The 54,663-nt window shown below is 62.5% G+C and carries 60 protein-coding genes and 1 other RNA gene (1 of these 61 only partly in view); 27 read left to right on the top strand and 34 right to left on the bottom strand.

Annotation, left to right across the window (positions count from 1 at the left end; all coding sequences use genetic code 11):
* The 4 genes from ACTG4J_RS00895 to ACTG4J_RS00880 all read right to left on the bottom strand — a co-directional run.
* On the bottom strand, nt 1-378 hold the 5' portion of the coding sequence (locus ACTG4J_RS00895) for a CIA30 family protein (protein ID WP_439136604.1). The gene continues 156 nt to the left of window position 1, outside the view; only the first 378 of its 534 coding nucleotides appear in the window; the start codon lies at nt 376-378; its stop codon lies off the left edge, out of view.
* Complete coding sequence (locus ACTG4J_RS00890) at nt 375-1,337, bottom strand: acetyl-CoA carboxylase carboxyltransferase subunit alpha (protein ID WP_439136603.1); 963 nt, start codon at nt 1,335-1,337, stop codon at nt 375-377. The genes ACTG4J_RS00895 and ACTG4J_RS00890 overlap by 4 nt, the downstream gene beginning before the upstream one ends.
* A 76-nt stretch (nt 1,338-1,413) precedes the next feature.
* Nucleotides 1,414-2,373, bottom strand: coding sequence for an L-malyl-CoA/beta-methylmalyl-CoA lyase (locus ACTG4J_RS00885; RefSeq protein WP_439136602.1), 960 nt, complete (start codon nt 2,371-2,373; stop codon nt 1,414-1,416).
* Between the two features lie 111 nt (nt 2,374-2,484).
* Complete coding sequence (locus tag ACTG4J_RS00880; RefSeq protein ID WP_439136601.1) at nt 2,485-3,654, bottom strand: MalY/PatB family protein; 1,170 nt, start codon at nt 3,652-3,654, stop codon at nt 2,485-2,487.
* Nucleotides 3,655-3,767: 113 nt separating this feature from the next.
* Here ACTG4J_RS00880 and def (ACTG4J_RS00875) point away from each other — a divergent pair, with 113 nt between their 5' ends.
* Genes def (ACTG4J_RS00875) through ACTG4J_RS00860 form a run of 4 tightly spaced genes read left to right on the top strand, consistent with a single transcriptional unit; the run spans nt 3,768 to nt 5,970 of the window.
* Nucleotides 3,768-4,292 carry a peptide deformylase gene (gene def, locus ACTG4J_RS00875; protein ID WP_439136600.1) on the top strand — a complete coding sequence of 175 codons (525 nt, stop codon included), beginning with the start codon at nt 3,768-3,770 and terminating at the stop codon, nt 4,290-4,292.
* A gap of 23 nt (nt 4,293-4,315) precedes the next feature.
* Complete coding sequence (gene def, locus ACTG4J_RS00870; protein ID WP_439136654.1) at nt 4,316-4,792, top strand: peptide deformylase; 477 nt, start codon at nt 4,316-4,318, stop codon at nt 4,790-4,792.
* Nucleotides 4,792-5,700 carry a methionyl-tRNA formyltransferase gene (gene fmt / locus ACTG4J_RS00865; protein WP_439136599.1) on the top strand — a complete coding sequence of 303 codons (909 nt, stop codon included), beginning with the start codon at nt 4,792-4,794 and terminating at the stop codon, nt 5,698-5,700. Before def (ACTG4J_RS00870) ends, fmt begins: the two co-directional genes overlap by 1 nt.
* Before the next feature lie 3 nt (nt 5,701-5,703).
* Nucleotides 5,704-5,970, top strand: a complete 267-nt coding sequence (locus ACTG4J_RS00860) for a hypothetical protein (RefSeq protein ID WP_439136598.1) — start codon at nt 5,704-5,706, stop codon at nt 5,968-5,970.
* Between the two features lie 3 nt (nt 5,971-5,973).
* On the opposite strand, the gene acpS is transcribed toward ACTG4J_RS00860, so the two are convergent.
* From acpS to folK, 6 genes are all read right to left on the bottom strand, one after another.
* A complete protein-coding gene (acpS, locus tag ACTG4J_RS00855) occupies nt 5,974-6,426 on the bottom strand; it encodes a holo-ACP synthase (protein ID WP_439136597.1) in 453 nt (150 codons plus the stop codon).
* Nucleotides 6,427-6,611: 185 nt separating this feature from the next.
* Complete coding sequence (locus tag ACTG4J_RS00850) at nt 6,612-7,355, bottom strand: pyridoxine 5'-phosphate synthase (protein WP_439136596.1); 744 nt, start codon at nt 7,353-7,355, stop codon at nt 6,612-6,614.
* A 33-nt stretch (nt 7,356-7,388) separates the two neighbouring features.
* Complete coding sequence (locus tag ACTG4J_RS00845; RefSeq protein WP_439136595.1) at nt 7,389-7,958, bottom strand: DUF2062 domain-containing protein; 570 nt, start codon at nt 7,956-7,958, stop codon at nt 7,389-7,391.
* A 148-nt stretch (nt 7,959-8,106) separates the two neighbouring features.
* Nucleotides 8,107-10,230, bottom strand: coding sequence for a RelA/SpoT family protein (locus ACTG4J_RS00840; RefSeq protein ID WP_439136594.1), 2,124 nt, complete (start codon nt 10,228-10,230; stop codon nt 8,107-8,109).
* A gap of 29 nt (nt 10,231-10,259) precedes the next feature.
* On the bottom strand, nt 10,260-10,613 hold the full coding sequence (gene rpoZ / locus ACTG4J_RS00835) for a DNA-directed RNA polymerase subunit omega (RefSeq protein WP_439136593.1): 354 nt from the start codon (nt 10,611-10,613) through the stop codon (nt 10,260-10,262).
* A gap of 110 nt (nt 10,614-10,723) precedes the next feature.
* Complete coding sequence (folK, locus tag ACTG4J_RS00830) at nt 10,724-11,338, bottom strand: 2-amino-4-hydroxy-6-hydroxymethyldihydropteridine diphosphokinase (RefSeq protein ID WP_439136653.1); 615 nt, start codon at nt 11,336-11,338, stop codon at nt 10,724-10,726.
* 86 nt (nt 11,339-11,424) lie between these two features.
* Here folK and ACTG4J_RS00825 point away from each other — a divergent pair, with 86 nt between their 5' ends.
* From ACTG4J_RS00825 to rnc, 7 genes are all read left to right on the top strand, one after another.
* Entirely contained in the window at nt 11,425-12,000 is a 576-nt protein-coding gene (locus tag ACTG4J_RS00825) for a LabA-like NYN domain-containing protein (protein ID WP_439136592.1), read from the top strand.
* Between the two features lie 160 nt (nt 12,001-12,160).
* Nucleotides 12,161-13,111 (top strand): 4-hydroxy-3-methylbut-2-enyl diphosphate reductase, encoded by a 951-nt coding sequence (gene ispH / locus ACTG4J_RS00820; RefSeq protein ID WP_439136591.1) that lies wholly within the window; start codon nt 12,161-12,163, stop codon nt 13,109-13,111.
* 105 nt (nt 13,112-13,216) lie between these two features.
* Nucleotides 13,217-13,666 (top strand): DUF3429 domain-containing protein, encoded by a 450-nt coding sequence (locus ACTG4J_RS00815; protein ID WP_439136590.1) that lies wholly within the window; start codon nt 13,217-13,219, stop codon nt 13,664-13,666.
* Nucleotides 13,667-13,675: 9 nt separating this feature from the next.
* Complete coding sequence (gene rnhA / locus ACTG4J_RS00810; RefSeq protein ID WP_439136589.1) at nt 13,676-14,125, top strand: ribonuclease HI; 450 nt, start codon at nt 13,676-13,678, stop codon at nt 14,123-14,125.
* A complete protein-coding gene (locus tag ACTG4J_RS00805) occupies nt 14,122-14,745 on the top strand; it encodes a trimeric intracellular cation channel family protein (protein WP_439136588.1) in 624 nt (207 codons plus the stop codon). Before rnhA ends, ACTG4J_RS00805 begins: the two co-directional genes overlap by 4 nt.
* A 76-nt stretch (nt 14,746-14,821) precedes the next feature.
* Nucleotides 14,822-15,607 (top strand): signal peptidase I, encoded by a 786-nt coding sequence (lepB, locus tag ACTG4J_RS00800; protein ID WP_439136652.1) that lies wholly within the window; start codon nt 14,822-14,824, stop codon nt 15,605-15,607.
* Nucleotides 15,604-16,287 carry a ribonuclease III gene (gene rnc, locus ACTG4J_RS00795; RefSeq protein WP_439136587.1) on the top strand — a complete coding sequence of 228 codons (684 nt, stop codon included), beginning with the start codon at nt 15,604-15,606 and terminating at the stop codon, nt 16,285-16,287. The genes lepB and rnc overlap by 4 nt, the downstream gene beginning before the upstream one ends.
* 98 nt (nt 16,288-16,385) lie before the next feature.
* Here rnc and argC read toward each other — a convergent pair whose 3' ends face one another.
* The gene (gene argC, locus ACTG4J_RS00790) at nt 16,386-17,300 is read right to left on the bottom strand and encodes an N-acetyl-gamma-glutamyl-phosphate reductase (protein ID WP_439136586.1); all 915 of its coding nucleotides are present in this window, start codon (nt 17,298-17,300) and stop codon (nt 16,386-16,388) included.
* Nucleotides 17,301-17,439: 139 nt separating this feature from the next.
* Between argC and era the strand changes: the two genes are divergently transcribed.
* Together era and ACTG4J_RS00780 are read left to right on the top strand one after the other, a co-directional pair.
* Nucleotides 17,440-18,345 carry a GTPase Era gene (era, locus tag ACTG4J_RS00785; RefSeq protein ID WP_439136585.1) on the top strand — a complete coding sequence of 302 codons (906 nt, stop codon included), beginning with the start codon at nt 17,440-17,442 and terminating at the stop codon, nt 18,343-18,345.
* A 6-nt stretch (nt 18,346-18,351) separates the two neighbouring features.
* Complete coding sequence (locus ACTG4J_RS00780) at nt 18,352-18,681, top strand: DUF1491 family protein (protein ID WP_439136584.1); 330 nt, start codon at nt 18,352-18,354, stop codon at nt 18,679-18,681.
* Between the two features lie 4 nt (nt 18,682-18,685).
* Here ACTG4J_RS00780 and ACTG4J_RS00775 read toward each other — a convergent pair whose 3' ends face one another.
* Nucleotides 18,686-19,303: a Pr6Pr family membrane protein gene (locus tag ACTG4J_RS00775; protein WP_439136583.1), complete on the bottom strand. Its 618-nt coding sequence runs from the start codon at nt 19,301-19,303 to the stop codon at nt 18,686-18,688.
* A gap of 64 nt (nt 19,304-19,367) precedes the next feature.
* On the opposite strand from ACTG4J_RS00775, the gene recO reads away from it, so the two are divergent.
* Entirely contained in the window at nt 19,368-20,093 is a 726-nt protein-coding gene (gene recO, locus ACTG4J_RS00770) for a DNA repair protein RecO (RefSeq protein ID WP_439136582.1), read from the top strand.
* On the opposite strand, the gene thpR is transcribed toward recO, so the two are convergent.
* Both thpR and ACTG4J_RS00760 read right to left on the bottom strand, forming a co-directional pair.
* The gene (gene thpR / locus ACTG4J_RS00765; protein ID WP_439136581.1) at nt 20,090-20,629 is read right to left on the bottom strand and encodes an RNA 2',3'-cyclic phosphodiesterase; all 540 of its coding nucleotides are present in this window, start codon (nt 20,627-20,629) and stop codon (nt 20,090-20,092) included. The two genes, recO and thpR, sit on opposite strands and share 4 nt — an antisense overlap.
* Before the next feature lie 56 nt (nt 20,630-20,685).
* Entirely contained in the window at nt 20,686-22,371 is a 1,686-nt protein-coding gene (locus ACTG4J_RS00760; protein ID WP_439136580.1) for an acyl-CoA dehydrogenase family protein, read from the bottom strand.
* Nucleotides 22,372-22,551: 180 nt separating this feature from the next.
* Here ACTG4J_RS00760 and ACTG4J_RS00755 point away from each other — a divergent pair, with 180 nt between their 5' ends.
* Nucleotides 22,552-23,325: a sulfite exporter TauE/SafE family protein gene (locus tag ACTG4J_RS00755; RefSeq protein WP_439136579.1), complete on the top strand. Its 774-nt coding sequence runs from the start codon at nt 22,552-22,554 to the stop codon at nt 23,323-23,325.
* 54 nt (nt 23,326-23,379) lie between these two features.
* Here the strand turns inward: ACTG4J_RS00755 and ACTG4J_RS00750 are convergent, their stop codons facing one another.
* Nucleotides 23,380-24,978 carry a phosphoenolpyruvate carboxykinase gene (locus ACTG4J_RS00750; protein ID WP_439136578.1) on the bottom strand — a complete coding sequence of 533 codons (1,599 nt, stop codon included), beginning with the start codon at nt 24,976-24,978 and terminating at the stop codon, nt 23,380-23,382.
* Between the two features lie 323 nt (nt 24,979-25,301).
* Here ACTG4J_RS00750 and ACTG4J_RS00745 point away from each other — a divergent pair, with 323 nt between their 5' ends.
* The 7 genes from ACTG4J_RS00745 to ACTG4J_RS00715 are packed head-to-tail and all read left to right on the top strand — an operon-like array spanning nt 25,302 to nt 30,788.
* Complete coding sequence (locus ACTG4J_RS00745; protein ID WP_439136577.1) at nt 25,302-26,003, top strand: response regulator; 702 nt, start codon at nt 25,302-25,304, stop codon at nt 26,001-26,003.
* A 13-nt stretch (nt 26,004-26,016) separates the two neighbouring features.
* A complete protein-coding gene (locus ACTG4J_RS00740) occupies nt 26,017-27,741 on the top strand; it encodes a sensor N-terminal transmembrane domain-containing protein (RefSeq protein WP_439136576.1) in 1,725 nt (574 codons plus the stop codon).
* A 12-nt stretch (nt 27,742-27,753) separates the two neighbouring features.
* Nucleotides 27,754-28,227, top strand: a complete 474-nt coding sequence (locus ACTG4J_RS00735; protein ID WP_439136575.1) for an HPr kinase/phosphorylase — start codon at nt 27,754-27,756, stop codon at nt 28,225-28,227.
* Between the two features lie 18 nt (nt 28,228-28,245).
* Complete coding sequence (gene rapZ, locus ACTG4J_RS00730) at nt 28,246-29,178, top strand: RNase adapter RapZ (protein ID WP_439136574.1); 933 nt, start codon at nt 28,246-28,248, stop codon at nt 29,176-29,178.
* Entirely contained in the window at nt 29,175-29,564 is a 390-nt protein-coding gene (locus tag ACTG4J_RS00725; protein WP_439136573.1) for a PTS sugar transporter subunit IIA, read from the top strand. Before rapZ ends, ACTG4J_RS00725 begins: the two co-directional genes overlap by 4 nt.
* Before the next feature lies 1 nt (nt 29,565).
* Complete coding sequence (locus ACTG4J_RS00720) at nt 29,566-29,847, top strand: HPr family phosphocarrier protein (RefSeq protein ID WP_439136572.1); 282 nt, start codon at nt 29,566-29,568, stop codon at nt 29,845-29,847.
* Nucleotides 29,848-29,888: 41 nt separating this feature from the next.
* Nucleotides 29,889-30,788 (top strand): lysophospholipid acyltransferase family protein, encoded by a 900-nt coding sequence (locus tag ACTG4J_RS00715; protein ID WP_439136571.1) that lies wholly within the window; start codon nt 29,889-29,891, stop codon nt 30,786-30,788.
* A 22-nt stretch (nt 30,789-30,810) separates the two neighbouring features.
* Here the strand turns inward: ACTG4J_RS00715 and ACTG4J_RS00710 are convergent, their stop codons facing one another.
* On the bottom strand, nt 30,811-31,686 hold the full coding sequence (locus ACTG4J_RS00710; RefSeq protein WP_439136570.1) for a 3-hydroxybutyryl-CoA dehydrogenase: 876 nt from the start codon (nt 31,684-31,686) through the stop codon (nt 30,811-30,813).
* Between the two features lie 204 nt (nt 31,687-31,890).
* On the opposite strand from ACTG4J_RS00710, the gene ACTG4J_RS00705 reads away from it, so the two are divergent.
* Nucleotides 31,891-32,709, top strand: coding sequence for a DUF6473 family protein (locus ACTG4J_RS00705; RefSeq protein WP_439136569.1), 819 nt, complete (start codon nt 31,891-31,893; stop codon nt 32,707-32,709).
* Nucleotides 32,710-32,768: 59 nt separating this feature from the next.
* Here the strand turns inward: ACTG4J_RS00705 and ACTG4J_RS00700 are convergent, their stop codons facing one another.
* From ACTG4J_RS00700 to ACTG4J_RS00680, 5 genes are all read right to left on the bottom strand, one after another.
* Entirely contained in the window at nt 32,769-33,695 is a 927-nt protein-coding gene (locus tag ACTG4J_RS00700; RefSeq protein ID WP_439136568.1) for an electron transfer flavoprotein subunit alpha/FixB family protein, read from the bottom strand.
* Nucleotides 33,695-34,456, bottom strand: a complete 762-nt coding sequence (locus ACTG4J_RS00695; protein ID WP_439136567.1) for an electron transfer flavoprotein subunit beta/FixA family protein — start codon at nt 34,454-34,456, stop codon at nt 33,695-33,697. The genes ACTG4J_RS00700 and ACTG4J_RS00695 overlap by 1 nt, the downstream gene beginning before the upstream one ends.
* Nucleotides 34,457-34,604: 148 nt before the next feature.
* Entirely contained in the window at nt 34,605-35,204 is a 600-nt protein-coding gene (gene recR / locus ACTG4J_RS00690) for a recombination mediator RecR (protein ID WP_439136566.1), read from the bottom strand.
* A 3-nt stretch (nt 35,205-35,207) separates the two neighbouring features.
* Nucleotides 35,208-35,561 (bottom strand): YbaB/EbfC family nucleoid-associated protein, encoded by a 354-nt coding sequence (locus tag ACTG4J_RS00685; protein WP_439136565.1) that lies wholly within the window; start codon nt 35,559-35,561, stop codon nt 35,208-35,210.
* Between the two features lie 66 nt (nt 35,562-35,627).
* Nucleotides 35,628-37,391 carry a DNA polymerase III subunit gamma/tau gene (locus ACTG4J_RS00680; RefSeq protein WP_439136564.1) on the bottom strand — a complete coding sequence of 588 codons (1,764 nt, stop codon included), beginning with the start codon at nt 37,389-37,391 and terminating at the stop codon, nt 35,628-35,630.
* A gap of 110 nt (nt 37,392-37,501) precedes the next feature.
* Between ACTG4J_RS00680 and ACTG4J_RS00675 the strand changes: the two genes are divergently transcribed.
* The gene (locus tag ACTG4J_RS00675; protein ID WP_439136563.1) at nt 37,502-37,831 is read left to right on the top strand and encodes a hypothetical protein; all 330 of its coding nucleotides are present in this window, start codon (nt 37,502-37,504) and stop codon (nt 37,829-37,831) included.
* Between the two features lie 103 nt (nt 37,832-37,934).
* On the opposite strand, the gene ffs is transcribed toward ACTG4J_RS00675, so the two are convergent.
* The 6 genes from ffs to ACTG4J_RS00645 all read right to left on the bottom strand — a co-directional run bounded on the left by ffs (nt 37,935) and on the right by ACTG4J_RS00645 (nt 43,814).
* Nucleotides 37,935-38,033, bottom strand: an RNA gene (gene ffs / locus ACTG4J_RS00670) — signal recognition particle sRNA small type.
* A 53-nt stretch (nt 38,034-38,086) separates the two neighbouring features.
* Nucleotides 38,087-38,950, bottom strand: coding sequence for a prolyl oligopeptidase family serine peptidase (locus tag ACTG4J_RS00665; RefSeq protein ID WP_439136562.1), 864 nt, complete (start codon nt 38,948-38,950; stop codon nt 38,087-38,089).
* A 93-nt stretch (nt 38,951-39,043) separates the two neighbouring features.
* Entirely contained in the window at nt 39,044-39,811 is a 768-nt protein-coding gene (locus tag ACTG4J_RS00660; protein WP_422238447.1) for an ABC transporter permease, read from the bottom strand.
* Nucleotides 39,808-40,602 (bottom strand): ABC transporter ATP-binding protein, encoded by a 795-nt coding sequence (locus ACTG4J_RS00655; protein WP_439136561.1) that lies wholly within the window; start codon nt 40,600-40,602, stop codon nt 39,808-39,810. The genes ACTG4J_RS00660 and ACTG4J_RS00655 overlap by 4 nt, the downstream gene beginning before the upstream one ends.
* Before the next feature lie 96 nt (nt 40,603-40,698).
* Nucleotides 40,699-41,712: an ABC transporter substrate-binding protein gene (locus tag ACTG4J_RS00650; RefSeq protein WP_439136560.1), complete on the bottom strand. Its 1,014-nt coding sequence runs from the start codon at nt 41,710-41,712 to the stop codon at nt 40,699-40,701.
* A gap of 167 nt (nt 41,713-41,879) precedes the next feature.
* A complete protein-coding gene (locus tag ACTG4J_RS00645; protein WP_439136559.1) occupies nt 41,880-43,814 on the bottom strand; it encodes a bifunctional 2',3'-cyclic-nucleotide 2'-phosphodiesterase/3'-nucleotidase in 1,935 nt (644 codons plus the stop codon).
* 152 nt (nt 43,815-43,966) lie between these two features.
* Here ACTG4J_RS00645 and nudC point away from each other — a divergent pair, with 152 nt between their 5' ends.
* From nudC to ACTG4J_RS00630, 3 genes are all read left to right on the top strand, one after another.
* Complete coding sequence (nudC, locus tag ACTG4J_RS00640; protein WP_439136558.1) at nt 43,967-44,944, top strand: NAD(+) diphosphatase; 978 nt, start codon at nt 43,967-43,969, stop codon at nt 44,942-44,944.
* Between the two features lie 114 nt (nt 44,945-45,058).
* Nucleotides 45,059-45,784 (top strand): sulfotransferase family 2 domain-containing protein, encoded by a 726-nt coding sequence (locus tag ACTG4J_RS00635; protein WP_439136557.1) that lies wholly within the window; start codon nt 45,059-45,061, stop codon nt 45,782-45,784.
* 30 nt (nt 45,785-45,814) lie between these two features.
* The gene (locus ACTG4J_RS00630) at nt 45,815-46,288 is read left to right on the top strand and encodes an SRPBCC family protein (protein WP_439136556.1); all 474 of its coding nucleotides are present in this window, start codon (nt 45,815-45,817) and stop codon (nt 46,286-46,288) included.
* Here ACTG4J_RS00630 and ACTG4J_RS00625 read toward each other — a convergent pair whose 3' ends face one another.
* The 7 genes from ACTG4J_RS00625 to ACTG4J_RS00595 form a co-directional block, all read right to left on the bottom strand.
* On the bottom strand, nt 46,289-47,212 hold the full coding sequence (locus ACTG4J_RS00625; protein WP_439136555.1) for a DMT family transporter: 924 nt from the start codon (nt 47,210-47,212) through the stop codon (nt 46,289-46,291).
* Nucleotides 47,213-47,264: 52 nt separating this feature from the next.
* Nucleotides 47,265-47,663 carry a Cu(I)-responsive transcriptional regulator gene (cueR, locus tag ACTG4J_RS00620; RefSeq protein WP_439136554.1) on the bottom strand — a complete coding sequence of 133 codons (399 nt, stop codon included), beginning with the start codon at nt 47,661-47,663 and terminating at the stop codon, nt 47,265-47,267.
* Nucleotides 47,660-50,095, bottom strand: coding sequence for a heavy metal translocating P-type ATPase (locus ACTG4J_RS00615; RefSeq protein WP_439136553.1), 2,436 nt, complete (start codon nt 50,093-50,095; stop codon nt 47,660-47,662). The genes cueR and ACTG4J_RS00615 overlap by 4 nt, the downstream gene beginning before the upstream one ends.
* A gap of 61 nt (nt 50,096-50,156) precedes the next feature.
* Nucleotides 50,157-50,981, bottom strand: coding sequence for a sulfotransferase family protein (locus ACTG4J_RS00610; RefSeq protein WP_439136552.1), 825 nt, complete (start codon nt 50,979-50,981; stop codon nt 50,157-50,159).
* Nucleotides 50,978-53,497, bottom strand: a complete 2,520-nt coding sequence (locus ACTG4J_RS00605; protein ID WP_439136551.1) for a glycosyltransferase — start codon at nt 53,495-53,497, stop codon at nt 50,978-50,980. Before ACTG4J_RS00605 ends, ACTG4J_RS00610 begins: the two co-directional genes overlap by 4 nt.
* Before the next feature lie 35 nt (nt 53,498-53,532).
* The gene (gene rfbA, locus ACTG4J_RS00600; RefSeq protein WP_439136550.1) at nt 53,533-54,402 is read right to left on the bottom strand and encodes a glucose-1-phosphate thymidylyltransferase RfbA; all 870 of its coding nucleotides are present in this window, start codon (nt 54,400-54,402) and stop codon (nt 53,533-53,535) included.
* On the bottom strand, nt 54,399-54,663 hold a 265-nt coding region (locus tag ACTG4J_RS00595), incomplete at its 5' end, for a sugar nucleotide-binding protein (protein WP_439136549.1). The genes rfbA and ACTG4J_RS00595, both read right to left, overlap by 4 nt.

The raw sequence follows: 54,663 nt of genomic DNA, 5'->3' as shown, positions 1-54,663 counted from the left end.
ATCGGGCCCGGTGTCAAAGCCCTGCTGGTAATATTGCCACGGCAAAAGCGTGCGGGTGGTCCGCAGATGCATGAAATACCGCTCGCCATTCCCCCTGACCCGCAAACGCAAGGCACTGGCATCAGGGGAGAGCCCTGTAGGCAGCTCGGTGCGGGCTTGGATGAAACCGCCGCGATTGGCGGTCGAGACCGTTCCGCGCAGCCGCAAGGCACCAGCTTCCATCTGCGCGCCGCCTTGGCTGACCCCACCCATGACCGTATCGGCCAGGTAGCTCCATTCCAGATCGCCTGCTGGTGTCATGGGCAAACCCTCCTGCCCTGCGCCGAGCGGGGTGGCAAGAAACAGCGCCGCCCCAAGAACCGCGCGGCGGGTGATCACGCGGCCAGACCCTTGGCGCCCATATCCAGATACTTGCGCCGACGCCCGGCGATCAACGCCTTGCGGTCAATTACACTCAGTTGTTCCAACATCTGGGCGATTGCGCGGCCCACCTCGTCGATGGTGGCGGGTTTGTCACGCTGCGCACCGCCCAAGGGTTCCTTGATCACCTGATCGCAGACGCCCAACTTGTTGAGATCTTGCGCCGTGAGGCGCAGCGCCTCGGCCGCCTCGCGCATCTTCTCGGAATCCTTCCACAAGATCGAGGCACAGCCTTCGGGCGAGATCACCGAATAGATCGCATGTTCCAACATCGCCAGACGATCGGCTGTGGCAAAGGCGACGGCACCGCCCGACCCACCCTCACCGATGATGATCGAGATGAGTGGCACACCGATTTGCAGGCATTTCTCGGTCGAGCGCGCGATCGCCTCGGATTGGCCACGCTCCTCCGCGCCCTTGCCGGGATAGGCGCCGGGCGTATCGACCAGCGTGATGACCGGCAGGTTGAAACGGTCGGCCATATCCATCAAGCGCACCGCCTTGCGATATCCCTCTGGGCGGGCCATGCCGAAATTGCGTTCGATGCGCGTCTTGGTGTCATGGCCTTTTTCATGGCCGATCACCACGACAGGGCGATCTTGAAACCGCGCAAGCCCGCCCATCACGGCATGGTCATCGGCGAAATTCCTATCGCCGGCCAGTGGCGTGTATTCGGTGAACAATGCACTGATATAGTCGCGGCAATGCGGGCGGTCGGGGTGACGGGCCACTTGGCATTTGCGCCAAGGCGTCAGCGATTTGTAAAGATCGCGCAGCATCTCTGCGGCCTTGCGATCCAGCGCGGCCGCCTCTGCCTCGACATCCATTCCTTCGCTCTGGCGCGCCATTGCGCGCAACTCCTCGGCCTTGCCTTCAATCTCGGCAAGCGGTTTTTCGAAGTCGAGATAGGTCGTCATGCGCCTTGCACCCAATCACTCTAGCCTTGCCCGTATATGGCCGGGCAAAGCGCCGGATGCAACCACGGCGCGGGCCTCAGCCGCCCGTGATCATCTCGGATTGTTTCACGATCACCTCGGCCTGCTTGATCGAGGCGATGTCGACCAGCCGCCCCTTGTAGACGGTGGCGCCCTGCCCTGCGGCCTTGGCGGCCTCCATCGCGGCGAGGATTTCGCGCGCCTCCGTCACCGCGGCCTCGGAGGGGGTAAAGACCTCGTTGGCAAGCGCCACCTGCTTGGGATGGATCGCCCATTTGCCGACCATGCCCAGCGTCGCCGACCGCCGCGCCTGCGCGCGATAGCCCTCGTCATCCGAGAAATCGCCAAAGGGGCCGTCGACGGGCAGCACCCCATGGGTGCGGCAAGCGGCGACGATGGCGGTCTGCGCCCAATGCCACGGGTCGGAATAATGCCGCGCGCCCTCGTGGAGCATGTAGTAGTTTTCCTGCGTCCCGCCGATGCCGGTGGTCTGCATCCCCATCGAGGCCGCGAAATCGGCGGCCCCAAGGCTCATCGCTTGCAGACGCGGGCTGGCGGCGGCGATCTCGGCCACGTTGCTGATGCCCGCGGCGCTTTCGATGATCACCTCGAAACCGATGCGCTTGGTGCGCCCCTTGGCCACCTCGATCGCGCTGACCAGCGCATCGACGGCATAAAGATCCGCCGCACAACCCACCTTGGGGATCATGATCTGGTCAAGCCGCGCGCCCGCCTGTTCCAACAGGTCCACCACATCGCGATACCACCACGGCGTGTCCAGCCCGTTGATCCGCACCGACAGGGTCTTGGTGCCCCAATCGATGTCGCCGATGGCTTGGATGATATGCGCGCGCGCGGTGGGTTTGTCATCGGGGGCGACCGAATCCTCGAGGTCGAGGTTGATCACATCCGCAGCACTTGCCGCCATCTTCTCGAACAGCGCCGTGCGCGAGCCGGGGCCGAACAGCTGGCAGCGATTCGGGCGGGCGACGGGCGTCGGTTGAAGGCGGAAGCTCATGGGCGGATTCCTTGCGCAAGGATGTTTCGTTTCTGTCGCCGGTCTGGATATGATATTGCGCTGCAGCATGCAAGTGCTGCGGCGCGGCGTGACCCTTCGAAAGCACAGGCCTTATTGCAGATCGGCAAACGCCGCCTGCATCCGCGCCACCGCATCCGTGATCACGCTGCGCGGGGCGGCGATGTTGAACCGCAGGTAGCTGTCGCCACCCAAACCAAAGCTCGGCCCATGATTGACCGCGATCTTGGCCCCTTTCTCGACGCGGGCGGTGAACTCCTCCCGTCCCATGCCGGTGCCCGCGAAATCGACCCATGCCAGATAGGTCGATTGCAGCGCCATCGACCGAAGCCCTGGGATCGCATTGATCCCTTCGTCGAAAATCCGAGCATTCTCAGCCAGATATGCGCAGACACGATCGACCCATGCCGCCCCCTCGGGCGAATAGGCGGCGGTCACCATGAACAGGCCAAAGGAATTGGGCGACAGGCCCAGCGCCGCCATCCGACCCGCGAATTTCGCGCGCAGGCCCGCGTCATGGATGATCACATTGCCCACATGCGCACCCGCGATGTTGAAGGTCTTGGTCGCCGCCGTCATCATCACCAAGCGGTCGGCGATCCCCTCGATCAGCGCCATGGGCGTATGCACCTGACCCGGCATCACCAGGTCATGGTGAATCTCGTCCGAGACAAGGATCAGATCGTGACGCTTGGCAAATGCCGCGACACCCGCCAGTTCTGCCCGCGTCCAGACACGGCCACCGGGGTTGTGGGGCGAGCACAGCACAAGCATCTTCTCATGCCCCTTCATCTGCGCGTCCCATGCATCGAAATCGAGGGTGTATTGCCCATCCACCACCGGCATGGCGCATTGCACCACATCGCGGCCCGCCGCGCGGATCACGCGGGCAAAGGCGTGATAGACCGGCGTGAACAGCACCACCCCGTCGCCCGGCGCGGTGAAGGCATCGACGCACATCGCAGTGCCGTTCACCAGACCATGCGTGGTGAAGATCGCCGCCGGATCGACGCGCCAGCCATGGCGGTTTTCCATCCACCAGCAGATCGCGGCCAGATAGGCGCTTTCATCGCCGAAATAGCCATAGACCCCGTGATCCAGCATCGCCTGTAGCGCGTCTTGCACACAGGCAGGGGGGCGAAATTCCATATCCGCCACCCACATGGCGATCCCCTCATCGGGGCTGACGCCGTAGAGTGCCTCCATCTTGTCCCACTTCACGCAATGGGTGCCGCGGCGATCGATGATTTCGTCGAATGACATGGGGGCTGACTCCGTCAGATTTGCACGCCGCCACGCTACCCCAGCAGGCTGTGGGCGCAAGCCCATGGTCGCGCTTATTGCGGCGCGCGCCCGCTTGACCTAAATGAACGCCCATGAAGCGCCCGATCCTGATCCATCCCGACCCGCGGCTGAAAAAGCTTGCCCCGCCGATCCCCGATATGTCGGATGATCTGCGCCAGCTTGCCGATGACATGCTGGAAACCATGTATGGCGCACCGGGTATCGGTCTTGCCGCGCCCCAGATCGGTGTCGACACAAGGCTGATCGTCATGGATTGCGTCAAGGCCGAGGGCGAGGCACCCCGCCCCTTGGCCATGTTCAACCCCGAGATTATCGCCGAAAGCGATGAGCGCAGCACCTATGAGGAAGGCTGCCTTTCGATCCCGGACATCTATGCCGATGTCGAACGCCCCGCCGCTGTCACGGCGCGTTGGATCGACCGCAACGGGGCCGAACAGCAAGAGACATTCGAGGGGCTTTGGGCGACCTGCCTGCAGCATGAGATCGACCATCTGAACGGGGTTCTCTTCATCGATTACCTGACCCCGCTGCGGCGCCAACTGATCACCCGCAAAATGGTCAAGCTCAAGAAAGATCGCGCGCGGGAAAAGGCGTGAGCGGGGTCCGACGCGATTTCGTGATGTGGCCCGACCCGCGCTTGCGGACGCCGGCGGCAGATGTGGGTGTGATTACCGACGAGATCCGCACCATCTGGGCCGATATGATCGAAACGATGGAGGCAATGCCGGGTGTGGGCCTTGCCGCGCCGCAGATCGGCGTGATGCTGCGCCTCGCCGTGGTCGATGCCAGCGACACGCGCGGCCAAGCCATCCGCATGGCCGACCCCGAGATCATCGCGGCCTCCGACGCCACGAACGACCACGAGGAAGCAAGTCCCAACCTGCCCGGCGTCTGGGCCAAGGTCACGCGGCCCGCGCAAGTGACCGTGGCTTTCACCGATCATCACGGGCTTCGCGTCAGGCAGGATTTCACCGGGCTTTGGGCGACATCGGTGCAGCACCAGATCGACCATCTGGCGGGACGGATGTATGTCGACCGGCTGTCGCGCACCAAGCGCGAGATGTTGCTCAAACGGGCAGGGAAAAGGGCGCGCTGATGCGGATCGTCTTCATGGGTACGCCCGATTTCTCGGTCACGGTGCTGGATGCGCTGGTTGCCGCAGGCCATGAGATCGCCTGCGTCTATACCCAACCCCCCCGCCCCGCCGGTCGCGGACAGGTCGAGCGCCCAACGCCAGTGCATCAGCGCGCCAGCGCGTTGGGCCTTCCCGTGCGCCACCCAAAGACGCTGCGCGATACGCAAGAACAGGCTGCTTTCGCAACGCTTGAGGCCGATGTCGCGGTGGTCGTGGCCTACGGGCTGATCTTGCCGCAAGCGGTGCTGGATGCGCCCAAGCACGGCTGCCTGAACATCCACGCCAGCCTTTTGCCGCGTTGGCGTGGGGCCGCTCCCATCCAGCGCGCGATCATGGCGGGCGACGCGGAAACCGGCGTGTGCATCATGCAGATGGAGGCAGGGCTCGATACTGGCCCCGTGCTGCTGCGCCGCGCCATTGCGATTGGCGCCACGCAAACCGCAAGCGAATTGCACGACCAGCTGGCACGCTTAGGGGCCGAAGCGATCACCGAGACCCTTGCGCATCTTGCCACCCTTACCCCCGAACCCCAGCCCTCTCAGGGCGTCACCTATGCCGCCAAAATCGACAAGTCTGAGGCGCGGGTGGATTGGACGCACCCCGCGACCGCGATTGACCGCAAGATCCGTGGCCTCTCGCCCTTTCCCGGCGCTTGGACCATGATCGCTGGCAAGCGGGTCAAGCTCTTGGCCTGCCATCTGGCCGAGGGCGCAGGCCCGCCGGGCAGTTTGCTATCGGACCTGACCATCGCCTGTGGTCAGGGGGCGATCACGATCACCGCGCTGCAGCCAGAGGGCAAACCGCGGATGGAGGCTGAGGCCTATATAAGGGGCGCACGCATCGCGCCCGGTGTTGTTTTGGGGGAATGAGCCATGGTTTTGTTTTCGTTTTTCGGCTCGCTCATGATCGCGGGTATCGTCGCGGTCCTGTTCGAAAAATGGGGTTGGACGCATAACGGCATATTGCCGTCGGTGCTGATCGCCTTTGGAGCGGTGCTTGCGCTGTTTTTCATCCGGGCATTGTTCGGGCTTAGCCTTGGCTCACCCGGGATCGATGCAATCATCGGCTCGGCTGCGGCCTTGATCTTGATCCCGACCGAATACGCCAACAAGCGTCGCCAAAAGAATCGGCGACGCTGAACTTCAGCTGATCTTGCGGCGCGAGACGGGTCCGACATTGGGCCGTTGCGCCGCTTCGGTGTCGGGCATGGCCTCGATCACCACATAGGCCTGTGCCCAAGGATGATCATCGGTCAGGCTGACATGGATCGTGGCGGTATAGCCATCGGGCGTCATCTGATCGAGCCGCTCCTTGGCCCAGCCCGTCACCTTCATCACCGGCTGCCCCGATGGCAGGTTCGACACCGCCATATCCTTCCACGCGATGCCCATCCGCAAGCCAGTACCAAGTGCCTTGGAGCACGCCTCCTTGGCGGCCCAGCGTTTGGCATAGACGGCGGCGGGTTCCTTCATCCGCTCGGCGCGATTTTGTTCTGTCACGGTAAAGACGCGCTCGCGGAAACGGTCGCCAAAACGATCAAGCGCGCGCTGAATGCGCTCGATATTTGCCAGATCGGTGCCGATACCAAGGATCATGGCAAAACCCCCGGGCCGGACCAACGCGGCACGACGACGGCCCGCCCGTGCGTGGCACAAGCCAAACAGGCGGCCGCCCGCGATAGGACAGCGAAAATATGGTGCACGAAACCCTCCGGGTCTGACGGCGGTTTGGACAACGTTATTCTTCGCCGATCCGGCAAGATTGCGCAATGGCCGCGCGATCAGCCCCGCGCCGCATCCATCAAGGCGCGCATCTTTGCAATAGCCGCATCCAACCCGACGAACACCGCCTCACCAATCAGGAAATGCCCGATATTGAGTTCCACCACCTCGGGGATGGCGGCGATCGGGGCAACATTGTCGTAGCTCAGCCCATGGCCCATATGCACCTCGAGGCCAAGATCGGCGGCCTGCTTGGCACCCGCGATCAGGCGGGTCAATTCAGCGTCACAGGCGGCGAAATCGCCCTCGGCGTGGAGATCGCAATAGGCCCCGGTATGCAGTTCGATCACCGGCGCGCCAATGTGCGCAGCGGCCGCGATCTGTGCCGGATCGGCGGCGATGAACAGCGACACACGGCATCCCGCATCGCGCAGGGGCGCGATGTATTCGCCCATCCAGTTCGCATTTCCCGCAACCTCCAGCCCGCCCTCGGTTGTGCGTTCCTCGCGCCGTTCGGGCACGATGCAGGCGGCATGCGGGCGGTGGGCCAGCGCGATCTCCTGCATCTCGGCTGTGGCGGCCATCTCGAAGTTCAGCGGCAAGGTGATCGCGGCCATGATCGCCTCGATATCACCGTCGCGGATATGGCGCCTGTCCTCGCGCAAATGTGCGGTGATGCCATCCGCCCCGGCCGCTTGCGCCATGACCGCCGCGCGCACCGGATCGGGCAAAGCCCCGCCGCGTGCATTGCGCAAGGTTGCCACGTGATCGATATTCACACCGAGCCTGAGGCGCTGTGCCATTGCCGTGTTCTCCTTGATCTCCAATGGGGCAACCTAGCGTTTCGCCGCCGCCCCGCCAGCTTGATCGCGGAGCTTTTCCATCTTCTTGCGCATCCGCGCCAGCCGCCGCTTTTGATAGGCCCGGATCACCGGCACGCTAAGGTAGTAGCAGATCACACCACAGACCAATCCGGGAACGATCGCGCCGACCATCCAAGGGAAAAACACATCGTCGTAGAAGCGGTGAAGCTCGCTCCAATGGGCGCGCTCATCAGTGAACATCGCCTTGAAATTATGCCATAAATCACCGGCGGCGGCGGCGAATTTGGAAAAGATGGAATCATCTACCTCGCTGCGCATATCGGTGCCCAGCATCCAATGGCCGGTCTGCAGCGAGATGATCGCGATCGGCACATAGGTCAGCGGGTTACCGATGAAGGTCGCCAGCAAAGCGGCCAAGATCGACCCCTGCATCATCCGCGCCAGCGCCGCAGCGACAAAGAAATGCAGTCCAAAAAACGGGGTAAACACCGTAAAGGCACCGGCAAACACGCCGCGCGCGATCTGTTCGGGCGTGCCGGGCAGGCGATGCATGCGGTGGCGCACATACTGAAGGCCGCGCATCCACCCCCCGCGGGGCCAGAACGCTTCACCTACGATCCGCAGGATCGATCTTGGATCGCGGCGCTTGAATACCACGACGAGCCTGCCCTTCCGTTACGGCCCGCATCGCGCCGATGGCGCAACCACGAACCCGTCTTCTTGTGGCCGATCAGGGGCGCCGGTCGAGGTTCCGGGACCGCTGGAGGCTGGCCACATCGCTATCCAGTTCCACCGCCATCATCACGGCATGCAGATGTTCGGCATTGCGCACATCCACATCGATCAACAAGCGGAAATAATCCAATTTTCGATCAATGAAGTTCAGATCCGAGATATTGGCGTTCTGCTCTCCAATCAATGTGCAGATCCGTCCCAACACCCCTTTTTGGTTCGAAATCGTCACATCGATCGTCACGTTGTGAATTGGGGCGTGACGCCCCTCTGTCCAGTGCAGATCGATCCAACGCTCGGGGCTATCGTCGAATGCGGCTAGTGCCGGACAGTCGATGGCATGCACGATCGGACCTCGCCCCAGATATGTGATGCCGACGATACGCTCGCCCGGCACGGGCTGGCAGCATTGCGCGCGCCGTGTCTCGGCCCCGGCAGGCAGGCCGATCACCGCGCGGCGCACCTCGACATCGTTGGTCTCGGATTGCCCGGCCAATTCGGGATAGATGCGTGCCACCACCGAACGCGCCGACAACTCGGCCGAGCCGATCCGCGCCAGCATCTCGGGCCCATTCTTGAGGCCGATGGCCCGCGCCGCGGTATCAAGGGCTTTGTCGGTCGCCTTTTTTCCCACCTGCTCAAAGGCCACACGCGCCAATTCGCGCCCCAGCTTGATGAAACGCTCGCGGTCTTCCTCGCGGAGCATGCGCCGGATCGCGGCCTTGGCGCGGCCTGTGACGACGATGTCGATCCAGCTTGCCTGCGGCGTCTGCCCCTCGGCGGTAATGACCTCGATCGATTGGCCGTTCTTGAGCCGCGTCCACAACGGCACGCGCAGGCCGTCTACCTTGGCCCCAACACAGGAATGGCCGATCCGCGTGTGGATCGTATAGGCAAAGTCGATCGGCGTCGCCCCTTTGGGCAGCTGCACCACATCGCCCTTGGGCGTGAAGCAAAACACCTGATCGGAATACATCTCGAGCTTCACATGCTCGAGAAATTCATCGCCATCCTCGGCCGCTTCGAAGCGTTCTGTCAGCCCTTCGAGCCATTTGGCCGGATCGACGGCAAAAGGGTTCTCCGAGCGCACACCATCGCGATAGGACCAATGCGCCGCAACGCCCGACTCGGCCACATCATGCATCTGACGCGTGCGAATCTGCACCTCGACCCGCTTGCCGTCGCGCCCCGACACGGTGGTATGGATCGAGCGATAGCCGTTCGATTTGGGCTGGCTGATGTAATCCTTGAAGCGCCCCGGCACCGCGCGCCAACGCTGATGGATCGCACCCAAGACACGGTAGCAATCATCCTCGGTCGCGGTCAGCACGCGAAAGCCGTAAATGTCGGACAGCCGCGAAAAGGCCAAATCCTTTTCCTGCATCTTGCGCCAGATCGAGAACGGTTTCTTGGCGCGGCCAAACACCTCGGCCTTGACGCCATGACGCTCCAACACCGCCTCGATATCGTCAGTGATGCGCGGGATCGCATCGCCGGTTTCCTTTTGCAGCGTCAGGAAGCGGCGCATGATGGAGTTGCGCGCCTCGCTGTTGAGCACACGAAAGGACAGATCCTCAAGCTCTTCGCGCATCCATTGCATACCCATGCGGCCTGCCAGCGGCGCAAAGATATCCATCGTTTCATGCGCTTTCTTGGCCTGCTTTTCGGGCAGCATGTGCCGGATCGTGCGCATGTTATGCAGCCGGTCGGCAAGCTTGACCAAGATCACCCGCAGATCCTTGGACATCGCCATCAACAGCTTGCGAAAATTCTCGGCCTGTTTCGCCTCGCGGCTGGAAAGCTCGAGATTGGTCAGCTTGGTGACCCCATCGACCAATTCGGCCACATCGGCGCCGAAGAGCTTGGCAATCTCGGTATAGGTGCCCTTGGTATCTTCGATTGTGTCGTGCAAGAGCGCGGTGGCGATGGTGGCATCATCGAGCCGCTGTTCGGTCAAGATCGCCGCCACCGCGACGGGATGCGTGAAATAGGGCTCACCCGAATGGCGTTTTTGCCCCTCATGCATGCGCTGCGCATAGGCATAAGCGCCCCTCAGGAGCGCCTCATTCGTCTTGGGATTGTAATTTCGAACCAGCGAGATCAGGTCGTCGGCGTCTAGCATGCCCTATCCAACCTGTCCGCACATGACCCTTAGCGCTGGCCTTGTGCTTCCATGAGCGCGCGCAGCATTTGCTCTTCGCTCATATCGTCGTGCACCGGGCGGTCCGAGTCGACACCTTGCAACAGCGCCATTGCGTCATCCTCGGGCTCATCGACCTCGATCTGGGTCTGCAGGCTTTCGATCAGACGCTCACGCAGATCATCCGCGCCTTGCGTCTCATCCGCGATCTCGCGCAGCGCAACGACGGGGTTCTTGTCATTGTCGCGATCAACGGTCAGCACGGAACCCGAGGTGATCTCGCGCGCGCGATGGGCTGCAAGCATGACAAGCTCGAACCGGTTCGGAACCTTATCGACGCAATCTTCAACGGTGACGCGGGCCATAAGCGAGGCTCCTCCAGATTCTGCACAGGGGCATCAGAAAGGCACGATCTAAGCCCGGGCGGCGCAAATGACAAGCCCGAACCGCGCAGCCGGGCCGGCGCCAGGCTTGCTCAGGGGTTCCAATCAAGCGCGACCACACTGGCACGCTCGGTCGCGGGGCGGGCGGCAAGCATCTGTGCCACGCTCAACCCCGTCAGCGGATGGCACCAATCGGGCGCGACATCGGCCAAAGGCACGAGGACAAAGCTGCGCTCGGCCATGCGGGGATGCGGCAAGATCAACTGCGTGGGCGTTTGGACGGCGGCATGGTCCATCGGCAAATTGGCCCAAAGTCTCTGGGTTTGGGCATCGGGCCTCACCTCGGCGTCCAGCGCGATCAGATCGATATCCATGATCCGCGCCTCCCACCGGTTGCGGCGGGTGCGGCCCAGCGCGGCCTCGATCTCATGCAAAAGCGCCAAAAGATCATCAGCTGTGCCATGCCAATCCATGGCGGCGGCGGCATTCACGAAGTCCGGCCCCGACCCCACGGGAAACGCGGGCGTGCGATAGTGCTTGCTCATCACGATCGGCTGATCCACGCGGTCGGCAAGCATGGTGGCTGCATGGTGCAAGATCTCTTGCGGAAGCTGGCCAGAATGCGCAAGATTCCCGCCGAAAGCCAACAATGCCCGCGCTGCGGTGCGATTTTCAGCAGATCCGTTCAAAAGTCGATTACTCCCCATCATCTCGCACAGGGCCCAGCGCGACACCTGCGCAAAGAGACCCGCAAACCGATTTTCAGACCAGTATTGCCCAAGGAAATTCGATCATGTTCTACCGCGACGAGCGTCTTGCATTATTCATCGATGGTGCCAACCTCTATGCCGCCGCCAAAGCGCTCGGCTTCGACATGGATTACAAACGCCTGCGCAGCGAGTTCATGCAACGCGGCAAGCTTTTGCGCGCCTTTTACTACACCGCCTTGTTGGAGAACGATGATTTCTCGCCGATCCGCCCGCTGGTCGATTGGCTGAACTACAACGGCTTCACCATCGTGACCAAGCCGGCCAAGGAATTCACCGACAGCCAAGGTCGGCGCAAAATCAAGGGAAACATGGATATCGAACTGGCCGTCGACGCGATGGAAACGGCCGAACATGTCGATCACATCGTGCTGTTCTCGGGCGACGGCGATTTCCGTTCCTTGGTCGAGGCTTTGCAACGCAAGGGGTGCCGCGTTTCGGTCGTGTCGACGATTCGCTCGCAGCCACCGATGATCTCGGACGAGTTACGCCGCCAGGCCGATAATTTCATCGAGCTGGACGAGTTGCGCGAGACGATCGGTCGACCGCCGCGCGAGCCGCGCGACGATCGCAATCGACCCGGCGATGATGAAGATGCATGAGCACCTGCCATGGGCCGGTCTGCCCGCAGATGCGCTGGGCGCACAAGATCCTCGCTTGGCTTGATCATGCGGCAGCCGCGCCCAAACGCTGGACGCAAGCCCGCGAAACACTTACCTCTGGTTGCAATCCGACCCAATCCCAAGCCGCCCGAGGCCAGATATGACCAAGCCGCCGCTCACCATCCACCTTGCCGCACCGCGCGGGTTCTGCGCGGGCGTGGATCGCGCGATCAAGATCGTCGAGATGGCACTCGAGAAATGGGGCGCGCCCGTCTATGTCCGCCACGAGATCGTGCATAACAAATATGTCGTCGATGACCTGCGCGCCAAGGGGGCGGTCTTTGTCGAAGAGCTGGATGATTGCCCGCTCGACCGCCCGGTGATCTTTTCGGCCCATGGCGTGCCGAAATCCGTTCCCGCCGCAGCCTCGGCGCGCCAGATGCTCTTCGTCGATGCCACCTGCCCGCTGGTCAGCAAGGTACATATCGAGGCCGCGCGCCATCACGAGAACGGGTTGCAGATGATCATGATCGGCCATGAAGGCCACCCCGAGACGATCGGGACGATGGGCCAGTTGCCAGAGGGCGAGGTGCTGTTGGTCGAAACGGTCGAGGATGTGCAGAGAGTCGATGTGCGCGATCCCGCGCGGCTGGCCTTCGTGACGCAAACCACACTCAGCGTCGATGATACCGCCGATATCGTCGCGGCGTTGAAAGCGCGCTTTCCCGCCATCGTCGGCCCACACAAAGAAGATATCTGCTACGCCACCACCAATCGGCAGGAAGCGGTCAAGGCCATGGCCCCGCTCTGCGATGCGATGCTGGTGGTGGGCGCGCCGAATTCCTCGAACTCAAAACGGCTGGTCGAGGTGGGCGCACGCGGCGGATGCGGCTATGCCCAGCTGGTGCAGCGCGCCACTGATATCGATTGGCGCGCGCTCGAAGGAATCCGCAGCTTGGGGATCACGGCAGGCGCCAGTGCGCCCGAGGTGCTGGTCAATGAGGTCATCGACGCCTTTCGCGAACGCTTTGCGGTGACGGTCCAACCCGTCGTGACCGCCGAAGAGAACGTGGAATTCAAGGTGCCGCGGGTCTTGCGCGAAACGGCCTGAGCCGAGCTACCGATTTCCCATGCGAAAAATCGCACTTTGCGGATTTTCGTACGAAAATCCGGCACATCCCTTGCCGCGGCATCCATCGCGATGCACAAACCACCCATGAACCGCATCCCCGCCCCTGCCCTGATCCTTGGCCTTGCTGGCCTCTTGCCCTTCCTCTACGGGGCGTTGTCGGTGGTGTGGCCCGCGCTTGGCGGATTGGGCCGGTTTTGGAGCGTCAACCATGCCGGCCATGCCTTGTTGCAGATCTACGGCATCGTCATTCTATGCTTCATGGCGGGGGTGATCTGGGGCTTCGCCGCCAAGGCGGACGGGCCGCAAGCCGCGATGTTTTACGCGCTCTCCGTGCTACCGGCGATTTTCGTCTTTCTCACCGCCTTCGCCGAGCCGCGCGCAAGCCTCTTGATGCTGATCATGGGCTTTGTCTCGCTCTTGGCGATCGATCTGAGCGCAGCCCGCCAAGGCCTCGCGCCCGCATGGTGGATGCGCCTGCGCCTGCTGCTGACCACGGTTGTCGTGGTGTGCCTTGGCATCGGTGTTCTGGCATGAGGACGGCGGATGCCTGAATTGTTCGCCTATACAGACGGGGCCTGTTCCGGCAATCCCGGCCCCGGGGGCTGGGGCGCGCTCTTGCAGGCCAAGGATGGCGATAGCGTCGTCAAAGAGCGCGAACTGAGTGGCGGCGAGGCCGACACCACAAACAACCGGATGGAGCTTTTGGCCGCCATCGCCGCCCTCGAGGCGCTGGAACGGCCCTCGACCATCACGATCGTGACCGACAGCGCATATGTGAAGAACGGCGTGACCGGCTGGATCCACGGATGGAAGCGCAACGGCTGGAAAACCTCGACCAACAAGCCAGTCAAGAACATCGAGCTTTGGCAGCGGCTTGACGCAGCGCAAGCGCGCCACCGCGTGACATGGGAATGGGTCAAGGGCCATGCTGGACACCCCGAAAACGAACGCGCCGATGAATTGGCACGCGCGGGCATGAAACCTTTCAAATGAGCGTGCTGACAGCCCTCGATTACACGGCCGTTCTGGTCTTTGCCTTGACCGGCGCCTTGGCCGCATCGCGCGCACAGCTCGACCTGATCGGTTTCGCCTTTCTCGCCAGCCTGACGGCATTGGGTGGCGGCACGGTGCGTGACCTGTTGCTTGATCGCAATCCGGTGTTCTGGATCGCCGATCCCATCCCGCTGGCCATCGCCTGTGCTGCCGCTGTGCTGGTGTTTTTCACCGCCCATCTTTTGGAAAGCCGCCAGCGGGTGCTGACATGGCTCGATGCGCTGGCCCTGCCCATCGCGGTTGCAGCCGGCGTGCGCGCAGCGACCGAGACCGGGCAAAGCGTGCCGATCATCTTGATCATGGGCATCACAACGGGGTGTTTCGGCGGGCTCTTGCGCGACATTGTCGCCAATGAGGTGCCGCTGCTCATTCGCACGGGCAAGCTTTACGTCACCGCCGCCTTGGCCGGGGGCGGTGCGGCGGTGATCGCCGATGCGCTTTGGCCCTCGCAGGCCGTGTCGCTGGCGGCTTGTCTGGTCATCTGCTTTGCACTGCGTGCTGGATCGCTGCTCTTTGGCTGGCAGCTTCCCGTCTACAAGGCGCGCCCGCCGCGGAACTGATCCGCCAGATTTCTTGACTCAGGCGCAGGGCTGGCCCAAGACCGCGCACGACAGCATCATGAAAAGGCAGGGCATCATGGCGGCAGCGGCCAAACAAGACGGTATCTTGGAGACGGTGAAGACGATCGTCTACGCGCTGCTGATCGCCGGTGTGTTCCGTACCCTGTTCTTCCAGCCCTTCTGGATCCCGTCGGGCTCGATGAAAGATACGCTGCTGATCGGTGATTTCCTCTTCGTCAACAAGATGGCTTACGGCTATTCGCGCCATTCCTGCCCGTTTTCCATGTGCCCGTTCGAGGGGCGGCTTTTCGCGCACGAGCCTGACCGCGGCGATGTCGTGGTGTTTCGCCACCCCACGGAAGGCACCGATTTCATCAAGCGAGTGATCGGCCTTCCAGGTGACCGGGTCCAGATGATCCGCGGCGTGTTGCATCTTAACGGAACGGCCGCCGACATGGTCGCCACCGCGCCGTTTTTGGAGACTTTTGCGCCGCAAGGGCCGCAAGGCCTGCCGCCGCGCTGCGCCAATGCGCCTGTCGGTGCGGGCGGGGTCTGCGAGAAACCACGCTTCACCGAGACACTGCCCGACGGTGTAAGCCATGCGATCTTGAACATCACCGATGGAAGCCGGGGCGATGATACGCCTGAATTCATCGTGCCCGAAGGTCACTATTTCATGATGGGCGACAACCGCGACAACTCGGTCGACTCGCGCTTTCCGCAGTCGATCGGCGGTGTGGGCTTTGTGCCGTTCGAGAATATCCTCGGTCGCGCGGATCGGGTGATGTTCTCGTCGGCGGGGCGACGCATGGTCTATTTCTGGACATGGCGGTCGGACCGGTTCTTCGAGGCGATCGAGTGAAACTGGCGCGCGAGCTTGAGGCGTTTTGCGACCGGCTGGGTCATCGCTTTGCCCAGCCCGAGTTGATCACCCGTGCGCTTACGCATTCTTCCCTCTCTTCCGCGACGCGCCCGGACAACCAGCGGCTGGAATTCTTGGGCGACCGTATTCTTGGCTTGGTGATGGCCGAGGCGGTTCTGGCCCAAGACGGTGATGCCAGCGAAGGCCAGCTTGCCCCGCGCTTCAATGCGTTGGTGCGCAAGGAAACATGCGCCGAGGTGGCGCGCGAGCTTGATCTGGGTGCGGTGCTGCGGCTTGGTAAATCCGAGACATCGACGGGTGGGCGGCGCAAGACCGCCCTTTTGGGCGATGCGATGGAAGCGGTGATCGCGGCGGTCTACCTGGATGGTGGGTTCGAGGCGGCGCGCGCCATGGTGCTGAGGCTTTGGGGCGCGCGCGTGGCAGGCGTGGCCGAGGATGCGCGCGACGCCAAGACAGCCCTTCAGGAATGGGCGCAGGCCCGCGGCATGCCGCCACCCGCCTATCGCGAATTATCGCGCGAGGGGCCGGATCATGCGCCTGTCTTCCAGGTCGAGGCACGGCTGGCCGATGGTCAAGCCGCCCGCGCCGAAGGTCGGGTCAAGCGACAGGCCGAACAAGCCGCGGCAAAAGCATTGCTTGATCGGATGAGCGCGGGGTGAGAAAGGGTTTGCCCGCGCGTTGCCCGGCGACGCGCCGGGGGGCTTCGCCCCCCGGACCCCCTAGAGTATTTCGAAAGCAAAGATGAAGGCAGGCAGCGCTAAAGCCCCACCGCCTCATTCAGGCCCAATAGCAGGTTGAGGTTCTGCACCGCCGCCCCCGATGCCCCCTTGCCCAGATTGTCGAGCACGGCAATCAGAACGGTGGCCCCGGTGTCAGCATCACCATCGACGGTCAATTCCATCATATTGGTGTTGTTGAGGCGCTGCGGGTTGATCCGGTCACCCATGTCGGCGCGGTCGACAACCTGCACGAAATGCTGACCGGTATAATGGGCGCGCAGCGCATCCAGCGCGGCCGCTGGCCCGCCGGGCGCAAGGTGCAGTGGCACTTGCACGATCATGCCTTGGGCGAATTGGCCCACCTGCGGCACAAAGATCGGTTTGCGGCTGAGCCCAGCACGCGCCACGATCTCGGGCAGATGCTTGTGCTGTTGCGCGGTGCCATAGACGAAACCACCCGTGACCGCACCGGCTTCAAACTCGGCGATCATGGCCTTGCCGCCGCCGGAATAGCCCGAGATCGCGTTGATCGTGATCGGGTGATCGGGCGCGATCAGCCCGGCATCAATCATCGGCCTCAGCAGCGCGATGGCACCCGTGGAATAGCATCCGGGGTTAGAGACATATTTCGCGGCCGCGATCCGGGCGCGCGCGCCTGCGTCAAGCTCGGCGAAGCCGAATTCCCAAGCGGGATCTGTTCGATGCGCGGTCGAGGCGTCGATCACCCGGCACGGCAAAGCCTGCAGTTCGGCAGCGATCTCATGGACCGCCGCATCGGGCAGGCACAAGATCGCCACATCTGCGGCCGCGAAAGCATCAAGACGGGCATCGCGCGATTTGCGGTCCGCCTCGGCCAAGGAGATCAGGCTGATATCATCGCGACGCGCAAGGCGGGCGCGGATCTGCAACCCCGTCGTGCCGACTTCGCCATCGATGAAAACCTTTGCCGCCATGATCATGCCTTTCCACGCCGCGTGGGTGATTGAACAATGCGCGCATACAGCCAAAGCCCGGATTGACGCAACTGTGGACTGTGGCAAATGCGCCCGCGATGGGCTAGGACCACAAGCAGAGATCCCAAGGACATATCCCATGACCACCCGTGCCGGTTTCGTCGCCCTGATCGGAGAGCCCAATGCGGGCAAATCCACGCTGCTCAACCGGATGGTGGGGGCCAAGGTCTCGATCGTGACACATAAGGTGCAGACAACGCGCGCGCGCATCCGTGGCGTTGCCATCGAGGGTGACGCACAGATCGTTTTCGTCGATACGCCGGGCCTGTTCCAACCGCGCAGAAGGCTGGACCGTGCAATGGTCGCCGCCGCATGGGGCGGTGCCGCGGATGCCGATATCATCGTGCTGCTGATCGAGGCGCATCGCGGCATGACCGAAGGGGTCAAGGCCATTCTGGCCGCAATGCAAGAAAGGGCCCGTGGGCGGCGCGTGGCCTTGGCGGTCAACAAGATCGACCGGGTCGAGGCACCCACGCTGCTGAAGCTGACCGAGGAGATGAACGCAGCATTCGCCTTCGAGCGCACATATATGATCTCGGCTGAGAAAGGCTATGGCGTCGCGGATCTCCGTGCATGGCTTGGCCAATCCCTACCCGAAGAGCCTTGGCTTTACCCCGAGGACCAGATCGCCGATCTGCCGATGCGGATGATCGCAGCCGAGATCACCCGCGAGAAGCTGACGCTGCGCTTGCATGAAGAGCTGCCCTATCAGCTAACCGTCGAGACCGAGAATTGGGAAGAGCGCAAGGATGGCTCGGCCCGGATCGACCAGATCGTCTATGTGTCGCGCGACGGGCACAAGGGGATCTTGCTGGGCAAGGGCGGCGAGACGATCAAGGCCGTTTCCAAGGCCGCGCGCGAGGAGCTGGAGGAATTCATGGGCCGTCGCGTCCATCTGTTCTTGCAGGTCAAGGTGCGCCCCAACTGGTTGGACGAGGCCGAGCGCTATTCCGAGATGGGGCTCGATTTCCGCGACGGGAATTGACCCGCAATGGTGCGGCTGACCGCCGAATTCTGGGTTCATGCATATCTCGCCCGCCTCAGGCAGGCGGATATCCCGGCCTTCGTCGTGGCCCGCGGCGATGCGACCGCAGGCGCTGTGTTGGTCAAATGCAGCACGCTTGACGGTTCGGCGGTGGCCTTTCAGCGCCGCAGCGATCCGATGAGCGGTGAAAGCCGTTGGATGGCGCTGGCCACCGGGACAGAGGCCGAGGTGGATGGCGCGATCAATCGCCAACGCGGTTTCGACCCCGATTTATGGGTGATCGAGGTCGAGGATCGCGCCGGGCGGCATCTGCTCGGCGAAGATGGCCTCGCATAGCTGCTTACCTGTCGGCGAAACGCCCGATCAAGATCATCAAGACGCCACAAAGCAAGAACAGCACCAACAACCCGACCAGATATGTCGCCACGGCGATCGGGGCCATGACCGACAGGTCGATGAATGGATAGGGATAGGTCCCGTCCGCCGCCCCGCGCGCCAGCGCATAAGCCCCGTAGATGGACGGCCACAGCACGAAAATCGGCAGGTCCGCGTAACCGAGACGCTGCTTGGGCGCATGGATCAGCCACCAAAAGGCGATGGCAAAAGGCGTGAGGCTATGCAGCCCATGATCGGCCCACCAGCCCAGCCCGGTGAATGTGACGAGATGGGCCAACACCAGATGGTAGATCAACCCGGACATGATCGCCGCCAAACTCAATGCGGCCAGCCAAGCGGCGGCATAGCCAGCCCTTACGGGGCGCGAGATCACCGCGAAAGTGACCACCACCAAGAGATTGGTCAAAATCGTGAAATAGCGCGCCATGTCCCACGCGGTTTCAGCCATCGGCACATCGGCGCGCCGATGCAGATGGATGAATTGCGCACAAAGCGAGGCCAGCGCCAAAAAGGCGATCGCCAAGGCCATGCGGCGGGCCGAACGGGGCAACACCATAAACATGGGCAGAAACCTGCCATGTGCCTGCGCGATGGACAAGCCGGGGTTGCAGGGCTTAACTCCGCCCATGGAATGGCGCGCCGAAGGGATCGTTCTGGGCGTACGTCGGCATGGCGAACATGCCGCGATCGTTGATCTTTTCACTGCCGAACATGGACGCCACATGGGCGTGGTGCGCGGCGGCGCCTCGCGCAAGATGGCGCCTTTGCTGCAACCGGGCGCGCAGCTTGACGCAACATGGCGGGCGCGGCTGGATCAGCATATGGGCAGCTACACCATTGACCCGATCAAAGGGCGCGCTGCGGCCGCGATGGAGGATCGGCTGATGCTGGCCGGGCTCAGCGCTGTTTGCGCGCTGTTGTCCTTCGCCCTGCCCGAGCGCCAAGCCTATCCTGCGCTTTATGCGCGTAGCGCAGCGCTGCTCGATGGGTTGGGCGCGGATCGCTGGGTGGAGGCCTACCTCGGCTGGGAACAAGCGCTGTTGGAAGAAACGGGCTTTGGCCTCGACCTCTCGGCTTGCGCGGTCACGGGGGTGACGCAAGGGCTGACCTATGTCTCGCCGCGCAGTGGGCGGGCGGTCTCGGTGGCGGGGGCGGGCGCATGGGCAGACAGGCTTTTGCCTCTGCCGGGTGTGATGCGCGGCGTGCCGGGCGACGACCCGCAAGAGGTGGTGTTGGGGCTACAGACCACCGGCCATTTCCTCTCGACGCATCTGGCGCATGCACTGGGCAACAAACCCCTGCCTGCTGCGCGTCAGCGCTTGGTCGATCTCATCGCGGCGCGCGCGGCCTAGCCTGACAAGGGATAGGCGGCCATTGCCTCGTGGAGCGCGCCGCGCGGCCCAAGGGTCGAGCGGTAAAGCGTCACCGCCCGCGCGGTAAAGCCCGGCAGATCGGGGCGTGCGCCAAGGCTTGCGGCCAGCCTGTCGCGCGCGGGGCCATCGGGACGGCGGCTTGCGCGGCAGAGGGTGACATGCGGGCGAAAACGGCGACGCGGCAGATCAAGCCCCGCCTGACGACAAAGGCTTGCGATCCGGTCATGCAGCGATTGCAGCGCATCGGTCCGTTCGACGGCGGCAAAGATCAGACCCCGTTCAGTTTCGGTAAAGCTGTCGATGCCGGTGAAATGAACGGCAACGGGCGCAGCGCGGAACGCTGTCATCAGATCATCCAGATCGGCCAATGCGACCTCGGGCGCGTCCTCGAAAAAGGCGAGAGTGAGGTGCAGGTTTTCCTCGGGCACGGGGCGGCCGAATGGCATGCCCGATTGCACCCGGCTCAGGGCCGTGGCGGTGTCATCGGGAATATCGAGGGCGAGGAATGCGCGCATTTGGTCCGGTGGTCACGACATGGGGCAGATGCGCATGAGGGCGCACCGCCACCCCATCACCCAAGCAACCGTCGCGCGATCACCTGTGCCTGAATCTCGGCGGCCCCCTCGAAGATATTGAGGATGCGCGCGTCGCACAGGATGCGGCTGATCTTGTATTCCAGCGCGAAACCGTTCCCGCCATGGATCTGCAGGGCGTTGTCAGCACAAGCCCATGCCACGCGCGCACCCAAAAGCTTGGCCATCCCCGCCTCGAGGTCACAGCGGCGGTCATGGTCTTTCTGCCATGCGCTGAAATAGGTCAGCTGGCGGGCAATCATGATTTCCACCGCCATCAAGGCCAGCTTGCTGGCCACGCGCGGAAAGTCGATCAGCGATTTGCCGAACTGCTTGCGGTCCTCGGCATATTGCATGCCCTCGTCCAGGGCGCCCTGCGCCACGCCGATGGCGCGCGCCGCGGTCTGGATGCGGGCCGACTCAAAAGTCTGCATCAATTGCTTGAACCCCTGCCCCTCGCTCTCGCCCAAGAGGTTTTCGCCCTTCACCCGGAAATCGTCGAAATTGACGGTGTATTCCTTCATGCCGCGATAGCCCAAAACCTCGATCTCGCCGCCGGAAATACCTTCATCGGGGAACGGGTTTGCGTCATCGCCCGGTGTCTTTTCGGCCAGAAACATGCTCAGGCCGCGATAATCGGTCGTGTCGGGGATGGTGCGGGCCAGAACCGTCATCACATGGGTGCGCGAGGCATGGGTGATCCATGTCTTGTTACCCTTGAGAATCCAGTCGCCGTTTTCATCGCGCACCGCGCGGGTACGCAAGGCCCCAAGGTCTGAGCCGGTATTGGGTTCGGTGAAGACGGCCGTCGGCAGGATCTCACCCGAGGCGAGACCGGGCAGCCATTTTTCCTTTTGCGCTTCCGTGCCGCCCGCAAGGATCAACTCGGCGGCGATTTCCGAGCGGGTGCCAAGGCTACCCACGCCGATATAGCCGCGCGACAACTCCTCCGAAACCACACACATCGACGCCTTGGACAGGCCGAAGCCGCCATATTCCTCAGGGATGGTCAGGCCGAAGACACCCATCTCGGCCAGTTCCTCGATCACCGCCATCGGGATCAACTCATCCTTCAGATGCCATTCATGCGCATACGGCACGACGCGATCCAGCGCGTAGCGACGGAACTGTTCGCGAATCATCTCAAGCTCGTCATCGAGGCCGGAATTGCCCACCGTGATCTCGGCGCGGCGTTCCTGCATCAGGGCGACCAACCGCATCCGTGCGGCCTGTGTGTTGCCCGATTGGCTGAGCATCGTGATCTCTGGCGTCATCAGCGCGCGCAAATCCTCGGGCATCAAACCCATGTCTTGTGGGCGCAAGATCTCGGCCTGGTTCATCTGGATGCCACCCATGATCTGGGCCAGGTATTCACCGAAGGCGATCTGGTGGATCAACTGTTCCACCTCGCCGAACTTCCCCTGATCGCGCAGGCGCAGCGCCCAAGCCTGCATTTGACGCAGCGATTCGACGTAAGTTGCAAGCCATGCCAAGCCGTGCGCGGCGGTCTGCTCTGCCTCGAGCGCGGTGGCCGAGATGCGACCATCGACCGTCACCAATGCCGCGACACGCCCGCGCGCCTTGTCCAACAGGGCTTCGACGGGGACAAGGGCGGCCGCGCCCAGATCCAACACGGCGTCAAGGATCACGGGGCTATCGTCGAGGGGCTGCGCATCACGGGGCATTGTCATTCTCCTTCATCGCGGCGCGGGCGCGCGCGCCCGGTCAAATCGGCTTAGTCTCTTTGCAGGTGCAGCGCAACAAAAATACCAGAATTTATGGCACAGCGCAGGAAAATGTCGCGCTTCTTTTTGCGGTGCAGCGCGATACAGGGCACGCTAGAAGGGCGCAAAGCGAGAATGGCGATGCTGCAAGCAACCTTTGATCTGATGCCCCTTTGGGCCTTTGTCGCGGCCTGTGGGGTCACGCTTATGGCGGGCTTCGTCAAGGGTGCGGTGGGTTTCGCCATGCCGCTGGTGATGATCTCGGGGTTGTCGCTGTTTCTCGATCCATTGGTCGCGGTGGCGGGGATCATCTTTCCCATCGTGATGTCGAACCTGTTGCAAGTCTTGCGCTTTCCCCTGTCCGAAGCAGCGGCGGTGCTGCGCGAATTTTGGCGGTACATCCTCATCGTCTGCGTGATGATCGTGCTGGTCGCGCAATTCGTAACCGCGATCCCGACCCAGACATTCTACCTTGTCTTGGGCGTGCCGGTGGTGATCTTGTCGCTGATCCAGCTCAGCGGTGTGCGCTTTCGCATCCCACCGCGCTGGCGACATGCCTCGGAATGGGGCGTGGGTTTCTTGTCGGGGGCGATCGGCGGGCTGACCGGCACATGGGGGCCGCCCACGGTGCTGTACCTGATCGCGCTCGAGATGCCCAAGGCCAAGCAATTGCTGGTGCAAGGCGTGGTTTACGGCCTAGGCTCGGTCAGCTTGCTGGCGGGGCATCTGCAATCGGGGGTATTGAACGCGGTGACCATGCCATGGTCGGCGGCATTACTCATACCGGCCTTCTTGGGCATGCAGATCGGATTTTGGATGTCGGACCGGCTGAACCCCGAGATGTTTCGCCGTGCAACGCTGGTCGTGCTGATCGTGGCCGGGGCCAATCTGGTGCGGCGTGGGCTCATCGGCTGATCTTCAGACACAAAAACGCCGGGCCTCGCCTATGCAAAGCCCGGCGCGAATGGTTCAGGAAATAGCCGCCGCCTTCACATCATCGTCGATGTAGGGGACGTATTGCGCGAAATTATCGGCGAACATCTGTACCAGCTTGGCCGCCTGACGGTCATAGGCCATGGGATCGGCCCATGTCCCGCGCGGGTCGAGCAGCCCCGCATCCATACCGTCGCAGGCCAATGGAACATCGAAGCCGAAATTGGGGTCGCGGCGGAATTCACCCGTTGTCAGCGACGCGTTCAAAGCCGCGGTCAAAAGCGCGCGCGTGGCGCGGATCGGCATGCGGTTGCCGGTGCCATAGGCCCCGCCCGTCCAACCCGTGTTCACCAACCAGCAGGTCGCACCATGCTGGTTGATCTTGTCTTGCAAAAGCTTGCCATAGACTTCGGGGCGGCGCGGCATGAAGGGCGCGCCGAAACAGGTGGAAAAGGTCGGCTCGGGCTCGGTCACGCCGCGCTCGGTGCCCGCCACCTTGGAGGTGAAGCCCGACAGGAAGTGATACATCGCCTGCGCAGGCGTCAGCCGCGCGATGGGCGGCAGCACGCCAAACGCATCGCAGGTGAGCATCACGATGTTCTTGGGATGGCCCGCTAGCCCGGTGGCCGAGGCATTTTCGATCTGATCGAGCGGATAGGCGCAACGGGTATTGGCCGTCAGGCTCGCATCGTCGAAATCCAGCACCAGCGTATCGGGGTCATAGACCATATTCTCGATCACGGTGCCGAAGGTGCGCGTGGTGGCGAAAATCTGCGGCTCCGCCTCTTCGCGTAGGTTGATGGTCTTGGCGTAGCAGCCACCTTCGAAATTGAAGATACCCTGATCCGACCAGCCATGCTCGTCATCGCCGATAAGCGTGCGACCGGGATCGGCCGAAAGCGTGGTCTTGCCGGTGCCAGATAGACCGAAGAATACGGCTGCATCGTCCGGGTTGCCCGTGGCGTGGTTGGCCGAGCAATGCATCGGCATCACACCCTTGCCGGGCAGGATGTAGTTCAAAAGCGTAAAGACCGATTTCTTGTTTTCGCCCGCATATTCGGTGTTGGCGATCAAGATCAGCTTGGCGTCAAAATTCAGCGCGATCACCGTATCGCTGCGGCAGCCGTGGCGTGCGGGATCGGCCTTGAAGCTAGGGCAGTTGATGATCGTGAATTCCGGCACGAATGTCGCCAGCTCCTCGGCGGCCGGGCGGCGCAGCAGGTGACGGATGAACAGATTGTGCCACGCCAGCTCCGATACAACGCGCACATCGAGGCGGTGCGCCGGATCGGCCCCGCCGTAAAGATCTTGTACAAAGTAATCGCGGCCCTTCATGTGCGCCAGCATGTCGGCATGCAGCAGATCGAAAGCCTCCGACGTCATCGGCTTGTTGTTGTCCCACCAGATGTGGTCCTCGACCGCCGGGGTGCGCACGACGAATTTGTCCTTGGGCGAGCGGCCGGTGAAAGTGCCGGTCGAGACCAGCAGCGTGCCGCCCAGACCCAGCCGCCCCTCACCACGAGAAATGGCCGCATCGATCAGCGCCGGCTCCAGCAGATTGTAATGCACCGTGCCGAGGCCCGTCATGCCTTGAGCAGCCAAAGTCTGTGACGGGTTAACGCGAAGGGTGGTCATTTGATGTTGCTCCTGGACAGGTCGTGGCAACCTACGGGTCATGGCCCGTGCCATGCGGCCCTATAACATGACGGTTTTATGGCTGAACAGGTCGCTGTCACCCAGTTAGCGCAACCAGTACGACATTTTCTTTCGTGCTACCCATGGCCACAAGGCAGCATACGACACAAATGCTGTGGCAGTTTCATCACTGATTAACGCGCGAAAGATTAATTCGAAGGTGGCGCATCGCCCGATTCGGAGATTTCCAATTGATTCTCGCGCTCCAAATAGAGAGAATATGGAAAAAAGATGGCAGTTGAGCAGTAACAAGGATCACGAGTATGCCGAGGATCGCACTTGTCGACGACGACAGGAATATCCTGACGTCCGTATCGATGACCCTCGAAGCCGAAGGCTTCGACGTCGAAACCTACAATGATGGTCAGTCCGCGCTGGACGCCTTCAACCGCCGCCTCCCCGATCTGGGTGTTTTCGACATCAAGATGCCCCGCATGGACGGGATGGACCTGTTGCAGCGGCTGCGCCAGAAAAGCCGGATGCCGGTGATCTTCCTCACTTCCAAGGATGATGAGATCGACGAGCTGATGGGCTTACGGATGGGCGCCGACGATTATGTCAAAAAGCCCTTTTCGCAGCGGCTGTTGGTCGAACGCATCCGTTCGATCCTGCGCCGGCAGGAAGCGATCGCCTCCGATGTCGCGGGCGTGCCCGAAGAAAGCACCATCATGGTGCGCGGTCAGTTGACGATGGACCCGCTGCGCCATGCCGTGAACTGGAAGGGCAAGGATGTGTCGCTGACGGTCACCGAATTCCTGCTGCTGCAGGCGTTGGCCCAACGGCCCGGTTTCGTCAAAAGCCGCGATCAGTTGATGGATGTGGCCTATGACGAGCAGGTTTATGTCGACGACCGCACCATCGACAGCCACATCAAGCGCCTTCGCAAGAAAATGCGCAGCGTAGATGACGATTTCTCGGCGATCGAGACGCTCTACGGCATCGGCTACCGCTACAACGAAGAATAGGCGGACACAGACAGTGCCCGCCGATTTATCACTCACCAACCGCCGCGCCAATGAACGCGCCGATATCGTATTGGGCGAGGATTGGGATCGCCCACCCGGTTCGGTCGAGCAAGAGCTCAAGGCCGCGCGTGCGCGGCGCAATATGCTGTCGCTCAACCGCTCGCCGCTGTCGCGCAAGATCATCTTGTTCAACCTGCTTGCGATGGTGGTTCTTGTCGCGGGGGTGATGTATCTCAACCCCTTCCGCGACAGCCTTGTGGTGCAGCGCGAACGCGCTCTCGCCGTCGAGGCACAGCTGATCGCCGAAGTACTGGAGGCGACACTCCCCCAAGAGGCGACCGCCGCGCCCTTCGATGCCGGTGGTGTCGATGCGCAATCCGTCTTGAGCAGGCTCAGCCTGTCTGCAGGCGTCGATGTTTTTGTTTTCACTGGCCCCGATACCCTGATCGCGACAACCCAAACCCTGTCGCGCAGCCCTGCACGGCCGGTGCGTGGGCTTGACGGCACGAGGCAGGATGCCCTGTTGATCACCGATTTCCTCAACCGTGTCTGGTCGGGGCTTTCGCGTCTATTGACCAGCGGCGCGCCCGAACCCGAGCGCCGCGATGCATCAGAACTGGCACGCGCCTTGGTCACGCCAACTACTGAGGGTCTGACCGTGCTCAGCCGCGGCGCCGATGGCACCGGCACGCTTTACGCCGCCGCCTCGCCGATCTTCGCGGCATCGGGTCAGGTCGGAACGGTCGTCGTGACCACGGCGGCGGGCGAGATCGACCATCTTGTTCGGGTCGAGCGCGAGCAGTTGCTGCAAATGTTCGCCGTGGCGCTCTTGGTCTCGATCGGCCTCAGCCTTGTTCTGGCCTCGACCATCGCGCATCCACTGGCCGATCTGGCCGCCGCAGCCGAGCTTGGCCGCGACAAGAACGCCCGCAAGATGAGCCCGACACGCGTGCGCATCCCCGACCTGACCGGCCGCCCCGACGAAATCGGGCGGCTGTCGGGCGCGCTGCGCGGCATGGTCTCGGCGCTTTATGACCGGATCGATTCGAACGAGCAATTCGCCGCCGATGTCAGTCATGAGATCAAGAACCCGCTGGCCAGCCTGCGCTCCGCTGTCGGCACGATGCGGGTGGCCAAGACAGATGAACAACGCAACCGCCTGCTCGAGGTGATCGAGCATGATGTGCAGCGCTTGGACCGGCTTGTCTCCGATATCTCGAACGCATCGCGGCTCGACAGCGAATTGGTCAAGGAGGAGGAAGAGGAATTCGACCTTGTCCGCACCTTGCACAACATCTCGCAGTATCACGCAGGCGAGGCGGACAAGAAAGGCGTCGACTTCGTGACCGATTTGCCGTTCGAGCCGATCCGCATCTCGGGGCTGGAGGGGCGGCTGGCGCAGGTTTTCGTCAATCTTCTATCAAATGCGATCTCTTTCTGCGAAGAAGGTGACGCCGTCAGGCTTTGGACAAGGCGGCGGGAAAACCGGGTGCTGATCGTGGTCGAGGATACCGGCCCCGGCATCCCCGAAGAGGCGCTGACCAAAGTGTTCAACCGATTCTACTCCGAACGGCCCGTACAACAATTCGGCAATCACTCGGGCCTTGGTCTTGCGATCTCTAAGCAGATCGTCGAGGCGCATGGTGGCGTGATTTGGGCCGAAAACATCCGCCCGACCGAGGCCGATGCCACATCGGAACCGCTTGGCGCCCGCTTCGTCATCGGCCTGCCGATCTGAACAGGCGGAAGGATGCATCCCGAACCCGAGCCGATCACGCGCTGGGTCGCGTCGCGCAATGGCATGGCGCTTTGGCTCAATGCCACGGCCCTGGCCGTCGATGGTCGGGGGCTTGTGATCCTTGGCGCGCCGGGCACGGGCAAATCGACCCTTGCCATCGCGATGATGGCACTTGGCGCGGTCTTGATCTCGGATGACGGGGTCTGGCTGCAAAGCGGCAGCGCGCCCGCCATGTTGGAACGCCCCGAACAAGCGCGCGATCTGATCGAGGCGCGCGGCATCGGCCTGATCCGATCCGGCCCGACGCTGGCCCAAGCACCCTTAACGCTGGCCGTCGATCTGGACCGGGCCGAGACTGCACGTTTGCCCCTGCGGCACACGATCGCGCTAGGTGACAGCAGGGTTCCCTTGATCCATGCTGCAGGTGAACATGGATTGGCCCCAGCACTGCTTTTGATGATGCGGCAGGGGCGCGCCGAACCCTGACACGAGGGCCTTGGGGATATGCCGCCTGCAACGATGCCATCCCGGCCACCGCAAGCGCGTGTGGTTTTTGTCACCGGCCCCTCGGGGGCGGGCCGCTCGACCGCGATCCACGCGCTGGAAGATCTCGGCTTCGAGGCGATCGACAACCTGCCCTTGTCGCTTTTGCCCCGTCTACTGGAAGGGCCGCCGCCCGAGCGACCGATGGCGCTTGGCACCGATGCGCGTAATCGCGACTATTCCGCGCCCGGTCTGCTCGCCGCATTCAATCGCCTTGTGGCGACCGAAGGCTATGCCCCGGATCTGCTTTATCTCGATTGCGCCGCCGATGTGCTGCAACGGCGCTATTCGGAAACCCGGCGGCGCCATCCCTTGGCACCCGATGCCGACCCGGCGCAAGGCATCGCACAGGAATTGGCACTTCTGGGGCCGGTGCGCGCAGGCGCAAGCGTGCTCGTCGACACATCAACCCTTACACCGCACGAGCTACGCGCCGAGATCACCCGGCTTTTCGCCACCGAGGGCGGCGCGCGCATGGCGATCACCCTCATGTCGTTCTCGTATCGCCGCGGCCTGCCCTCGGGGGCGGATCTTGTCTTCGACTGCCGTTTCTTGCGCAACCCGCATTGGGAACCGGGCCTGCGCCCGCAAGATGGCCGCGACCCTGCGGTGCAGGGCTATATCGCCGCCGACGAAAGGTTCGGCACCTTCCGCGATCAAGTCGGCGACATGCTCGACATGCTGCTGCCTGCCTTCGCCGCCGAGGGGAAAAGCCATTTGACCATCGCGTTCGGTTGTACCGGCGGGCAACACCGCTCGGTCGCATTGACCGAAATCCTCGCCGCCCATCTTGCACAGACAGGGTGGCCCGTGTCTAAAAGACATCGGGAAGTGGAACTGCGTCGCGTACAGAGCATCGACGCCACGGAAACGCCAGAGGCGAACAAGACGTGATTGGCATCGTCATCGTTGCCCATGGGGGCCTTGCCTCCGAATTGATGCGGGCGACGGAACATGTAGTGGGACGGCAGAAGGCGATGATCGCCATCTCGGTCGGACCCGAAGATGACCGCGCGGCTCGCACGCGCGAAATCTGCGAAGCAGCCGATTCCGTCGATGATGGATCGGGCGTTGTGGTCGTGACCGACATGTTCGGCGGCTCACCCTCCAACCTGTCCTTGACCGCCTGCAAACCACAGAACCGCAAGATCCTGACAGGTGTGAACCTTCCCATGCTGATCAAGCTGGCCAAATCCCGCAATCTCAGCGTGGACGACGCCGTTGCGCGCGCCGCAGATGCCGGGCGCCGCTATATCAACAGCTTCGATGGAACCCCCTGAAATGGAAACTCGGTCCGTGATCCGCAATTTCGAGATCATCAATGTCAAAGGCTTGCATGCCCGCGCCTCGGCTCGTTTCGTCGAGGTCGTCGAAGCCCATGATGCCAAGGCGACCGTCCGCCGCGATGGGCTGAGTGCCGCCGGGGATTCGATCATGGGGCTTTTGATGTTGGCAGCCTCAATCGGAACCACTATTGAGGTTGAAACCAAGGGCCCCGAGGCGGAAAAGCTGGCCGATGCGCTGGCAACGTTGATCGGCGATCGCTTCGGCGAGGAAAACTGACCGGGCCGTGACGGCGGGAAACCGGGATGGGACAAGGGCGCGTGACAGACACAACGACGCGAAATATCCACGCGCCACGCCCTGTGCGCTTGCCGGGTTCCGAGACGGTCTATGACCGTCGCAGCCTGACCTATTCCAACACCTTCGAGAACCCTTTGACGCGCAACTTGGTGCGCACGATCGAATGGATGACGGGCAAGATCACCATCATCCGCCGCGTCCGCCAATTCGAGCGAATGGGCGAGGTCAAGGGGCAGGCCTTTTGGCCCGCCACGATGAAGGCGATGGGCATCGAGCTGCAAACGCCTGCGCATCAGCTGGCGCGCATCCCGGATCAAGGCCCGGTGATCTTTGTGGCCAACCATCCGCATGGCTTGGTCGATGGCATGATCTTGGCCGATCTGATCGGGCGCCGTCGCCCCGATTACCGCATCTTGACCCGCGCTTTGCTGACGGGGCTGGACGAGTCGGCCGCCAGCTACATGATCCCCGTGCCCTTTCCCCATGATCCGGATGCACAGGAAAAAATGCTGCAAATGCGCGCCCTCGCGATGGAGCATCTGGCGCAAAAGGGGTTGATCGCGCTGTTCCCCTCGGGCGCGGTTGCCGCCTCGCAAAGCATGTGGGGCCCCGCGATCGAGGGAGAGTGGAACGTCTTTACCGCAAAGATGATCCGCACATCGGGCGCGACCATCGTGCCGTGTTTTTTCACCGGCTCGAATTCGCGTTGGTATCAGATCGCCAATCGCATCTCGCCCGTGCTGCGTCAGGGGTTGCTTCTACACGAGGTGGTCCACAGCTTCGACAAACCGCAAGCGCCAATCATCGGCAAACCGATCACCCAAGATCAATGGGAAGGTCAAATCGGCAAGCCGCGCGAATTCATGGCATGGCTGCGCGCACGCACCTTGTCGCTGCGCGACAATCCGGATCAGGATTAGACCTGCTCAGGCAAAAGCCCGATCAGCGCGTCGGCACCGGCACATCACCGCGATAATCGTAAAAGCCGCGCTGCGTCTTGCGGCCCAGCCAGCCTGCCTCGACATATTTGGTCAATAGCGGGCAGGGCCGGTATTTCGTATCGGCTAACCCGTCATGCAGCACATTCATGATCGCAAGGCAGGTATCGAGCCCGATGAAATCGGCCAATTCCAGCGGCCCCATCGGATGGTTGGTGCCCAGCTTCATCGCCATGTCGATCGAGGTGACGTTTCCGACCCCTTCGTAAAGCGTATAGACCGCCTCGTTGATCATCGGCATCAAGATGCGATTGACGATGAAGGCGGGGAAATCCTCGGCCGTTGCAGCGGTCTTGCCCAACCGATCCACCACCTCTTTGCACGCGGCGAATGTTTCCTCATCCGTTGCGATGCCGCGGATCAACTCGACCAGTTGCATCACCGGCACTGGATTCATGAAATGGAACCCCATGAATTTCTCAGGCCGGTCGGTTCGCGAGGCCAACCGCGTGATCGAGATCGACGAGGTGTTCGAGGTCAGGATCGTCTCGGGCTTGAGATGGGGCAGCAGGTCTTCGAATATTGCCTGCTTCACCGTTTCGCGTTCGGTCGCGGCTTCGATGATCAGATCTGTTTGGCCCAGATCGGCCAGCTTGGTGGTGGTGCGAATGCGCGCCATCGCAGTGGCCATCTCGGCCTCGGTCACCTTGCCGCGACCGACTTGCCGGGCGATGTTGCGGTCGATCAGCGCGACTGCCTTGTCCAGCGCGTCGGCGCTGATATCGGTCATCATCACATCATAGCCCGCCAAGGCACAGACATGAGCGATGCCATTGCCCATTTGGCCCGCGCCGACCACACCGATCGAAGAAATATGCATTGTCGCCTCTCGCGCTTGGCCCTCGGCGCACCATAGGCCTGCAAACCGGACCGGCACAAGCCCGCCCTGCTGCATGGCACGCCGCCGCCCCTATCCTACAAATCCAAAAAATCCGCCACAAATTATAAGCTTAGCTCTTTGGAAACGCCTACACGCCAATCTCGCTCATGGGTGAGTCTTCAATCTGGTGGGAGCGAAGGAGCAATGAGTTTCGAACAACGGGGGCCGATGCCCCTGACCTATGAACCAGTCGGTTATCCCGGCTCGGTCCTGCGGTTTCGTGGGCCGCCGGCGTCGATGGCGGCGCCCTATATCCTGTGCCTGGGCGGGTCGGAAACCTTCGGTCGCTTCATCCCTGCCCCCTTTACGGCCCAACTGGCCGCGAAACTGCCGCGCGGCGTGGTCAACATGGGTGTGATGAATGCAGGGATGGATGTGTTGATGCAGGATGCGGCCATCATCGCCGCGACACGCAACGCCGCCGCCGTGGTGTTGCAGATCACGGGGGCGCAAAACCTGTCGAACCGGCTTTACGGTGTGCATCCCCGCCGAAATGACCGCTTCGTCAAGACCACAGCCATGCTGCGTACGATCTACCGCGATGTGGATTTCACCGAGTTTCACTTCACCCGGCATCTGCTCAGCCATCTTCAGGGGCTTTCGACCGAGCGTTTCGGCATCGTCGTGGCCGAATTGCGCGTCGCATGGATGGCCCGGATGCGCGGCCTGTTGTCCGAGATCGACGTTCCCGTGCATTTGCTCTGGTTGGCGCGCCACCACCCCGAAGATGAAGGACAAAGCGACACCTTGGGCCCCGATCCGCTGTTCATCACCCCGGACATGCTGGCCGAGGTGCGGGCGATGGCGGCCTCACTGAGCATCATTGGCCCCACCGATACCCAAATGGCGCAATCGACCCGCGGCATGTTCTTTGCCCCCAGCGAGGAGGCCGCGGCGCGCACGCTGCCCGGCCCCGATCTGCATGATCGCGCGGCGGCGGCGCTGCTGCCGCTCTTGTCCTGAAGCGCAAACGCCCCACGGCCAAGCCGCGGGGCGTTTGTAATTCGTTGAACTTCAGCCGCTCAGAGCTTGCCGGTCAGCTCCGGGATCGCATCGAACAGATCGGCGACCAGCCCGTAATCGGCCACTTGGAAAATCGGCGCCTCTTCGTCCTTGTTGATCGCGACGATGACCTTGCTGTCTTTCATGCCGGCCAAATGCTGGATCGCACCCGAGATGCCGACCGCAACGTAAAGATCGGGTGCCACCACCTTGCCGGTCTGGCCCACCTGCCAATCATTCGGCGCATAACCCGAATCGACCGCCGCGCGCGATGCGCCGACCGCGGCACCCAACTTGTCGGCCAAGCCCTCGATCAAGGCGAACTGCTCTTGGCTGCCGACACCGCGACCACCCGAGACGACGATGCCCGCGCTGGTCAGTTCCGGCCGGTCCGAGGCCGCGACCTTGTCTTCGACCCAAGCCGATAGGCCGCCTGCCGCAGCGGTGCCCAGCGCTTCGACCGGGGCGCTGTTTCCCGTCGCCGCCGCCTCGAAGCCGGCGGTGCGGATGGTCATGACCTTGACCGCATCGCCCGATTTCACCGTCTGGATCGCGTTGCCCGCATAGATCGGCCGTTCGAAGGTATCGGCGTCGATCACCGCGGTCACTTCCGAGACGATCATCACATCCAGAAGTGCCGCCACACGCGGCAGCACGTTCTTGGCATCGGATGTGGCGGGGGCCGCGATGTGGCTGTAGCCACCCGCCAGCGACACGATCAGATCTGCGACTGGTTCGGCCAGCATATGGCAAAATCCGTGATCGCCCGCAAAAATCACCTTGGCGACACCGGCAAAGCTGGCCGCTTGGGCCGCTGCCGCATCACCGCCTTGACCGGCGACCAGCACATGGACATCGCCCAAGCCTTTCACGGCACTCAGCGCCTTGGAGACCTGATCGGCCGCCAATTGCCCGTTCGTCACATCCGCAAGAAGAAGAACAGCCATCAGATCACCCCCGCTTCGTCTTTGAGTTTCGCGATCAGCTCATCGACCGAGCCGACCTTGACGCCCGCCTTGCGGCTGCTCGGCTCGGTGGTCTTGATCACCGTCAGGCGCGGCGCGACATCGACGCCGTAATCGCCGGCGGTCTTTTCATCGAGCGGCTTTTTCTTCGCCTTCATGATATTGGGAAGGCTGGCATAGCGCGGTTCGTTCAGGCGCAGATCGACGGTCACGATTGCGGGCATCTTGACCTTGATCGTCTGAAGGCCGCCATCGACCTCGCGCGTGACGATTGCATGATCGCCCTCGACCGCCAATTCGCTGGCGAATGTCGCCTGCGCCCAGCCCAGAAGAGCGGCCAACATCTGGCCCGTCGCGTTCATATCGTTGTCAATCGCCTGTTTGCCGGCGATGACAAGCCCCACACCCTCCTCAGCTGCGACCTTGGCCAGGATCTTGGCCACCGCCAAGGGCTCGATATCTTGATGCACATCATCTGTCGCGGTGACGAGGATCGCACGGTCGGCCCCCATGGCAAGCGCGGTGCGCAGGGTTTCTTGCGCCTGTTTCACGCCGATCGACACTGCGATGACTTCTTCGGCCTTGCCCGCCTCTTTCAGGCGGATCGCCTCCTCGACGGCGATTTCGTCGAAGGGGTTCATCGACATTTTCACATTGGCGAGATCGACCCCGGACCCATCCGCCTTGACGCGGACCTTCACGTTGTAGTCGATCACGCGCTTGACGGGCACAAGTACCTTCATCGCGTTTCTCCTATTGGCGACACCTTGGGCGTCGGAAAACCTTCAAGGCGGAGTGTTAGTGCGTTCGGGGTGTCGAAAACAGGTCAAAATCGACGCGGCAGGGTTCATCGACGCCGCGTCACGGCAACCAAGCCCCGTTCACACCGCGTCATAATGCCTTACGCGCCCGGAGAGCCGCCGAAATCGTGCCATCGTCGAGGTAATCCAATTCGCCCCCGATCGGCACGCCTTGGGCCAGCGAAGTGACGCTGACGCCACGACCGGCCAGCGCATCGGCGATGTAATGGGCGGTGGTCTGCCCATCGACGGTGGCGTTGAGCGCCAAGATCACCTCGCCCACCCCCTCGCCAGTCACCCGATCGAGAAGGCGCGGGATACGCAGATCCTCGGGGCCGACATCATCAAGCGCCGACAGCGTGCCGCCCAAGACATGGTAACGCCCGGCAAAAACCTTGCCGCGTTCCATCGCCCAAAGATCGGCCACATCCTCGACCACGCAGATCTGGCCATTGGCGCGCGTGTCATCGGTGCAGATGGGGCAAAGATCGCCAGTGCCGATATTGCCGCAATTCAGGCATTCACGCGCGGTTTCGGCCACCCGGCTCATCGTGTCAGCCAATGGGCGCATCAAGGCACCGCGCTTTTTGATCAGATGCAAAACCGCACGTCGCGCCGAGCGGGGCCCAAGCCCCGGCAGGCGTGCCATGATCTCGATCAGGGCCTCGATATCCTTGGGCGCGTCGCTCACGGTTCAGAACGGCAGTTTCATGCCGGGCGGAAGGCCCATCCCCTCGGTCAGCTTGCCGAGTTCCTCTTGGCTTTTTTCCTGCGCCTTGGATTGGGCATCCTTGATCGCGGCCAAGATCAGATCTTCGACCACTTCCTTGTCGTCCTGATTGAAGATGGAGGGGTCGATATCAAGGCCAACCAACTCACCCTTGGCGGTGGCTTTTGCCTTGACCAGACCTGCGCCCGATTGCCCCTCGACGGTCATCGATGCAAGGCTTTCTTGCATTTCCGCCATCTTGGTCTGCATCTCTTGCGCCTGTTTCATCAGCTTGGCCATGTCGCCAAGACCACCAAGCCCGCCCAAACCCTTAAGCATCGATCACATCTCCATCGGTCAATTTTGCATCACAGATACGCAGGCGGCATCCTTGCCACAAGCGCGCTATTCATCCTCGAACGGGTCCCAATCCTCGGGCATATCATCGGGGTCGGGCAGTTCCGGCAGCGCCTCGGCTTGCGCGGCGGCCAATAGCTCGGCGCGGGTGCGAATGGCGGCGATACGGGCTTTGGGAAAGGCCGATTTGACCGCCTGCAAAAGGGGATGGCGCTCCAACTCGGCCTTGGCGGCATCGGCGGTGGCTTGGTCACGCTCGGCGAGCGTCGGCGCACCGCCCTCATTGGCAAGCGAGATGATCCAATTGGCCCCAGTGGCAAGTTGCAAGGCGCGCTTGAGGCGCTGCACCAGATCGCCCGGCGCATCCTCGGTCAGTTGAAACTCCATCCGCCCCGGCGCGTAGCTGATCAGGCGCAGGCAGGTCTTCACCTCGATCAACAGCTTGATATCGCGGGTCTCTTCGATCAGCGCCACGACACTGGCAAAGCTTGGATAAAGCGACAGGTCCGGGCCGGGGGCCTGTTGCAGCGCGGCCTGCGCGCCACCGCCACCACCACGCGGGCTAGGCATGTGGGCCCGTGGCGCGGCTTGGGGGGCAAGGGCCGCCCCACGCGCGCCGCCACCGCCCCCGCCCGACGGGGACGGGGTCGATTGCAGCTTTTTCACCAGATCGCCGGGGGTGGGCAGATCAGCCACATGGGTCAGGCGGATCACCGCCATTTCGGCGGCCATCATCGCGTTGGGGGCAAGCGCCACCTCTTCCAAGGCCTTGAGCAACATTTGCCACATCCGCGTCAGCACCCGCATCGGCAGGCGGTCGGCCAAGGCGCGACCACGCATCCGTTCCTCGGGGGCGATGGTGGGGTCTTCGGCAGCCTCGGGCGTGATCTTGACCACCGAAAGCCAATGCGTGATCTCGGCCAGATCGCGCAGCACGGCCACGGGATCGGCCCCATCGGCATACTGCCCGCCGAGTTCGCTCAAGGCGCCCGCCGCATCGCCGCGCATGATCGCCTCGAACAAGTCCAAGACCCTGCCCCGATCCGCCAGCCCCAGCATCGCGCGCACTTGGATCGCCGTCGTCTCGCCCGCGCCATGCGCGATTGCCTGATCCAAAAGGCTCATGGCGTCGCGCACCGACCCTTCGGCGGCCCGCGTTATCAGCGCCAGCGCATCCTCGGCGATCTGCGCATTCTCGAGGCTGGCCACCTTTTGCAGATGGGCGATCATCACCTCGGGTTCGATCCGGCGCAGATCGAAGCGCTGGCAGCGCGACAAAACCGTGACCGGCACCTTGCGGATTTCTGTCGTGGCAAAGAGGAATTTCACATGTGGCGGGGGTTCCTCCAGCGTCTTGAGCAGCGCGTTGAACGCACTGGTCGAGAGCATGTGAACCTCGTCGATGATGAAGATCTTGTAGCGCGCTTGCGCCGCGCGGTAGCTGACCGTTTCGATGATCGCATCGCGGATGTTCTGCACACCGGTGTTCGAGGCCGCGTCCATCTCCATCACGTCGACATGGCGCCCCTCGGTGATCGCCACGCAATTCTGGCACACACCGCAAGGGTCGGTCGTCGGCCCACCCGTGCCGTCGGCCCCGATACAGTTCAGCCCCTTGGCGATGATCCGCGCGGTCGTCGTCTTGCCGGTGCCGCGAATCCCCGTCAGCATGAAGGCCTGCGCGATCCGGTCGGCGGCAAAGGCGTTTTTCAACGTGCGCACCATTGCATCCTGACCGATCAGGTCGACGAATGTCGCCGGGCGATACTTGCGCGCCAGAACCTGGTAGCCGGTGTCGGATGTTTCGGTCATTGTGCCTCGGGCTGGTTGATGATGTGAAACCTAGTGAAGCCGCGCGCCAAGGTCCATGGTGAAGCGGTGCATCATCGTGCTAGCAGAAAACAGCAATCCGAGGTCTCTTGATGAGCGAGCATAAAGCATCCCCGTTTCTCTTGCGCCTGATGTCGCTGTTTTTCTGGGCGATGACTCTTTGCGCCTTGGCCTTTTGGGTCGCGGGGACATTTTGGCGTGGTGGGCTGTCGGGTGTGATCGCGTCGCTTGGAACCGGCAGCGTCGCGATTTTCGCGACCTTCCATATCCCTGCGGCGGTGGTCGGCATCTTGCTGTGGCAATGGCAGCGCCACGGCCTGACCAAAGCGCGGCGCGTCTTTCTGGAGGGCGCGACCCTGTATTTCATGGGGTCGGTCCTGCTGGGGATTTTCCTCAACTACCTGCTGGTCTCGGCCTTGTGATCTGACCGGCCGTTGAGCCGCAAGCGCCGTAGCCCTCTTAGGGTCGTTTCTGTGAAACGCCCCTGCAGGGCCTACGCGCATCGCCCCTTCGTCGCGATACGTTGGGTGAGAGGCTGGACATCGACCCAAGCGGGGCTCGTTGTGGCTGCTTCCTTCCGGACCTGACCAGGTTGGCGAGGCGCCTGCCCGCGCCAACCTCTCGACTCACCAGATAGTGGTTCGACCCGCGCGATGCAAGAAACGCGTGGTAAACGGCTACAGCGTGTCGAACCAAGCCCAGGCATCCGCCGCAAAGGCCGGGCCGCCGACATAGAACCAATGCGTGTGGCCGGGGACCAAGATAAGGTGGTGGTCATGACCGGCATTGGCCGCGATCTCACCCGCCATGATTGCTTCATCCACGCCAAAAATATGATCCGCCGTGCCAAGATAGTGCCGAACAGGCGGCGCCTCGGCAATGGGCGAAAGCCAGGCAGGGTTCACAGTTCCCGCATGACCCGCCACACCCCGCCATGGCCCATGCACCCGGTTGGCGACCACTTGTGCCATGATCGATCCGGCGGAATGGCCGAACAAGAACACCCGCCCCCGGTCGATCGCATATTCAGCGGCGGCATGATCCAGCACGGCTTGCAGGTAACGACCTTCTGCTTTGGTGACATTCCACCCCCCCGACGGGGCGTTCAGCCCGATCAACACAAGGTCATGCGCATCGGCAACTTGCTTCCACATATGGATCATCGACATGCCGTCGCGATTGGCCCCGTGGAACAACAAGATGACAGGTCGCGGTGATGGAGCTTGGCTTTGTGGCGCATAGATCTGCCAATGGCGCGGGGTCATTCCATCCCTGGTTTCATGCGTCATGACACCGGCCAGCAGCGGGCTGTCATAACTGGGATTGCGCGGCATGAAGGGGCGCAGATCCGGGCGCTCGATGATCGTGAAGCGGCCGGACTGCGCATCGGTGGCCTTTGGCGCGCTCATGCTTGGGTCGGCCTGTGCCTCCGATGCGGCAGCGATCACGCCGCCATCGCGTGGCAACAGCGGCACCAGCGCGATGCCGACCGAGGCCAAAAAGCCCATCCCAACCGAAAGCATCAAAATGCGACGCAGCATGCACAATCACTCCACTTGATCACGCAAGCGATCCTCGCAAAGGAATGTGCCCATTTTCTGGCCTGCGCCGCACCCTTTGGCGGCAGATCTTGTTCAGCCCGGATTGCGCTCGGCCCAGCCGGCAAAGATGCGCTCCAAGAACACCACGACGTAGAACAGCACGATCCCAAGGGCCGCCAACGCGAAAAGCACGGCGAACATCAGCGGGTAATCGGCGCTGATCCGGCCCGAATCGAACAGATCGCCAAGGCCACGACCATGCGGGCTGACGATCTCCATCAGATTGGTGCCGATGAAGGCCAAGGTGACCGCAACCTTCAGCGCGCCGAAGAACTCGGGCAGCGTTTTGGGCAGCGCGATCTTCCAGAAGATGGTGAAATTCGACGCGCCAAGCGAGCGCAAGATGTCGCGATATTCGGGTTCCAGCGTCGAAAGCCCGATCGAGACCGAGACCGCGATGGGGAAGAACGAGATCATGAAGGCGATCAGCACGGTGTTGAAATCATGCTGACCCACGAACATCAGCGCCACGATCGGTACGACCGTCGCCTTTGGAATGGCGTTGAAGCCGACAAGGATCGGGTAAAGCCCTTCGCGCGCGAAACGCGAGAAACCCATGACCATGCCGATCAACGTGCCGAAGATCACGGCAAGGCCCAAGCCCGCCACGGTGCGCCACAGCGTTTCCCAAGACTTGATCAGGAACAGATCCCAAAACCGCACATAGCGCGGGATCAGGTCCGATGGGCTGGCCATACGGAAATCAGGCAATTGCTTGTACCACACGATCCATTCCCAAAAGGCCAAGATGCCGATGATGAACAGGAGCGGGGCGAGAATTTTGCGGAGCGTATCGTTCATGCCTTTGCCTCTGCCGTTTCGTCGACCGTGCGGCCTTGGGCCACTTGGATCTGGTGGCGCAGCGTGGCCAGCATATCGACCGCTTTCTTGGAATAAAGGTCATCAAGGCTACGCTTGCCGGGCAGGTCGACCTGCATGACATGTTGCGCATGCGCAGGACGGCCCGACATCACCACGACTTGGTCGGCCAGAAACACGCTCTCGCGCAGATCATGGGTGATGAGCAGGCAGGTAAAGGGCTCTTGGGCGCGCAGATCATGCATCGTGCACCACAGATCCTCGCGGGTGAACGCGTCGAGCGCGCCGAAAGGCTCGTCCAAGATCAACACATCGGGCTTGTGGATGATCGACCGGCACAGGCTTGCGCGCTGGCGCATTCCGCCCGACAGTTCAGAGGGCCGTTTTTCGGCAAAGCCCGTCAGCCCCACCAGATCGAGCAAATGATGCGCGCGTTCGGTCGCCTGGGCCTTGGACATGGGCGATTTGACGATTTCCATAGGCAAAAGCACGTTTTGCAAGATCGTGCGCCATTCCAGCAGAACGGGGTTCTGAAACGCCATGCCCACGGTTGGGCGCGGGCTGGTCACACGATGGCCATGCAGCCAGACCTCGCCCTCATTGGGGCGCATCAAGCCAGATACCAGCCGCGTCAACGTGGACTTGCCGCAACCCGATGGGCCGACGACCGCGCAAAAGCTGTTCTCCGGGATCTCGATGGAAAGGCGGTCCAGAACGGGCAGTGGCCCGGCCTTGGTCCGATAGGCATGCGTGACATCACGCAACTCGATCATATTGGCGGACATATGTTTGGTCGTCTTTCTCAATGAAATGCCCGGGGCCACCAAAAAAGGGGCCCCGGGCGGTATCGTTCCGTCAGCTCAACGCCGTTACTGCGCAACCATCCGCACCGATGCCTCGGGCAGATAGGCATTGGTGAAGTAAAGTGCTGCGTCGGGCTCGTTCTGGAACTCATAGGTCAAGCGCAGCTGCTCGATCGCGGTATCCATGCGGGCCGGGTCGATATCGCCCATGCCATTGGCGCGCACCCAATCGGTGACGATATTGGCATCGAGCGCCAGTTCGAGGCGGCGGGTTTCCAGCGCGACGTCACCTGCGGGGTTGCGCGCGATGACGGCGGCAGCACCCGCTGCGGGGTCGGCGATCGCATCCTTCACACCCATCGCGATGGCACCAAGCGCGGCAGTCACGATCTCGGGGTTGGCGGCGGCGAACTCGGTGTTCACGATGACCGCGTTGCCGTAAAGCGCCACGCCGTGATCCGAGAAGAGGATTGTCGTGATGTCATCCTCAGGGATGCCCAGACGCGCCAGCGACAGGTAGGACGAGAAGTTGAAGCCGGTCACGGCATCGACATTGCCTTCGGCCAGCATCGGTTCACGGGTGGGGAAGCCCACCGGCTCGATCGTCATGGTCGAGACATCGATATCGTTCACCGCGGCAAGGATCGGGAACTGCGCCCATGCGCCATCGGGCGGCGGCGCGCCGAGGGTCGAACCCTCGAGATCTTCGATGCCGGAAATGCCTTGGCTGACGCGACCCACGATCGAGAAGGGCGGGTTGTCATAGACCATCATCGCCGCGATCACCGGCGCGCCGGGGTTTTGATCGAGGAAGCGCACGAGGCTGTTGATATCGGCAAAGCCCATCGGGAAAGCGCCCGAGGCGACCTTGGGGATCGCATCGAGCGAGCCTTCGCCCGCCACGACCGAAACATCGAGGCCGGCCGCCGCGAAATGCCCGTTGTCGATAGCAAGGAAATAAGGGGCCGAGGGCCCTTCGAACCGCCAGTCGAGGGCGAAGTTCATATCCGTCTCTTGTGCCGCGACAGGGGCGGCGACCAGCAAGGCGGCGGCGAGTGTGGGGATGGCACGGTGGAACAAGCGAGTTCTCCTTCGGCTTGGCAGCGCGTTATTCGCGAATATCGTCACAACAGCCCTGCGCCGTAACCAGGTCAACCGACTCGGCGCACTGTTACGACACTAACGCCCAAAACATGCGCGATCCGAAAATCAATTGCCAGTTTTTTCAGCGGGACGCGGTCGATCGCCTAAAGTCGGAGCATATAGCGCGCAAAACCCGTGTCGCTGACACCGTCGAAAACCAGACCCAGCTGCGCCAGCCTTTCTTGATGCATCGCCGCGCCGGGACCGGTTTCATAGATGACGGGAACGCCGCCCATGGGCGTGAAGCTGAAACCGCTCTTGATGGCTGGCGCGACCGCACCACGCATCGCAGCAATATGGCCCGCAATCACATCGCGCACAGGATGGGATGAAAGATAGACTGTCTCGCATTGTGCCGCTGCGGGGAAATGACCGCCGCCGGCGGCCCGATAACTATTGGTGACCACGAGAAAGACATCATCGTCACCGACGGGCGCACCGCATTGCTTGCATAGATCGCGGATACGCCCCTGCCCTATGCGGATTTCGTCGCCATCGACATTGGTGCGGGCGGGTTGGCGCAGGTCGATCTTGTAGCGCAACCCATCCATGCGGTCGAAATTGTAACTGGCGAATTCATGGTCCAGCATCGGCTGCGCCGGAGCATCTGGGTCGGTGACGGGAATTATCTGGCGATAGGCGGCGGCCGCGCGCTCCAACCAATCGCGGATCTGCGCACCCGTTGCGCGCAAGAGCGCCAGACCATTCGAATATGGGTAAAGATCGGCCGCGTGGCGCAGTAAAAGCGCACCTTGCGGCACATCGGAATAGGCCTCCGGGCCGCCGCGCCCTCCGGCCTTGAACGGGGTTGTGCAAGACAACAGCGGAAGTGCCGCCAAATCAGGATCATTCGCGATGATCGGCGCCACCGCCAAACGCTGCGCGTCGGCGATCAACTGGGTGGTCATGCATGGCCGCAACAAGCTGAAATAGGTCTCGAGCCGCACCGCACTGCGCCCCAGGGGACGGGCGGAATAGGCCCGCGTCAGGCGATGCCCACGGGCCATTTCGGCCCGAAATGCGGGCAGGTGGTAAAGCCTGCGACGTAGCGCGTAGCGTTGTCCGGCGTCCACCTCGTCGGCCACGCGCAGGCGGGCCGCGGTCTTGGCCACCTGCCACTGTTGGCGGGTATCACCGGTCTGCGCCGGGGATTGGCGCGGCCGCAGTTCAAGATCGATCTGGCCCAAATGAGACCCGAAAAACCCCGGCTGCACGATCGGCGCCGCACCGCATGGCGCATTGGGCATGTTGGATGAAGGAAACACACGATGGGTGTGACCGGCAATGACGGCATCCACACCTGCAAGCTGCGCCAGCGCAAACCCCACATTCTCATCCTCAGGCGCCGCATTCTCGACCCCAAGGCCGGTATGGGCAAGCACGACCACCAGATCGACACCGGCGGCGCGCATCTGTGCCACCTGATGGGCGACGGCAGGCAGGATCGGGGCAATCTCCAACCGACCGGCAAGTTGAGGCCGGACCCATTGCATGGTTTGGGGCGGAACCGCGCCGGTGATGCCGATCCGCAGCATCCGCAAGGCACCTTGGCTGTCGATCATTCCGCGCTCGATGATGGCATGGGGTGCCACGAATGGATCACCGCCCGTCCTGACCACATTCGACAAGACGATCGGGTAACGGGCCTTTGAGATCACCCGTTCCAACACATCGACGCCATAGTCGAAATCATGATTGCCCAATGTGGCGGCATCAAAGCCCAACCCATTCATCGCCGCGATCATCGGATGGGCTTGCGCGGCGGGCATCAGATCGGATAGCGCCGCATCGCCCAAAGGCGCCCCTTGGAACGTGTCGCCATTATCGAACAGCAAGCAGTTCGTGCTTTCTCCACGCGCTTGAATGATCGGCGCTGCCAAGCGCGCAAGGCCCACCCCATCATCGGGGCGATTGGCGTAATAATTATATGAGAACAGATGCGCGTGCAGATCCGTCGTCGCCAAAAGACGAAGGCGCAAACGCACATCCGCCCCGGCCATATCCGCCAGATTGGACGCCACTGTCGCGGTGACGGTCATAGATCTATCCAAAAGCCCTTCATCAATCTGCCGGTTTCGCATGCAGGTGTTAATACGTCACCCTATGGCGATGATGGATTTGCGAATGCATTGCACAAGCTGTGGCAAGCGGGTCATACCCTTGGCCAGTTGATGCGCAGAAAGGTGGCGGCATGCTCTTGGCAGACAAGGTGACATTCGGCGGTTCCGACCTCGACCGTTCGGCAGTGGAACGGCGGGATGCGGCAAACCTCGCGGTTGCACATGCAAATGGCGGCGCGGTCATCGCGTTGTGGCGCGGCAAACCGCTGGTGCATGGCGACCCACAGGTCGGGCTCTGCCATCTTGTACAGTTGCCGGCGGATCACCCGGTTTTGTCAGCAGCATCATGCCCGCCCATTTTTCTTGGCCGCATCGCGGGCGCTGCGATCTTCGCGCAAGACATCAGCGCGTGGAAACCGACAGAACCCGTGGACGAGGCACAGATCGGCGCTTTTCTCGACCCCACGATCCAACACCACCCGGCCGCGCCCGATGACAGCGCCTTTCGCGAATTGCGCACCGTAATGAACCAACTCGACGCGCGCGATGCAGAAATGGCCGCGACCGCGCGTGCCTTGATCAACTGGCATGACAGCCACGGCTTTTGTGCCAAATGCGGTGCCGCCTCGGTGATGAGCGAGGCGGGTTGGCAACGCCTTTGCCCGTCTTGTGGCGCACATCACTTTCCGCGCACCGATCCGGTGGTGATCATGTTGATTACGCAAGGCGAAAAGGTGTTGCTCGGGCGTTCGCCCGGCTGGCCCGATGGGATGTTCTCGCTGTTGGCAGGGTTCGTGGAACCTGGCGAGACCATCGAGGCTGCCGTCCGCCGCGAGGTTCATGAGGAAACCGCGGTCAGGGTCGGCGCGGTGCGCTATGTCGCCGGTCAGCCCTGGCCCTTTCCCGCATCGCTGATGATTGGCTGTCGCGGCGAGGCGCTCACCACCGAGATCACAGTGGACGCCCATGAGCTGGAGGCCGCGCGCTGGGTCACGCGATCCGAGCTCTTGACCGTCTTCGCCGGCACACATCCCGAGATACGGCCCGCCCGCAAAGGGGCCATTGCCCATTTCTTGTTGGAACATTGGCTGGCCGACAACTTGGATTGAGCACACCAAAGCGCTTGCCGAAAATCTTGACCGGAATTGGTTGTCGCAGGGCGGCATTATCTGTTAGTGTGATCTAAAGATAACCAAAATGACCAATCGAGCAGAGGTCAGGCCATGCCCTACATCATACCCGCGCAGCGGATGGCGTTTTTCTTTTCACCGAAATCCGGCGGCACATCGCTGCGCGCGTTCTTGTTCCATGTCGAAAACGGCATGCCTTTTCGCCAATGGACCGTGCAGGGCAAGCCAATGGATGCCAACGCCTTGGTTGCCAATTACCGCTTCAACCACACCGATCACGCCCCTTTGACAGATTACCGCCGCTTCGCCTTGGTGCGCGATCCGGTCAAGCGCTTTTTGTCAGGCTATTCGAACCGGGTGCTGCATTATCGTGAATTGTCGGTCGAGGCCGCGGGTAAGGAACTTTTGCAAGAGGGGCTGCCGCCCGATCCTGATCTGGGCACGTTTTTGGAAAATTACGTCGGCTATCTGCGCTGTTCGCGCCCCTTGGCGCGGCATTTCCTGAAGCAGCAGAAATTCATCGGGCAAGACCCGACCTATTACGAAAAGATCTTCAAGCTCGAGGAATTGTCAGAGCTGATCACATTCGTGAACGCGGCCTGCGGCAGCAAGGCCCAGATGCCATGGCTGCAAACAGGTGGGCCGAAATACGATTTCTTCGCGCTCGAAGAGGATCTGCAACTTCAGATCCTTGACATTTGCCGCCACGATATCGCGTTCCAGATCTTTCCCGAATACTGGACGCCTTATGCCGATTTGATCATGCCCGATTTCGTCGGCGCGACACCGGCGCTGACGGGTACCGATCGGTCTTTTTAGCGTAGGGTCGCATCGCGATTTGGGTGAGTCATGAAGTTCAAGGTTTCCGAGGATGTGGATGCGCCCCAAGAGATGGTCTGGCAGCGCTTCACCGATTTCTCCGGCTTCGAGGAAGACGCCCGTGGGCGCGGCGCGGTCTTGAACCGTGTCGGAAACTGGACGCAGACAAGCCAAGGCGTCGAATGGCGTGGCGAGGTGACCGTGCGCGGCAAATCCCGCCCCATCACGGCCAAGGTCACACAGCTGGTGCCGCAAGAGCTTTGCATCGTCGATAGTCGGATCGGCGGCATGAACTGTCATCAAGAAATCATTTTCGTGCCGCTATCCGCCACCGTGACGCGCGTCGCGCTGATGCTCGATCTGTCGGCTGACACGCTGACCGCGCGGCTCTTGTTGCAGACCATGAAACTGGCGCGCGGGCGGGTCTTGCAAAAACTGCAAGGTGTCTTGGCCCGACAAGGCAACGCGGTCGAGGCGGCTTATCGGCGGCAGAACCGCAGTTGATCAATGCGGGTTGGTCGGCCCGACCTTACGCTGCTGCGTGCGCTTTAGGCCCAGTTGCCGCTCGCGCAAGATGATCAAGATACCCGCGATCACGATCATGGCCCCGCCCGCCAGGGTCGCGGCCCCCGGCACTTCGCCAAAGATGGTATAGCCCACCATGATCGACAAGATCATCGAGGTGTATTCGAACGGCGCGATCAAGGAGGCGTCGGTGTTGCGATAGCTTGTGGTCAGCAAGATCTGCCCGACGCCGCCCAAAAGACCCGCAAGGATCAACAGGCCAAAGACATGCGGGGGCGGCACCGCCCAACCCCAAGGCAGCGTCAACAAGGCCAAAAGCGAGGCCGTGACCGAGAAATAGAACACGATCGCCGATGTGGTTTCGGTATTGACCAGCTTGCGCACGAAAATCTGCGCCAGCGCGGCGAAGACGGCTGATAACAAAACGATCACCGCACCCAATGTCTCGCGCGAAGTGACGGTGGCCGGATCGACCTGTAGGCGCGGGCTCAGCACCACCAAGACACCGGCCAGACCGAGAAACACCATCGACAGGCGGAACAAGCGCACCTGTTCACCCAGAAACATCGCGGCGAAGACCACCACGAGGATCGGCGCGGCATAGCCGATGGCCGTGACCTCGGGCAGTGGCAAAAGCCCAAGCCCGGCAAACCCAAGGCCCATGGATGTCGTGCCGACCAAACCGCGCCAGAAATGCGCCAGCGGATCGCGAGTCTTGAGGCCGGTGTGCAACTCACCCCTGAGCGCCAGCCAGACGCCGATCACCGGAATGGCAAACAGCGAGCGGAAAAACACGGCCTGACCGGGCGGGACATACTCGGATGTCGCCTTGATGATCGCCGACATGGCCACGAACACGCAGACCGACAGAATTTTGAAAGTGATGCCGCGCAAAGGGGACATGGGCCAGTCCGCAAGGGAAGTGGGGCAAGCCTACGCCCGCATGATGCGCGGTTCAATCGCCCTTCGCCGATTGCGAAAGACCCAGCAAGATCGGGCAATCGGGCCGGTGATCGCCCGCGCAGGCATGGACCAGATCGGCCAAGACGCGCCGCATCTCGGCCAGTTCCGCCATTTTGGCGTCGATCTCGGCCAGATGGGTCTCGGCCACGGCTTTCACATCGGCACTGGCGCGCGCGCGATCCTCGTAAAGCGCCAACAGTGTGCGGCATTGTTCGATCGAAAAGCCAAGGCCCCGCGCGCGCGCCAAAAAGGCCAGCTTGTGCAGATGCGCCTGCGTGAAGCGGCGATAGCCATTGGCATCGCGCAGGGGCGTGATCAGCCCGATATCCTCGTAATAGCGGATCGTCTTGGCGGGCAGGCCCGCGGCCTCGGCCACTTCTCCGATATTCATGCAGCCCTCATCTTGCGCAGACGCAGCGCGTTCAGCACCACCAGAACCGAGCTTGCCGCCATCGCGCCAGCGGCCAGCATCGGGTTCAGGAACGGACCACCGAACAGCGCCAGAACCCCCGCCGCCACCGGGATAAGGGCGACATTGTAGCCAAAGGCCCAGACAAGGTTCTGCACGATGTTGTTGAGCGTGCGGCGGCTGACCTCCATCGCGGTCAAAACGCCCATGGGCGCGCCCGAGACAAGCACCACATCGCCCGCCTCGATCGCCACATCGGTGCCGGTGCCCAGCGCAATGCCCACATCCGCCTCGGCCAGCACGGCGGCATCATTGATCCCATCGCCCACAAAGGCCACGCGCCGCCCCTCGGCCCGCCATGCAGCCACCTGCGCGCGCTTGTCGGCGGGCGACAGCCGCGACAGCGCCGTCGCGATCCCAAGTTCCGCCGCGACTGCGGCAACCGGCCCTTCGGCATCGCCCGACATCATGGCGACCTCGACACCGCGCACCTGCAGTGCCGCCACCGCGCGGGCGGCGTCAGGTTTGATCGGATCGGACAGCGCCAGATGGCCCAGATAGGTCGCGCCCAGCGCCAGATGCACCTCGGTCGCGGGAGCGGGATCGGTGGCGGGAACAGTCACGCCCTCCCGCTCTAGAAATTCGCGGCTGCCAAGGCGCAGGGTGTCGCCATCAACCCGTGCCACAACCCCTGCCCCGGTTTGCGCGGCAAAGCCCGTGACGGGCGCGGGCGCGATGCCGTGCGAAGCGGCTTCGGCCAGAATAGCGCGAGCAAGGGGATGCTCCGACGCGGCCTCGGCCCCCGCGGCGAGGCGAAGGAGGGTGCCCGCATCACAAGACCCGACCGGGTGGATCGCAGTGACACGCGGCCGCCCCTCGGTCAGCGTGCCGGTCTTGTCAAATGCGACCAGATCGACGCGGCCCAAACCCTGCAGCGCATCGCCCTTGCGGAACAAGACGCCGAGTTCCGCCGCGCGGCCCGTGCCCGCCATGATCGAAACGGGTGTGGCCAGACCCATCGCGCAGGGGCAGGCGATGATCAGAACCGACACCGCGATAACCAAGGCCTTGGCCGGATCAGACCCCCAGATCAGCCAGGCCCCCGCTGCGAAAACCGCAATCGCCAGAACCACAGGCACAAAGATCGCGGTCACGCGGTTGATCAGCGATTGCACGGGCAAGCGGGTGGCTTGCGCATCCTCGACCATGGCGACGATGCGCGCCAGAACCGTGTCGGCCCCCACGGCGGTCGCATGGTAAACCAGCGTGCCGGTGCCATTGACCGTGCCCGCCGTCACCGCGTCACCCGCGCGCTTGGCTACGGGCACGGGCTCACCCGTCAGCATCGCCTCGTCGATCCAGCTTTCGCCCTCGGTCACGATGCCATCGACAGCCACGCGTCCGCCGGGTTTCAGCCGGATCAGATCGCCGCGCCGCAACTGGGCAAGCGGCACCTCGGCTTCGGCACCATCCGCGACTCGGATTGCCGTGTCGGGGCGGAGCGCCATCAGCTTGCGGATCGCCGCCCCGGCCCGGCCCCGCGCGCCTGCCTCGAGCCAACGGCCGAGCAAGATCAACGTCACGATAACGGCGGCGGCCTCGAAATAGACATGCCGCCCGCTGTCCGGCACGAGCGCGGGCGCGAAGGTGACAAGTGTCGACCACCCCCACGCTGCCGTCGTGCCCAGCACCACAAGGCTGTTCATCTCTGGCGCACCGCGCAGCAGCGCCGGGATGCCAAGGCGGAAAAATACCCGCCCCGGCCCCGCCAGAACGGCGCTGGTGAGCAGGAACTTGACCACACCCAAAAGCAGGGGATCAAAGGCCTGCATCTGCCAATGATGAAAAGCGGGGATCAGATGGCCGCCCATTTCCAGCACCACGACCGGCAGGGACAAGAGCAAGGCCATCACAAAAGCACGCCGCATCGGCGCTGCCTCATCGGCGGGGCCGGGATCGGCAGGGGCGGTTGCGATATCCAGCCGCGTCACCGGGTAACCGGCTTTTTGCATGGCATCCGTGATCATGGACCAATCTGCATCCTGGGTGATGCGTAGATCAGCACGCTTGAGCGCAAGATTGACATCCGCCTCCAGCACATCGGGCAGCGCGCGCAAGGCGGCCTCGGCCCGCCCGGCACAGCCGCCGCAGGTCATGTTGCCCACGCTCACGCGCACAAGCCGATCATCCAGAGGCAGCAAAGGATAGCCCGCATCCGCCAGCCGCGCCGCAAGCGCTTGGCGATCGAATCCCGCATCGGCGGTGATGGCCGCTCGCTTGGTCACAAGATTGACCTGTGCCGAGATCACACCCGGAACAGCCGCCATCGCCGCCTCGGCACGGCCCACGCAGCCGCCGCAATGCAGGTTGCCCACTTCGTAGCGCCAAGTGGTCTGTGGGGTATCGCGCGGCATGGTCGGCCCTCCGTTTCAACCGGTAGATAGGGCTTCCTGTAGCTGGAAGGTCAAGGGGTGTTCACCCCGTCCCCTGCGCAGCCTGTCCCGCCGCGGCGAGATCAGCATTTAAATCATAGCCGAATGTGGCGGCCACAGCACCGCATTGAGCGCGAACTTCGGCGGCCTCGGCGGGGGTCAATGCGCTCAGCCAAAGGTTCTTTTCCGCATGCGCATCGTTATCATGAAAAAGTGCCGACGGGGCGGACAAGTCGATATGGCTCATGATCTTGGCCATCAGCTTGGGAACATCGGCAACAAGATCCTCATAGCGCAGGCACATCACCCTTTCGCGATAGGCCATGTTCAGGGTCTCATAGATTGCCGCCGCCTCCAGCCAATAATTGCACGCACCATAGAGATCGGAGATCTTGACCTGACGGCCAAGTTTCATGCTGGCGACGACATTCAGAGGATTGCGCACCATGAAGACAAAGCGCGCCTGCGGCATTTGCTGTGCGATCAGAGGGGCGCCGTAGATATTCTGCGGCGTCTTGTCGAACCACCGATACGGCCCCGTCACGCCTTGCGCCCGAGCGAAGGCTGCGATGTAGCGGCGCTGCAGTTCGGCCTTGCTGCGGCTGATGGCAAGGATCGACTCAAAGGTTTCCTCATCGATCCCGTCCATCGTGCGATGCCGCTTGAGCAGCATATTGTTGCGATGGGGTTGCCAGCTATGCGGCGTACGAAACGGTTCGGCCCAGCGAAAGAAATGGGTTTCCTCCGGACAAATGAAATTCGGCACACGCCGCAACAGATTGCGTGTGAGTGTCGTTCCGGAACGGACCGAGCCGATGATGAAAAGGGGCCGATCATCGGCCAACTCGGGTTGCAGATTAGCTATCATTCAGCTGCCTTGTCCAAACGCGGGACGCTGATCTCTTGGACGACGCTCCACGGCCCGCGTGCCGCGATCATCGCCAGTACCGCCGCCGCATGGTCACCATCGGGGTCGAAGGGAATCGGGATACCATTGGGCGCGCGGCGCAGCGCCTCGCCCTGCGCGCCGATGTCGAATCCGTAAACAGGCAGACCGGTGGCAAGCATCTCATGGGTCGCGAAAGAGAATGTCTCAGGCCAGATCGACGGTACAAGCCACGCCCCCACCCCGTAGCGTTCGGCCAGATGGGGGATGTCCGCGGGCATGTAACTTCCATGCAGCCGCACAGTGGGCGGCAACGAAAAGGCGGGGTCTATATTGCCGATCAGGGCGAGCTTTGGCCCGCCATCGCGCGCGACACGCTCGGCCAGATCGCACAAGACCCCCGCCCCCTTCTGACGGCTGAGATTGCCCAAAACAGCAAGTGTCGCACTGGCATTGGCGGCATGCTTGATACGGGTGATCTGCGCGATGGTGGCGTGCGGTCGGTACATGATATTGCCGGAAAGCCCCGGATAGACCGCAAGCAGATGCTGCCTGCTGGATTCCGAAAACACCGTGATCTCATCGCAGCGGGCAAGAAACCCCTCCCAAGCCGATTGCCAGGTGGCCAGTGGCACGATGCCGCCATCGGGGCGGCGCTGGCGGTGAGCCGGGTCGGGATTGTCGCGCAAGACCGGGCCACGATAGGCACCATCGGCATTGAGCAGACAATAAGATGGGCTCACGACGAAATAATCATGCAGCCGCGCCTCAAGGCGATCGGGGCGATCATGACGTATCAACCCCATCATGGCATTGGGCAATTCGATCGGATTGCGGTCGCCAACGCCGCAGGAATAGACGACGCGCAAGCTTGGGACCGGGGCAAGCAATCGCCGGATATGGGCGAAACGCTCGGTCGCCGCCGAGATCACGCCCATCGGACCATGCACCTCCAATTGCCAGCGCAACGGCCCGCCGACACGCAAAACCAGCGCATATTGGCCCTGCGCGGTGAATGCCGCGATCTCGGCGGCAAGCGCGTGATCGGCCCCGCCCCCCATCGAATGGGCGACGAAAAGCGGCAAAGGCCCAATGGCCAACTCGCCCGCAACGACGACCGCCAAGGCAATGCGCGCCGTGCGCAATGGATCGTTTGCGATATAGCTTTGCACCTCCAGATCGTAAGCCGGATAGCGCCGCGCGTTCATTGCATTGGCCCGCAGCACGGCCTTGCGCTTGGCTTCTGCCCCAAAGCTTTGCCCGCCACGATGTTCGACGAAAAGCGTGGGTAGACCGACATGGCGCCCGCCGGCCAGCCGGATTTTCTGGCACCAATCCACCTCTTCGCCATAGCCACGCCCGAACGCCGTGTCGAAGCGCGGCACCCGGCCGAACCATCGCGCATTGATCGCCATGCAAAAGCCCACGCTGGTAGGTGCGACAGGCGGCGGGTCCGGCAAGCTGAGGGTTTGGGCGACCGCGTCGATACGATCGACCATGCCCGAAGGCAAAGGCACAGCTTCACAGATGAACGGAACGGAGAAGATCTCGGCATTGTTCGACATCGGCGTGACCGAGGCGATGCGCGGATCACGGTCGAAAGGCGCAATCAAACGCGACGCCCAATCCGCAGGAACCATGGCATCGGAATTGAGCAAGACAACATGCCCGGCATGTCCCTCGGCCACCGCGAAACCGCGGTTGACCGCACCGACGAAACCCAAATTCTTTTCTAATTCCAGCAAGGTGACGCGTCCGCGATGCTCGTCTGTCCAAGCACGCAGGAATGGCCGCACGCGTGGATCGGTCGATGCATCGTCGATCAAGATCGCATGCCAAGCCACATCCGTATGCGCCGCGACACGCCTCAAGCAGGCGACCAACATGTCGAAAGCATCATGTACGGGCACGATGATCGTGATCGGATGAAGCGCACGCGGCGTCGGCCCTTCGGCCAAGAAGCGCCCATCGATCGGCAGCCCCTTTGCATTCGCCTCCAACCCCAGGAGATGTTTGACCCGCGTCCGCGCGCCCGCATCACGCAGAACGGCCCAGCGCATCAAGGTCGGCATCGCCCGAAACAGATCGACCATGAAGGCACGCCAAAGCCGCCGCCGTGCAGCGGGTGTCGGCGGATCGGCGGGATGGGCGACCGGCACGGCGATCTCGCCCCCATCGGCCAGCGTCAGATGCAAGGTCAGATCGCGCGCCGCCTCGGGCAGATCGATCTCGAAACCGCAATCGATTGGCAGACCGAAGCGATGCATCACATCGGATCTCTGGATATGCGGGATCGCATCAACTTGGCCACCGGGCCAGCTGACACATAGCGCCGTCGCGCTTGTCCAGCCCACGATCCGCGTGGCGCCATCAGCCCGCCATATCCGTTCGACATTGCCAAGCCGCTTGCCACGATCGCGCGGCAACGAAAAACCCGCCAGCCTGTCGGCATGGCGCGCGGCATATCGCAGATAAAGGGCGTAAAGACGCAAGAACATGCGCTTGGTTCAGCGCAGCAGACGGTAATGCGGCATCAAATCAATCCTTCCAGATATTTTCCGTAATCGGTTTTGCCGAACAGCCTGGCGCGTGCCGCAAGGTCGTCAGCGGTGATCCAGCCATGCTGAAAGGCGATTTCCTCGGGGCTTCCCGTTTGCATGCCCTGGCGCTGTTCAAGCGTGCGCACGAAGTTGCCCGCATCGAGCAGGCTGGCATGCGTCCCGGTATCGAGCCATGCAAAGCCGCGCCCCATGCGGCTGACCTGAAGCGCGCCATCGGCGAGGTAACTTTCCAGAAGTGTCGTGATCTCCAACTCGCCACGCGGCGAAGGTTGGACTGCAGCCGCGCGTTCGGGGGCAGACCCGTCAAGGAAGTAAAGCCCGGTCACCGCGAAATGCGAGGGCGGACGCGCGGGCTTCTCGATGATCGCCTGCACGGTGCCATCGGGGGCGAAATCGACCACGCCATAGCGCTCGGGGTCGCTGACCCGGTAGCCAAAGACGGTGCCGCCCGCCGCGCGTCCATCGGCCTCGGCCAAAAGTTCGGGCAGGCCATGGCCGAAAAAGATGTTGTCGCCCAGAACCATGGCCGAGGGCGCACCATCCAGGAAATCTTGTGCAAGAAGATAGGCCTGCGCCAACCCATCGGGGCTTGGCTGTTCGATATAGGTCAAGGACAGCCCCCATTGGCCGCCATCGCCCAGCGTGCGGCGGAACTGGTCTTGATCTTGCGGCGTGGTGATCACCGCGATCTCGCGGATACCGGCCAGCATCAAGACGCTGAGCGGATAGTAGATCATCGGCTTGTCGTAGATCGGCAAAAGCTGCTTCGACAGCCCCATGGTGATCGGGTAAAGCCGCGTCCCCGACCCGCCCGCGAGGATGATGCCTTTGCGCTGTGTCATGGTACGGCCTCCAACTCTTTCACAATCTCGCTCAACGCCGCGCGCCAATCAGGCCGGGGGATGCCGAAGCTGGCTTCGATCGCGCTGCAATCCATGCGCGAATTCGGCGGGCGTTTGGCGGGCGTTGGATAGGCACTGGTCGGGATATCCTCGATCGCGCAAGGCAATCCCGCCTCGGTCATGATCGCGCGGGCGAAATCGGCCCAGCTGGTGTCGGGGCTGCCCGCGAAATGGTAGGTGCCGGACTTGCGCGGATCGGTG

Source organism: Roseicyclus sp., assembly GCF_965662675.1.
GTDB lineage: Bacteria > Pseudomonadota > Alphaproteobacteria > Rhodobacterales > Rhodobacteraceae > Roseicyclus.
This window is presented reverse-complemented; position numbering and strand designations above follow the sequence as displayed.

What these genes read in the sequence shown, in the direction of transcription:
- ACTG4J_RS00890 (WP_439136603.1), bottom strand. Translation starts at nt 1,337, where the DNA reads ATGACGACCTATCTCGACTTCGAAAAACCGCTTGCCGAGATTGAAGGC.
- ACTG4J_RS00885 (WP_439136602.1), bottom strand. Translation starts at nt 2,373, where the DNA reads ATGAGCTTCCGCCTTCAACCGACGCCCGTCGCCCGCCCGAATCGCTGC.
- ACTG4J_RS00880 (WP_439136601.1), bottom strand. Translation starts at nt 3,654, where the DNA reads ATGTCATTCGACGAAATCATCGATCGCCGCGGCACCCATTGCGTGAAG.
- def (WP_439136600.1), top strand. Translation starts at nt 3,768, where the DNA reads ATGAAGCGCCCGATCCTGATCCATCCCGACCCGCGGCTGAAAAAGCTT.
- def (WP_439136654.1), top strand. Translation starts at nt 4,316, where the DNA reads ATGTGGCCCGACCCGCGCTTGCGGACGCCGGCGGCAGATGTGGGTGTG.
- fmt (WP_439136599.1), top strand. Translation starts at nt 4,792, where the DNA reads ATGCGGATCGTCTTCATGGGTACGCCCGATTTCTCGGTCACGGTGCTG.
- ACTG4J_RS00860 (WP_439136598.1), top strand. Translation starts at nt 5,704, where the DNA reads ATGGTTTTGTTTTCGTTTTTCGGCTCGCTCATGATCGCGGGTATCGTC.
- acpS (WP_439136597.1), bottom strand. Translation starts at nt 6,426, where the DNA reads ATGATCCTTGGTATCGGCACCGATCTGGCAAATATCGAGCGCATTCAG.
- ACTG4J_RS00850 (WP_439136596.1), bottom strand. Translation starts at nt 7,355, where the DNA reads ATGGCACAGCGCCTCAGGCTCGGTGTGAATATCGATCACGTGGCAACC.
- ACTG4J_RS00845 (WP_439136595.1), bottom strand. Translation starts at nt 7,958, where the DNA reads ATGCGCGGCCTTCAGTATGTGCGCCACCGCATGCATCGCCTGCCCGGC.
- ACTG4J_RS00840 (WP_439136594.1), bottom strand. Translation starts at nt 10,230, where the DNA reads ATGCTAGACGCCGACGACCTGATCTCGCTGGTTCGAAATTACAATCCC.
- rpoZ (WP_439136593.1), bottom strand. Translation starts at nt 10,613, where the DNA reads ATGGCCCGCGTCACCGTTGAAGATTGCGTCGATAAGGTTCCGAACCGG.
- folK (WP_439136653.1), bottom strand. Translation starts at nt 11,338, where the DNA reads ATGGGGAGTAATCGACTTTTGAACGGATCTGCTGAAAATCGCACCGCA.
- ACTG4J_RS00825 (WP_439136592.1), top strand. Translation starts at nt 11,425, where the DNA reads ATGTTCTACCGCGACGAGCGTCTTGCATTATTCATCGATGGTGCCAAC.
- ispH (WP_439136591.1), top strand. Translation starts at nt 12,161, where the DNA reads ATGACCAAGCCGCCGCTCACCATCCACCTTGCCGCACCGCGCGGGTTC.
- ACTG4J_RS00815 (WP_439136590.1), top strand. Translation starts at nt 13,217, where the DNA reads ATGAACCGCATCCCCGCCCCTGCCCTGATCCTTGGCCTTGCTGGCCTC.
- rnhA (WP_439136589.1), top strand. Translation starts at nt 13,676, where the DNA reads ATGCCTGAATTGTTCGCCTATACAGACGGGGCCTGTTCCGGCAATCCC.
- ACTG4J_RS00805 (WP_439136588.1), top strand. Translation starts at nt 14,122, where the DNA reads ATGAGCGTGCTGACAGCCCTCGATTACACGGCCGTTCTGGTCTTTGCC.
- lepB (WP_439136652.1), top strand. Translation starts at nt 14,822, where the DNA reads ATGGCGGCAGCGGCCAAACAAGACGGTATCTTGGAGACGGTGAAGACG.
- argC (WP_439136586.1), bottom strand. Translation starts at nt 17,300, where the DNA reads ATGGCGGCAAAGGTTTTCATCGATGGCGAAGTCGGCACGACGGGGTTG.
- era (WP_439136585.1), top strand. Translation starts at nt 17,440, where the DNA reads ATGACCACCCGTGCCGGTTTCGTCGCCCTGATCGGAGAGCCCAATGCG.
- ACTG4J_RS00780 (WP_439136584.1), top strand. Translation starts at nt 18,352, where the DNA reads ATGGTGCGGCTGACCGCCGAATTCTGGGTTCATGCATATCTCGCCCGC.
- ACTG4J_RS00775 (WP_439136583.1), bottom strand. Translation starts at nt 19,303, where the DNA reads ATGTTTATGGTGTTGCCCCGTTCGGCCCGCCGCATGGCCTTGGCGATC.
- recO (WP_439136582.1), top strand. Translation starts at nt 19,368, where the DNA reads ATGGAATGGCGCGCCGAAGGGATCGTTCTGGGCGTACGTCGGCATGGC.
- thpR (WP_439136581.1), bottom strand. Translation starts at nt 20,629, where the DNA reads ATGCGCGCATTCCTCGCCCTCGATATTCCCGATGACACCGCCACGGCC.
- ACTG4J_RS00760 (WP_439136580.1), bottom strand. Translation starts at nt 22,371, where the DNA reads ATGCCCCGTGATGCGCAGCCCCTCGACGATAGCCCCGTGATCCTTGAC.
- ACTG4J_RS00755 (WP_439136579.1), top strand. Translation starts at nt 22,552, where the DNA reads ATGCTGCAAGCAACCTTTGATCTGATGCCCCTTTGGGCCTTTGTCGCG.
- ACTG4J_RS00750 (WP_439136578.1), bottom strand. Translation starts at nt 24,978, where the DNA reads ATGACCACCCTTCGCGTTAACCCGTCACAGACTTTGGCTGCTCAAGGC.
- ACTG4J_RS00745 (WP_439136577.1), top strand. Translation starts at nt 25,302, where the DNA reads ATGCCGAGGATCGCACTTGTCGACGACGACAGGAATATCCTGACGTCC.
- ACTG4J_RS00735 (WP_439136575.1), top strand. Translation starts at nt 27,754, where the DNA reads ATGCATCCCGAACCCGAGCCGATCACGCGCTGGGTCGCGTCGCGCAAT.
- rapZ (WP_439136574.1), top strand. Translation starts at nt 28,246, where the DNA reads ATGCCGCCTGCAACGATGCCATCCCGGCCACCGCAAGCGCGTGTGGTT.
- ACTG4J_RS00720 (WP_439136572.1), top strand. Translation starts at nt 29,566, where the DNA reads ATGGAAACTCGGTCCGTGATCCGCAATTTCGAGATCATCAATGTCAAA.
- ACTG4J_RS00710 (WP_439136570.1), bottom strand. Translation starts at nt 31,686, where the DNA reads ATGCATATTTCTTCGATCGGTGTGGTCGGCGCGGGCCAAATGGGCAAT.
- ACTG4J_RS00705 (WP_439136569.1), top strand. Translation starts at nt 31,891, where the DNA reads ATGAGTTTCGAACAACGGGGGCCGATGCCCCTGACCTATGAACCAGTC.
- ACTG4J_RS00700 (WP_439136568.1), bottom strand. Translation starts at nt 33,695, where the DNA reads ATGGCTGTTCTTCTTCTTGCGGATGTGACGAACGGGCAATTGGCGGCC.
- ACTG4J_RS00695 (WP_439136567.1), bottom strand. Translation starts at nt 34,456, where the DNA reads ATGAAGGTACTTGTGCCCGTCAAGCGCGTGATCGACTACAACGTGAAG.
- ACTG4J_RS00685 (WP_439136565.1), bottom strand. Translation starts at nt 35,561, where the DNA reads ATGCTTAAGGGTTTGGGCGGGCTTGGTGGTCTTGGCGACATGGCCAAG.
- ACTG4J_RS00680 (WP_439136564.1), bottom strand. Translation starts at nt 37,391, where the DNA reads ATGACCGAAACATCCGACACCGGCTACCAGGTTCTGGCGCGCAAGTAT.
- ACTG4J_RS00675 (WP_439136563.1), top strand. Translation starts at nt 37,502, where the DNA reads ATGAGCGAGCATAAAGCATCCCCGTTTCTCTTGCGCCTGATGTCGCTG.
- ACTG4J_RS00665 (WP_439136562.1), bottom strand. Translation starts at nt 38,950, where the DNA reads ATGCTGCGTCGCATTTTGATGCTTTCGGTTGGGATGGGCTTTTTGGCC.
- ACTG4J_RS00660 (WP_422238447.1), bottom strand. Translation starts at nt 39,811, where the DNA reads ATGAACGATACGCTCCGCAAAATTCTCGCCCCGCTCCTGTTCATCATC.
- ACTG4J_RS00655 (WP_439136561.1), bottom strand. Translation starts at nt 40,602, where the DNA reads ATGATCGAGTTGCGTGATGTCACGCATGCCTATCGGACCAAGGCCGGG.
- ACTG4J_RS00645 (WP_439136559.1), bottom strand. Translation starts at nt 43,814, where the DNA reads ATGACCGTCACCGCGACAGTGGCGTCCAATCTGGCGGATATGGCCGGG.
- nudC (WP_439136558.1), top strand. Translation starts at nt 43,967, where the DNA reads ATGCTCTTGGCAGACAAGGTGACATTCGGCGGTTCCGACCTCGACCGT.
- ACTG4J_RS00635 (WP_439136557.1), top strand. Translation starts at nt 45,059, where the DNA reads ATGCCCTACATCATACCCGCGCAGCGGATGGCGTTTTTCTTTTCACCG.
- ACTG4J_RS00630 (WP_439136556.1), top strand. Translation starts at nt 45,815, where the DNA reads ATGAAGTTCAAGGTTTCCGAGGATGTGGATGCGCCCCAAGAGATGGTC.
- ACTG4J_RS00625 (WP_439136555.1), bottom strand. Translation starts at nt 47,212, where the DNA reads ATGTCCCCTTTGCGCGGCATCACTTTCAAAATTCTGTCGGTCTGCGTG.
- cueR (WP_439136554.1), bottom strand. Translation starts at nt 47,663, where the DNA reads ATGAATATCGGAGAAGTGGCCGAGGCCGCGGGCCTGCCCGCCAAGACG.
- ACTG4J_RS00615 (WP_439136553.1), bottom strand. Translation starts at nt 50,095, where the DNA reads ATGCCGCGCGATACCCCACAGACCACTTGGCGCTACGAAGTGGGCAAC.
- ACTG4J_RS00610 (WP_439136552.1), bottom strand. Translation starts at nt 50,981, where the DNA reads ATGATAGCTAATCTGCAACCCGAGTTGGCCGATGATCGGCCCCTTTTC.
- ACTG4J_RS00605 (WP_439136551.1), bottom strand. Translation starts at nt 53,497, where the DNA reads ATGTTCTTGCGTCTTTACGCCCTTTATCTGCGATATGCCGCGCGCCAT.
- rfbA (WP_439136550.1), bottom strand. Translation starts at nt 54,402, where the DNA reads ATGACACAGCGCAAAGGCATCATCCTCGCGGGCGGGTCGGGGACGCGG.